The organism is Candidatus Latescibacterota bacterium (assembly GCA_020633725.1).
GTDB lineage: Bacteria > Krumholzibacteriota > Krumholzibacteriia > JACNKJ01 > JACNKJ01 > VGXI01.
Map to the genome: position 1 here is coordinate 1 of JACKDC010000007.1, position 56277 is coordinate 56277.

The 56277-nt window shown below is 71.2% G+C and carries 53 protein-coding genes and 1 tRNA gene (1 of these 54 only partly in view); 26 read left to right on the plus strand and 28 right to left on the minus strand.

Translation table 11 applies throughout. The annotated features are described in order from the left end of the window. Positions 1–132: 132 nt before the first annotated feature. From H6693_13570 to H6693_13580, 3 genes are all read left to right on the plus strand, one after another. Entirely contained in the window at positions 133–2532 is a 2400-nt protein-coding gene (locus H6693_13570) for a T9SS type A sorting domain-containing protein (GenBank protein ID MCB9517214.1), read from the plus strand. A gap of 145 nt (positions 2533–2677) precedes the next feature. After that, positions 2678–2905 carry a hypothetical protein gene (locus tag H6693_13575; protein ID MCB9517215.1) on the plus strand — a complete coding sequence of 76 codons (228 nt, stop codon included), beginning with the start codon at positions 2678–2680 and terminating at the stop codon, positions 2903–2905. Between the two features lie 133 nt (positions 2906–3038). Next, on the plus strand, positions 3039–3620 hold the full coding sequence (locus tag H6693_13580; protein MCB9517216.1) for a hypothetical protein: 582 nt from the start codon (positions 3039–3041) through the stop codon (positions 3618–3620). On the opposite strand, the gene H6693_13585 is transcribed toward H6693_13580, so the two are convergent. Beyond that, a complete protein-coding gene (locus H6693_13585) occupies positions 3598–4926 on the minus strand; it encodes a hypothetical protein (protein MCB9517217.1) in 1329 nt (442 codons plus the stop codon). The two genes, H6693_13580 and H6693_13585, sit on opposite strands and share 23 nt — an antisense overlap. Positions 4927–5045: 119 nt before the next feature. On the opposite strand from H6693_13585, the gene H6693_13590 reads away from it, so the two are divergent. Together H6693_13590 and H6693_13595 are read left to right on the plus strand one after the other, a co-directional pair. Next, complete coding sequence (locus tag H6693_13590) at positions 5046–5393, plus strand: hypothetical protein (GenBank protein ID MCB9517218.1); 348 nt, start codon at positions 5046–5048, stop codon at positions 5391–5393. Positions 5394–5453: 60 nt separating this feature from the next. Next, positions 5454–6692: a PQQ-binding-like beta-propeller repeat protein gene (locus tag H6693_13595; GenBank protein ID MCB9517219.1), complete on the plus strand. Its 1239-nt coding sequence runs from the start codon at positions 5454–5456 to the stop codon at positions 6690–6692. A 420-nt stretch (positions 6693–7112) separates the two neighbouring features. On the opposite strand, the gene H6693_13600 is transcribed toward H6693_13595, so the two are convergent. Both H6693_13600 and H6693_13605 read right to left on the minus strand, forming a co-directional pair. Beyond that, complete coding sequence (locus H6693_13600; protein MCB9517220.1) at positions 7113–7682, minus strand: PepSY-associated TM helix domain-containing protein; 570 nt, start codon at positions 7680–7682, stop codon at positions 7113–7115. A gap of 10 nt (positions 7683–7692) precedes the next feature. Beyond that, a complete protein-coding gene (locus tag H6693_13605) occupies positions 7693–8208 on the minus strand; it encodes a DUF4920 domain-containing protein (GenBank protein ID MCB9517221.1) in 516 nt (171 codons plus the stop codon). 174 nt (positions 8209–8382) lie between these two features. Here H6693_13605 and tadA point away from each other — a divergent pair, with 174 nt between their 5' ends. Both tadA and H6693_13615 read left to right on the plus strand, forming a co-directional pair. Continuing rightward, positions 8383–10326 carry a Flp pilus assembly complex ATPase component TadA gene (gene tadA, locus H6693_13610; GenBank protein MCB9517222.1) on the plus strand — a complete coding sequence of 648 codons (1944 nt, stop codon included), beginning with the start codon at positions 8383–8385 and terminating at the stop codon, positions 10324–10326. Continuing rightward, positions 10323–12023, plus strand: a complete 1701-nt coding sequence (locus H6693_13615) for a hypothetical protein (GenBank protein ID MCB9517223.1) — start codon at positions 10323–10325, stop codon at positions 12021–12023. The genes tadA and H6693_13615 overlap by 4 nt, the downstream gene beginning before the upstream one ends. Here the strand turns inward: H6693_13615 and H6693_13620 are convergent. From H6693_13620 to H6693_13630, 3 genes are all read right to left on the minus strand, one after another. Beyond that, positions 12020–13951, minus strand: coding sequence for an acetoacetate--CoA ligase (locus H6693_13620; protein MCB9517224.1), 1932 nt, complete (start codon positions 13949–13951; stop codon positions 12020–12022). The genes H6693_13615 and H6693_13620 overlap by 4 nt on opposite strands. An 84-nt stretch (positions 13952–14035) precedes the next feature. Next, complete coding sequence (locus tag H6693_13625; GenBank protein ID MCB9517225.1) at positions 14036–14932, minus strand: T9SS type A sorting domain-containing protein; 897 nt, start codon at positions 14930–14932, stop codon at positions 14036–14038. Between the two features lie 97 nt (positions 14933–15029). Continuing rightward, positions 15030–15839, minus strand: coding sequence for a hypothetical protein (locus H6693_13630; GenBank protein ID MCB9517226.1), 810 nt, complete (start codon positions 15837–15839; stop codon positions 15030–15032). A gap of 282 nt (positions 15840–16121) precedes the next feature. On the opposite strand from H6693_13630, the gene H6693_13635 reads away from it, so the two are divergent. The 4 genes from H6693_13635 (at position 16122) to corA (ending at position 19767) form a co-directional block, all read left to right on the plus strand. Then, positions 16122–16673 (plus strand): RNA polymerase sigma factor, encoded by a 552-nt coding sequence (locus H6693_13635; protein MCB9517227.1) that lies wholly within the window; start codon positions 16122–16124, stop codon positions 16671–16673. Further along, a complete protein-coding gene (locus tag H6693_13640; protein ID MCB9517228.1) occupies positions 16670–17269 on the plus strand; it encodes a zf-HC2 domain-containing protein in 600 nt (199 codons plus the stop codon). The genes H6693_13635 and H6693_13640 overlap by 4 nt, the downstream gene beginning before the upstream one ends. Positions 17270–17291: 22 nt before the next feature. Beyond that, entirely contained in the window at positions 17292–18539 is a 1248-nt protein-coding gene (locus H6693_13645; GenBank protein ID MCB9517229.1) for a hypothetical protein, read from the plus strand. Between the two features lie 100 nt (positions 18540–18639). Further along, the gene (corA, locus tag H6693_13650) at positions 18640–19767 is read left to right on the plus strand and encodes a magnesium/cobalt transporter CorA (protein ID MCB9517230.1); all 1128 of its coding nucleotides are present in this window, start codon (positions 18640–18642) and stop codon (positions 19765–19767) included. Here the strand turns inward: corA and H6693_13655 are convergent. Next, entirely contained in the window at positions 19764–20621 is an 858-nt protein-coding gene (locus tag H6693_13655; protein MCB9517231.1) for a mechanosensitive ion channel family protein, read from the minus strand. The two genes, corA and H6693_13655, sit on opposite strands and share 4 nt — an antisense overlap. Further along, entirely contained in the window at positions 20572–21432 is an 861-nt protein-coding gene (locus H6693_13660; protein MCB9517232.1) for a hypothetical protein, read from the minus strand. The genes H6693_13655 and H6693_13660 overlap by 50 nt, the downstream gene beginning before the upstream one ends. 114 nt (positions 21433–21546) lie before the next feature. On the opposite strand from H6693_13660, the gene H6693_13665 reads away from it, so the two are divergent. Then, positions 21547–22938, plus strand: a complete 1392-nt coding sequence (locus tag H6693_13665; protein MCB9517233.1) for a class II fumarate hydratase — start codon at positions 21547–21549, stop codon at positions 22936–22938. Here H6693_13665 and H6693_13670 read toward each other — a convergent pair whose 3' ends face one another. From H6693_13670 to H6693_13680, 3 genes are read right to left on the minus strand one after another with little or no spacing between them, the layout of a single operon-like run. Continuing rightward, positions 22939–23655, minus strand: coding sequence for an SDR family oxidoreductase (locus H6693_13670; protein ID MCB9517234.1), 717 nt, complete (start codon positions 23653–23655; stop codon positions 22939–22941). It lies immediately after the preceding gene. 4 nt (positions 23656–23659) lie between these two features. Further along, positions 23660–24124: a hypothetical protein gene (locus tag H6693_13675; protein ID MCB9517235.1), complete on the minus strand. Its 465-nt coding sequence runs from the start codon at positions 24122–24124 to the stop codon at positions 23660–23662. Between the two features lie 31 nt (positions 24125–24155). Beyond that, positions 24156–24869: an alpha/beta fold hydrolase gene (locus H6693_13680; GenBank protein ID MCB9517236.1), complete on the minus strand. Its 714-nt coding sequence runs from the start codon at positions 24867–24869 to the stop codon at positions 24156–24158. Positions 24870–24961: 92 nt separating this feature from the next. On the opposite strand from H6693_13680, the gene H6693_13685 reads away from it, so the two are divergent. Together H6693_13685 and H6693_13690 are read left to right on the plus strand one after the other, a co-directional pair. Next, positions 24962–26152 carry an endonuclease/exonuclease/phosphatase family protein gene (locus H6693_13685; protein ID MCB9517237.1) on the plus strand — a complete coding sequence of 397 codons (1191 nt, stop codon included), beginning with the start codon at positions 24962–24964 and terminating at the stop codon, positions 26150–26152. 20 nt (positions 26153–26172) lie between these two features. Next, positions 26173–26622: a nuclear transport factor 2 family protein gene (locus H6693_13690; GenBank protein MCB9517238.1), complete on the plus strand. Its 450-nt coding sequence runs from the start codon at positions 26173–26175 to the stop codon at positions 26620–26622. A gap of 4 nt (positions 26623–26626) precedes the next feature. Here the strand turns inward: H6693_13690 and H6693_13695 are convergent, their stop codons facing one another. Both H6693_13695 and H6693_13700 read right to left on the minus strand, forming a co-directional pair. After that, positions 26627–26791, minus strand: coding sequence for a hypothetical protein (locus tag H6693_13695; GenBank protein ID MCB9517239.1), 165 nt, complete (start codon positions 26789–26791; stop codon positions 26627–26629). Positions 26792–26803: 12 nt separating this feature from the next. Then, positions 26804–27181, minus strand: coding sequence for a hypothetical protein (locus H6693_13700; GenBank protein ID MCB9517240.1), 378 nt, complete (start codon positions 27179–27181; stop codon positions 26804–26806). 128 nt (positions 27182–27309) lie between these two features. On the opposite strand from H6693_13700, the gene H6693_13705 reads away from it, so the two are divergent. Continuing rightward, on the plus strand, positions 27310–29214 hold the full coding sequence (locus H6693_13705; protein ID MCB9517241.1) for a T9SS type A sorting domain-containing protein: 1905 nt from the start codon (positions 27310–27312) through the stop codon (positions 29212–29214). Positions 29215–29221: 7 nt separating this feature from the next. Here the strand turns inward: H6693_13705 and H6693_13710 are convergent, their stop codons facing one another. Further along, positions 29222–30631 (minus strand): hypothetical protein, encoded by a 1410-nt coding sequence (locus tag H6693_13710; GenBank protein ID MCB9517242.1) that lies wholly within the window; start codon positions 30629–30631, stop codon positions 29222–29224. Positions 30632–30799: 168 nt separating this feature from the next. Then, positions 30800–30873 (minus strand) — tRNA-Met (locus tag H6693_13715). 199 nt (positions 30874–31072) lie between these two features. Between H6693_13715 and ettA the strand changes: the two genes are divergently transcribed. The 4 genes from ettA to nrfD all read left to right on the plus strand — a co-directional run bounded on the left by ettA (position 31073) and on the right by nrfD (position 35617). Then, positions 31073–32755, plus strand: coding sequence for an energy-dependent translational throttle protein EttA (gene ettA, locus H6693_13720; GenBank protein MCB9517243.1), 1683 nt, complete (start codon positions 31073–31075; stop codon positions 32753–32755). A 148-nt stretch (positions 32756–32903) separates the two neighbouring features. Next, complete coding sequence (locus H6693_13725) at positions 32904–33473, plus strand: hypothetical protein (protein ID MCB9517244.1); 570 nt, start codon at positions 32904–32906, stop codon at positions 33471–33473. Next, entirely contained in the window at positions 33470–34396 is a 927-nt protein-coding gene (locus H6693_13730) for a 4Fe-4S dicluster domain-containing protein (GenBank protein ID MCB9517245.1), read from the plus strand. The genes H6693_13725 and H6693_13730 overlap by 4 nt, the downstream gene beginning before the upstream one ends. An 18-nt stretch (positions 34397–34414) precedes the next feature. Then, positions 34415–35617 (plus strand): polysulfide reductase NrfD, encoded by a 1203-nt coding sequence (nrfD, locus tag H6693_13735; protein MCB9517246.1) that lies wholly within the window; start codon positions 34415–34417, stop codon positions 35615–35617. A 6-nt stretch (positions 35618–35623) separates the two neighbouring features. Here the strand turns inward: nrfD and H6693_13740 are convergent, their stop codons facing one another. After that, positions 35624–37357 (minus strand): hypothetical protein, encoded by a 1734-nt coding sequence (locus tag H6693_13740; protein MCB9517247.1) that lies wholly within the window; start codon positions 37355–37357, stop codon positions 35624–35626. Positions 37358–37626: 269 nt separating this feature from the next. Here H6693_13740 and hypF point away from each other — a divergent pair, with 269 nt between their 5' ends. Genes hypF through H6693_13775 form a run of 7 tightly spaced genes read left to right on the plus strand, consistent with a single transcriptional unit; the run spans position 37627 to position 45346 of the window. Further along, positions 37627–39981 (plus strand): carbamoyltransferase HypF, encoded by a 2355-nt coding sequence (gene hypF, locus H6693_13745; protein MCB9517248.1) that lies wholly within the window; start codon positions 37627–37629, stop codon positions 39979–39981. Between the two features lie 2 nt (positions 39982–39983). Beyond that, positions 39984–40253 carry a HypC/HybG/HupF family hydrogenase formation chaperone gene (locus H6693_13750; protein MCB9517249.1) on the plus strand — a complete coding sequence of 90 codons (270 nt, stop codon included), beginning with the start codon at positions 39984–39986 and terminating at the stop codon, positions 40251–40253. Next, positions 40250–41350 carry a hydrogenase formation protein HypD gene (gene hypD, locus H6693_13755; protein MCB9517250.1) on the plus strand — a complete coding sequence of 367 codons (1101 nt, stop codon included), beginning with the start codon at positions 40250–40252 and terminating at the stop codon, positions 41348–41350. Before H6693_13750 ends, hypD begins: the two co-directional genes overlap by 4 nt. Position 41351: 1 nt before the next feature. After that, entirely contained in the window at positions 41352–42368 is a 1017-nt protein-coding gene (gene hypE / locus H6693_13760) for a hydrogenase expression/formation protein HypE (protein MCB9517251.1), read from the plus strand. Between the two features lie 7 nt (positions 42369–42375). Then, positions 42376–42741, plus strand: a complete 366-nt coding sequence (locus H6693_13765; protein ID MCB9517252.1) for a hydrogenase maturation nickel metallochaperone HypA — start codon at positions 42376–42378, stop codon at positions 42739–42741. Beyond that, on the plus strand, positions 42738–43394 hold the full coding sequence (hypB, locus tag H6693_13770; GenBank protein MCB9517253.1) for a hydrogenase nickel incorporation protein HypB: 657 nt from the start codon (positions 42738–42740) through the stop codon (positions 43392–43394). Before H6693_13765 ends, hypB begins: the two co-directional genes overlap by 4 nt. A 50-nt stretch (positions 43395–43444) precedes the next feature. Continuing rightward, positions 43445–45346 carry a GAF domain-containing protein gene (locus H6693_13775; GenBank protein MCB9517254.1) on the plus strand — a complete coding sequence of 634 codons (1902 nt, stop codon included), beginning with the start codon at positions 43445–43447 and terminating at the stop codon, positions 45344–45346. On the opposite strand, the gene H6693_13780 is transcribed toward H6693_13775, so the two are convergent. The 12 genes from H6693_13780 to H6693_13835 all read right to left on the minus strand — a co-directional run. Then, positions 45343–45897, minus strand: coding sequence for a hydrogenase maturation protease (locus H6693_13780; protein MCB9517255.1), 555 nt, complete (start codon positions 45895–45897; stop codon positions 45343–45345). The two genes, H6693_13775 and H6693_13780, sit on opposite strands and share 4 nt — an antisense overlap. A gap of 10 nt (positions 45898–45907) precedes the next feature. Continuing rightward, positions 45908–47611 (minus strand): nickel-dependent hydrogenase large subunit, encoded by a 1704-nt coding sequence (locus tag H6693_13785; protein ID MCB9517256.1) that lies wholly within the window; start codon positions 47609–47611, stop codon positions 45908–45910. After that, on the minus strand, positions 47608–48801 hold the full coding sequence (hybB, locus tag H6693_13790) for a Ni/Fe-hydrogenase cytochrome b subunit (GenBank protein ID MCB9517257.1): 1194 nt from the start codon (positions 48799–48801) through the stop codon (positions 47608–47610). The genes H6693_13785 and hybB overlap by 4 nt, the downstream gene beginning before the upstream one ends. After that, positions 48798–49673 carry a hydrogenase 2 operon protein HybA gene (gene hybA / locus H6693_13795; protein MCB9517258.1) on the minus strand — a complete coding sequence of 292 codons (876 nt, stop codon included), beginning with the start codon at positions 49671–49673 and terminating at the stop codon, positions 48798–48800. Before hybA ends, hybB begins: the two co-directional genes overlap by 4 nt. Before the next feature lies 1 nt (position 49674). Continuing rightward, a complete protein-coding gene (locus tag H6693_13800; protein ID MCB9517259.1) occupies positions 49675–50796 on the minus strand; it encodes a hydrogenase small subunit in 1122 nt (373 codons plus the stop codon). A gap of 170 nt (positions 50797–50966) precedes the next feature. Beyond that, positions 50967–52652 carry an NAD(P)-dependent oxidoreductase gene (locus H6693_13805; GenBank protein ID MCB9517260.1) on the minus strand — a complete coding sequence of 562 codons (1686 nt, stop codon included), beginning with the start codon at positions 52650–52652 and terminating at the stop codon, positions 50967–50969. A 5-nt stretch (positions 52653–52657) separates the two neighbouring features. Next, the gene (locus H6693_13810; protein MCB9517261.1) at positions 52658–53035 is read right to left on the minus strand and encodes a hypothetical protein; all 378 of its coding nucleotides are present in this window, start codon (positions 53033–53035) and stop codon (positions 52658–52660) included. A gap of 121 nt (positions 53036–53156) precedes the next feature. Continuing rightward, entirely contained in the window at positions 53157–53531 is a 375-nt protein-coding gene (locus tag H6693_13815; protein ID MCB9517262.1) for a response regulator, read from the minus strand. Then, entirely contained in the window at positions 53510–53989 is a 480-nt protein-coding gene (locus H6693_13820; protein MCB9517263.1) for a hydrogenase maturation protease, read from the minus strand. The genes H6693_13815 and H6693_13820 overlap by 22 nt, the downstream gene beginning before the upstream one ends. Then, positions 53986–55425 carry a Ni/Fe hydrogenase subunit alpha gene (locus H6693_13825; GenBank protein ID MCB9517264.1) on the minus strand — a complete coding sequence of 480 codons (1440 nt, stop codon included), beginning with the start codon at positions 55423–55425 and terminating at the stop codon, positions 53986–53988. The genes H6693_13820 and H6693_13825 overlap by 4 nt, the downstream gene beginning before the upstream one ends. Positions 55426–55434: 9 nt before the next feature. Beyond that, the gene (locus H6693_13830) at positions 55435–55980 is read right to left on the minus strand and encodes an NADP oxidoreductase (GenBank protein MCB9517265.1); all 546 of its coding nucleotides are present in this window, start codon (positions 55978–55980) and stop codon (positions 55435–55437) included. A gap of 18 nt (positions 55981–55998) precedes the next feature. Further along, on the minus strand, positions 55999–56277 hold the 3' portion of the coding sequence (locus tag H6693_13835; protein ID MCB9517266.1) for a (2Fe-2S)-binding protein. It continues 435 nt past the right edge of the window; only the last 279 of its 714 coding nucleotides appear in the window; its start codon lies off the right edge, out of view; it ends in the stop codon at positions 55999–56001.

Sequence of the window (56277 nt, forward strand, 5' to 3'; positions counted from 1 at the left end):
TCCCAGCGTCTACGAGGTGATGGTCCACACCGAGCCGCACCTGCCCGGCGGGCCGCCACACTCCTGATTTCCGTGCCCCGGGGGCGTCTGGTATAATGAACGCCCGCAGCTTCTACCCGAGAGGAGATCCCCGTGCACCTCAGCGCTAGCGCCCTCAGGCGGCTCGTGGCCGCACTGTTCGTCCTGTCCCTCTGCGCGGGTCTGGCCCAGGCCCAGGTCTATGAGCACCACGCGCAGGTCCGCTTCTGGCTCGACACCGCCATGGACCGCGAGGCACTGGCGGCCGACGCGGGCCGTCTCGACATCGCCACCCGTGGCGACGGCTACGTGGACATCATCGTGCCGCTGAGCGAGCTGCCGAACATGCTCTCGCGCGGCAGCCGCGTGGAGGTGATCCACGACGACCTGGAGACCTTCTACGCCTCGCGCCTCGGCGACCGCGACACGCAGGGCGACTTCGGCGCCTACCACACCTTCTCCGAGTCCGTGGCCTGGATGGATTCGCTGCGGGACAGCTATCCGAACGTCATCAGCGCGCGCTGGTCGCTGGGCCAGGGCTGGGACGGCAACGACCTCTGGTGCTTCCGCGTCTCGGACAACCCCGACACCGACGAGGCCGGCGAGCCCGAGATCCTCTTCGACGGCATGCACCACGCCCGCGAGATCATGGCCGCCGAGATGCCCATGATGCTGGCCGAGTACCTCTGCCAGCAGTACTACGCGGGCGACCCGGACATCGTGAACCTCGTCAATGGGAACGAGATCTACTTCGTCCCCATCGTGAACCCGGACGGCTTCCTGTACAACGAGCTGACCAATCCCAACGGCGGCGGCATGTGGCGCAAGAATCGCCGCAACAACGGCGACGGCACCTACGGCGTGGACAACAACCGCAACTACACCTACGAGTGGGGCTGCAGCTGGGGCAGCAGCGGCTACACCGGCGACGAGACCTACCGTGGCCCGTCCGCCGGCAGCGAGCCGGAGACCCAGGCCATCATGGCGTTCATCAACGCCCACGATTTCGTGGTGCGGCAGAGCTTCCACACCTATGGCGAGCTCACGCTCTACCCCTGGGGCTACACCACCGACGACACGGTCGACGGGGACATCTTCCGCGAGATCGCCGCGGCCATGGTGCAGTTCAACGGCTACACGCCCGGCCAGCCGGGCGAGGTGCTCTACGACGTCTGCGGCGGCAACTTCGACTGGGACTACGGCGCCCAGACCGAGCACACGAAGATCTTCGGCGTCTCCACCGAGATCGGCAACGACGGCTTCTGGCCGGCCAGCAGCCGCCGCCAGCAGCTCTTCGACGAGAACCTCTGGCCCTCGCTCTACCTCATCGACATCGCCGGCACGCTGCGCAGCGTGAGCTGGCAGCACGCGCCGCTGCCCTTCACGCCCAGCGGCGGCGGCAGCTACACGGCCGTCGGCGTGCCCCAGGGCTACGAGGGCGCGGACATCGCGGCGGGCAGCGTCGCGCTGTTCTACCGCGTGAACGGCGGGGCCTTCGTGCAGGTGGCCATGTCGCCCACGGGCCAGCCGGGCGAGTTCGGCGGCAGCATCCCGGCGCAGAGCCAGGGCAGCGTGGTGGAGTACTACCTGAGCGCCAGCGACGTGAGCGGCCACACCGGCACCAGCCCCCGCAACGCGCCGGACGCGCTGCACTACTTCGAGGTGAACACGGCCTTCGACCACGCCATGGAGCTGGATCGCGGCTGGCTGGGCGGCGCCCCCGGCGACGACGCCAGCACCGGCATCTGGGTCCGCGTGGATCCGGTCGGCACCGCGGCGCAGCCCGAGGACGACCACACGCCCATGGGCACGATGTGCTGGGTCACGGGCCAGCACCTGGCCGGCCAGACCATCGGCTACAACGACGTGGACAGCGGCACGACCACGCTGCTCTCGCCCACCTACGACTTCACCGGCGCCACCGCGGCCAGCCTGAGTTACTGGCGCTGGTACTCCAACGACCAGGGCAGCGCCCCGGGCGAGGACTACTGGGACGTCTACGCCAGCAACGACGGCGGCCAGACCTGGACCAGCCTCGAGCACACGCTGGTGAGCAGCAACGCCTGGGAGAGCCACAGCGTCGACCTGCTCTCGCTCTTCCCGACGCCGGGCCTGATCCAGGTGAAGTTCGTGGCCAGCGACCTGGGCAGCGGCTCGATCGTGGAGGGCGCCGTGGACGACTTCAGCATCGCGGGCGTCTTCGATACCACGGACGCGGGGGACGGACCGTCGGCCTTCACCCTGAGCCTGGACCGCGCCTACCCGAACCCCTTCAACCCGAAGACGACCATCGCCTTCGTGGTGCCCGAGGCGGGTTTCGTCACCCTGGGGATCTACGACGCCCAGGGCCGCATGGTCCGCTCGCTGCTGGCCGAGCCGCTGCCTGCCGGCCCGCAGGCCGTGAGCTGGAACGGCCGTGACGCCATGGGGCGTCCGGCGGCCAGCGGCATCTACTTCGTGCGACTGGCCCAGAGCGGCGTCGAGCGCAGCCAGAAGCTGGTGCTCGCGAAGTAAGGCGCCGCGCGCTCTCCTGGAACCCGGCGGCGCCCGCGTGGCGTCGCCGGGATTCTTTTTGTGGACCCCTTTGCCAAGTTGTGGAATCGTCTCCATACTGCGAGTGGGTACCGCCTGCGGCCGGAGCGCCGCAAAGGAGGTCCGAATGAGTGCCGGAGTGGACAGGGCGCAGCAAGAGCAGATGGTCGTGCTCGCCGCCGACGGCGACGACCGCGAGCGCCGCGAGATGGCGGCGGTTCTGCGCAGCCTCGCCCAGGCCATGGACAACCAGGACGTGGTGGGCAATCCGCTGCTGGTTCTCGAGCAGCGCTGCTACGAGCGCCTCGTGGGACTCCATCGCCGTGCGGCCAAGGCCGCCAGTCCTCAGGGCTGAATCGCGCTCATCCCACCGAACCCTCACGCGAGCTCGCGTGAGGGGCTTCTCCGCATCTTCGAATTCGTGTTGGCGACGTTCCCGCACAGGGCTAGACTCCGCGCACCCTCACCTCAGCCCCTCAAGGAGAATCATGTCCGGACGACACAACCGTTGGCTCCTCGCCGCCGCGGTGGCGCTGCTGCTCGTGCCCACCCTGGCCTGCGCGCAGGACAGGATCCTCGAGATCGATCTGGCGCCGGGCGAACCCGAGCCCATTCCCCCGAACTGCACCGGCTGGCACGAGCTGTGGCCGAGCTTCTGCACGGCCGCGCACCAGGACAGCCTGGACGACAATGGCGACGGCATGCTCAGCGTCGACGACGTCATCATCCTCGACCTCATGCCCTATCACGTGGACTGGGTGGGCCCCACCTACACCCTGGACTGCGACATCCAGGTGCAGCCCACGGACTACCAGGACGGCGACCCGGCCGGTCAGACCTGGATCGAGATGGCGCCCAACTACGGCGAGCTCTGGCAGATCGACGAGTGGGCGGACAATGGCAACGGCGCCGTCGACATCTGCGACAACCTCGTCATGACGGGCGGTGTCGCCGGCGAGACCCTGATCTGCCACATCGACGACATCAGCACCTCGATCCACGTCACCATGGTCACCACGCCGGTGGAGCGCAGCTCCTGGAGCAGGTTCAAGAGCCTGTTCGGGATGTAGCCCGCGCCGCCCCTCCGTAGAGGGGCAGCCCGGCGCCCTTCCACGCGGCGGTCCCGCCCTGGAAGACGAGCACGCGCCGCCAGCCGAGCGTCGCCGCCTTCGTGGCGGCGACGCGACTGCGCACGCAGTCGGGCCCGTAGCAGTAGACCACCAGCGAGTCGCGCGCGGACTCGAGCTCCGGCCAGTCCCGTGCGAGGCGTACGGCGAGGGAGTCGTCCACCAGTTCCGCCGGCAGCAGGACGGCGCCCGGCAGATGGGCGCGCCGGAAGTCGCGCAGGCCGCGCAGATCGAACAGGGGCAGCCGCGGCGACGGGCGATCCGCGAGCGACGGGTTGTCCCCGGCGATTGCCGCGCGCAGCGCGGCGGCGTCCAGCACCCGGGTCGTGGGCAGCGCCGGATCGGCCGCCCACGCCGCCCAGCCGCCGAGCTGCACCGCCGCCGGGACGTCCATCAGCCGAAAGTACAGGTAGGCGAGGAAGGGCCGATCGTCCGCGGCGTTCTCCCCCGACAGCACGAAGGTGGCCGCGAGATCCACCGTGTCCCGCGGCCGCGGGCCGAAGCGGGCGAAGGCCGCGCGGGCCTCGGGCGGCTGGGGCCAGCTCGCGTCTGCCGGCAGCTGCGCGAGGATGTCGTAGGGCAGCGCGTGGGGGATGTGCCCCGCCGGCCCCGCCCAGCGGGCCTCGCCGCGCAGGTCGAGGATCTCGCAGGTCGTGACCTCGCCCAGGTGCGCGAGGATCCAGCCGGGCGTGGCGAGCAGCTCGGGTCGCGCCGCCCCCGGGGGCGGGGGCTCCGCAGGCGCGGGCGGTTTCGGGACGGCCTCCGTCAACTCGCCGCCTCGCTGTGCCCAGGCGGTGACGCCGCCGTCGAGGATGCGCGGCAGGGGATAGCCCGCCCAGTCCAGCGCCCAGGCCAGGCGGGCCAGATCGGCACGGCCCGGCGCGTCGGTGTAGAGCAGCAGGGGGGCGTTCGGGGCCACGCCCTCGGCGGCGAGCCAGCGCGCGAAGGCGGCCGGATCCGCTGCGCCGAGGGCAGCGGCCAGCGGGGCCGCGAAGTCGAGGCGGCGGGCGTCGGGCAGGTGGCCCCGGGCGTAGCGGTCGGCGGCGCGGAGATCGAGGATCGCCGGGCGGCGCACCCGCGGCAGGTGGTGGAGCTCCCGGGCCGACAGGAGCGCGTCGGGATAGTGGGGCTCCGGCCGCGCGGGCCGGCCCAGCCAGGGGTAGGGATTGTCCGGACTGCGCTGCGCCGAGGCAGGCGCGGCGCCCAGGAGCGCGAGGACGAGGGCGAAGAGCGCGGAGGGGCGGCGCATGCCGCGAGCCTAGCGCCGGGCGACGCCCGCCGCAAGCGCCGCCCATTCTTGGCAACCTCGGCCGAAACTGCTAAAATCGGACCTGGCCGACCGATGTGGGCGGTCCGGAAGGAGCGAGAATGAAGTCACTGCGCCTGGCGCTCGTCCTCCTGCTCGCGCCCGCCCTGGCGGCGGCCGCGCCCAGCTTCGGCTGGATGCAGACCTACGAGGGCGGCGGCAACTACCTCGACGAGGCCACGCTGGCCCTCACCGACCCCGAGGGCAACCTCGTGCTGGGCGGCGTGAGCCACGACGGCATCTACGGGCTGGACGTCCTCGTCTGCAAGCTGTCCCGCGAGACGGGCGCCGTGCTGTGGGAGACGCGGCAGGAGGCCTTCGACACCAACGACATGGCCGTGAGCGACATGTGCTGGGACGGGCAGGCGGATCTGCTCGTGGCCGGCTACGTCGTCGGCTGCGTTGGGTGAGGCCACGGCGACGACATCGTCGTCCTGAAGCTGGACGGCGAGACCGGAGAGGTTCTCTGGTTGCAGCACTACGCTCCCGCAGGTGATCAGCACGAGACGGCCTACGCCATCGCCGCCGGCGCGAACGGCGACGCCTACGTGGTGGGTCGCGCCTACACCGAAGGCGCCATGGACGACATGATCGCCCTGCGCCTGGCCGCCGCCGACGGCTCGATCGTGTGGAACACGCGCGTCGACGGCCCCGAGCACGGCAATGACCGCGCCTATGACGTCGTCCTCGACGCGGCCGGCGATCTCATCTTCACGGGCATCAGCGTGAACGCGGACGTCACCGCCGACTACCTGACGGTCAAGCTGGCCGCCGCCGACGGCCGCGTGCTCTGGACGCGCCGTGACCCCGACGCCCTGGACAACGACAACCGCGCCGGCTGGATCGGCCTCGCCCCGGGCGGGCTGGACGTCATCGTCGCCAACCGCACGTGGCTCAGCGGCCACTCCTTCGACGTGGTGCTCTTCCGCTACGCCGGCGCGAACGGCGCCCGGCAGTGGAGCGCCAGCTACGACCGCGCCGGCGGCGCCGACGACCTGCGCGACCTGCTCATCGACGCCGACGGCTTCCCCGTGGTCACGGGCGTGTCGTCCGGCGACATGATGACCCTCCGCTTCGACCCCAGCGACGGCGGGCTCGTCTGGGACGCCTTCAAGGACGGTCCGATGGGCTGGTACGATCTCGCCGACTGCGCGATCGACGGCCCCGACGGCCTGCTCCTCGTGGGCGGCTACACCGACGGCGGCGACAGCACCTGGGACGCGACGATCGTCGCCTACGACCGCGCCACCGGCGACGAGGCCTGGACGCTGATCTTCGACGGCGCCGACAGCCTGACCGATGAGCTGCGTGGCCTCGCTCTCGGACCCGACGGCGAGCTCTACGCCGCGGGCTACAGCTACGCCTACGGCACCGACATGGACATGCTGGCGCTGCGCTACGACTTCACCCAGACGGCCGTGCCGGGCGCCTGGTCCGGCGCCGCACCCGTGTCGGCCTGGCCCAATCCCTTCAGCGAGCGGGTGCAGCTCCGCGCCGCGCTGCCCGCGGCCGGCGACTACCGGGCGGCGATCTACGACCTGCAGGGCCGCGCGCTGCGCCACTTCGCGGGCCGCGCCGCCGCCGGCGAGCTCGGCCTCGCCTGGGACGGCCGCGACGACGCCGGACGCCTCGCCCCCGCAGGCGTCTACCTGGTCCGCGTGACCAGCGAGACCGGCGCCTGGCAGGGCCGCGTGATGCGCCTGCGCTGACCGCACCGATGACGCCTTCGACTCCGAGCCCGGGCCGCGCTGCGGACCGGGTTTTTCGTGCGCGGTACTCGCCCCCGGGGGCGGATGGGATGGGCGCCGTGCCGCCGCTGCCCAGTCCTCGAATCCGACCCGCCCCCGGGGGCGGGCTGGACGACGGGGTCCGATATCCCCTGCGCTTCCGCTGGGGATTCTCTCTCGGCCCACGACTCAAGAAAGAGCAGCCCGGCCCTTGCGAAGGGTACTAATGTATAGTATCATGTCTTGGCTGTCAAGGCGAGGCCGAAGGGTATCGGGGGAATCCGCGATTGGAGCGGGGAGCGGCACCCGCCCCCGGGGGCGGGTGCACCAGGTCTTGGCGCACCGAGGCCGGCTGCGCACGAGGGGAGATGTGGGCAACGGCTCGGCGGGCGAGAGCCGGTACTAGCGCCCCGCCACGATGAAGGCGTAGGCCAGCGGCAGCAGGACGCCCAGCAGCATCAGCACGCCGCCGCGGCCCTTGAGGCCCTTGCGGCCGCGCACGAGGAAGATGCCCGACACGGCGAGCACGATGAGCACGCCGGCGTAGACGTCGGCGATGCCCGTCCAGGCGCGCTTGCCCGTGTTGAGGTGCATGAAGTTCATCTCGTAGAGCCAGGCGCGGCGCTTCACGCTCTCGCGGAGGAACTCGCCGGTGACGAGATTCACTTCGATCTTGCTGCCGCCCTCGAGGAACACGGCGAGGAACTCGCGCCCCGAGCGCCACGTGCTCTTGACGGCGATTTCGGGATCCAGCGCAGCCAGGCGCTCGAGCACCAGCGGCGCGATCGCCGCGGTCTCGCCCGTGCCGGGCGGCTCGATGCGCTCGACCACCCGGCTGCGCTGGTAGTTGGCGTCCCAGTGATGGGCGTGATTCACCGCCAGTCCACTGATGGCGTAGACCAGGGTGAGCCCCACCGCGAGGAAACCCAGCTCGCGGTGGAGCCAGAGGCAGACTCGACGAAACGTCGCCATGTGAAGCGGCTTAGCCCTTCAGCGACTGCTCGGCGGCCGGCGCGGCGGCCCGCTCCAGCACCACGGCGCCGGTGCCCGTGATCTGGTAGAGCGTCATGCACTCGGTGACGGACTCGGGGTTGAACTTGTCGCCGGTCTTCTCGGCCTGCGCGCCGCAGTAGGCCTTGGTGGTCTCGAGGTCGAGCTTGTTGGCGGTCCAGACGCCCTCGGCGATCACGGTCTCGCCCAGGATCTCCGGCGGGAAGACGATGACGCCGTCCTGCACCTTCACGCGCACGGACTCGCCGTCCTTGTCGGCGCCGATGTTGATCCAGCAGCCGCGGTGCTCGCAGACGCCGACGGCCGGGCCCTGGACGCGCACGACCTTGCCCACGTAGGCGTCGGGGTCGGCCAGCAGGGTGCTGACGGCGACGGTCTCGCGCGAGCTGACGCCCTCGCCGTAGGTGGTCTCGCCCGCCGCGGCCAGGCTCATGGCCACGGGGAGAATGAAGAGGCACAGCGCGATGCTGAGGAGTCCCTTGCGCATGGACGTCGCTCCTTGGGAGTGAGGGTCTGGGTCGTATTGCAGCTAATAGGGTGCGGAATGCCGCCAACAAATGCAAGCCCGGACGGTTCCCGCCCACCTCCGTTTTTCCTAAATGCAACGATGACACCGGCCGATGACCTGGTGCGGCCCCCTCCGGCCGCGGGAGGTGTCGTCTTGCCCACCGTGATCCGGGACCGACTCGGCGCCCTGCTCGAGCAGCGGCGGCTGCTGGATCTGCCCACCCTGCGCGCGCTTCGCGACCGGGTGGCGTCCGGGCAGGACACGCTGGAGGCCCTCCTCCTCGGCGAGGGGCACTTCGGCCGCCAGCAGTTGCTGGAGATCCTCGAGAACCACCACTTCTGTCCGTCGGTGGACCTCAGCGACCCGGCCTACGCGCCGGCGGCTCTGCAGCTGCTGCCCCGCGCGCTGGCCGAGCGCCACGACTGCTGTCCGGTGGACCTCAAGGGCGACGCCCTGCGCGTGGCCTTTGCCGATCCCGACGACCCCGCGGCGCGGGAGGCGGTGGCAGGCGCGGCCGGCCGGGAAGTTCTCGTGCTCGTGGCGCTGGAAACCGACCTGCGCGCCGCGCGCCGGGCGCTCTACGACCGCATGGAGTCCGAGCTGGCGGCGGGTGCGAAGGCCGCGGAGATCCGCGTGACCGCGCCCGCGCCGGCGCCTCGACACCGCGAGGTCGAGCCCGTGCACGGGCTCGAAGGCAAGACGCCCGCGGAGCTGGTGCAGACCCTGCTCCACGCGGCCGCGGCGCGCGGCGCCACGGACATCCACCTGGAGGCGGCCGAGAACTCCCTCGGCGTGCGCTTCCGCCTCGACGGCATCCTCCACCGGGTGGCCACGCTGCCCCGCGAGTCCGCGGCCGGGGTGATCTCGCGGATCAAGATCCTCGCCGCGCTGGACATCGCCGAGCACCGGCTGCCCCAGGACGGGCGCATCGCCGTGCGCGACGGCGACCGCCTCTTCGATCTGCGCGTGAGCGTCATGCCCGCGCAGCACGGCGAGAAGGCGGTGCTGCGTCTGCTGGAGAAGCGCGAGGACCTGATGGACATCCGGAAGCTGCGCCTGCCGCCGGCCATCCAGGAGAACTTCGCCGAGTTCCTGCGCGATCCCATGGGCTTCTACCTCGTCTCGGGGCCGACCGGCAGCGGCAAGACCACCACGCTCTACGCCGCGCTGCAGGCGCTGGACCGCGAGGCGCTCAACATCGCCACGCTGGAGGACCCGATCGAGTACTCGGTGCCCGGGATCACCCAGACCCAGGTGCAGGAGGCCATCGGCCTGGACTTCGCCACGGGCTTGCGGGCGCTGCTGCGCCAGGACCCGGACGTCATCCTCGTGGGCGAGATGCGCGACCTGGAGACGGTGGAGGTGGCCTGCCGCGCGTCGCTCACGGGGCACAAGGTGCTCAGCACCATCCACACCAACGACGCCTGCCAGGTGGTGACGCGCCTCATCGACATGGGCACGCAGCCGCACCTGATCGCGGCGACGCTGCGCGGCGTGCTGGCCCAGCGGCTGCTGCGGCGGATCTGTCCGCACTGCGCCGAGGAGTACAGCGCCAGCGAGACCGAGCTGGCCCTGCTGGGCTACCCCGAGTCGGCGACCCTGCGCCGGGGCGTGGGCTGTCCGCACTGCGCGGGCACGGGCTACAAGGGGCGCATGGCCGTCTACGAGTACTTCAAGGTGGAGGAGGACATCCACCGGCTGATCCTGGACCGCGCCTCGCCCTACGCGATCCGCTACGCCGCCAAGCGGGCGGGGATGCTGCTCATGGCCGACTACGCCAAGCACGCGGTGCTGGAGGGGGAGACGAGCGTGGAGGAGGTGCAGCGCGTCGTGCTGTCCGAGGCGCCGCGGGAGCAGCTCTGCCACAACTGCCAGCGCGTCGTGAGCGTGGACTTCAGCGTCTGCCCGTTCTGCCAGGCCAAGCTCAAGGAGTCCTGCGACCACTGCGGGAAGCCGGTGGAGTCGGGCTGGGAGAGCTGCCCGAGCTGCGGGCACCACCTGGAGCGGGAGTGGGAGCGCGTCTACTGCCGGCACTGCCTCGCGCCGGTGCAGCCCGAATGGACGAGCTGCGACTTCTGCGGCGGGGCCCTGAAATGAGCGATCGCATCGAGCTCATGCCCACCGGCATCCGCGGACTCGACCACCTGCTGGGCGGAGGCATCGTGCGGGGCAACAGCCTGCTGGTGGAGGGGCCGCCCGGCAGCGGCAAGACCACCGTGGCGCTGCGCACGCTCTACGAGGGCGCCGTGCAGTACGGCGAGCCCGGGCTCATCCTCACCTTCGAGGAGTTCCCGCGGCAGATCTACCAGGAGGCGGCGGGCTTCGGCATGGACCTGGCCGCGCTCGAGCAGGCCGGCAAGCTGCGCATCGTCTGGACGCCGCCGGAGCGCATCCTCCAGGGCTTCGCCGGCAAGAGCGACCTGGTGGAGAACATCGTCAGCAGCATGGGCGTGCGGCGGCTGGTGATCGACAGCATCACGCACTTCAAGCGCGTGGCTCACTCGGAGATCGAGCTGCGCGAGACGCTGGCAGAGATCCTCAACTACCTGAAGCTGAAGGGCATCAACGCGTTCCTGGTGAAGGAGCTGGAGCGCATGGACGACGCCACCATCGCCTTCGAGGAATACCTCGTGGACGCGAGCCTGCGCGTCTACAACGCCCGCTCGGATCAGGGCGGCGACAACGAGCGCTTCCTCGAGATCCGCAAGACGCGCGGACAGCGGCACGTGTCGGGCCTGCATCCCTTCGAGCTGGGCGAGCGCGGCCTGGTGGTCTATCCGCGCCTGCGTCCCGAGGACGTCTGCCTGCGCGTCAGGCAGTCGAGCGGCCCGCGCCGCCGCGTGCCGCTGGGCGTGCCCGGCCTCGACGCCATGCTCGACGGCGGCTTCTGGTCGGGCTCCTTCAACCTGGCCAGCGGCTACCAGGGCACGGGCAAGACGGTCCTCGCCTACCACTTCATCGAGGCCGGCCTGGCCGCGGGGGAGGCCTGCCGCGTGGTCGTCTTCAATCGCCGCGCCGAGGACCTGCTCGCCGAGGTGGAGAGCCTCGGCCTCGACTGGGGGCCGGCGCTGGCGGCGGGCCTGCTGCGCGTGGACGTGTTCACGCGCGGCGGCATGAGCATGGAGAAGTTCCTCGGCGCCATGCAGGAGTCATTGCACGCGGCGCCGGCCGCGCGGCTGGCGCTCGAATCCCTCGACGACCTCTTCGCCATGCCGGGCCGCCACCGCCGGGCCGCCGACGGCGTCCAGGTGCTGCGGGCGCTCTGCCACGACGTGGGCGCCACGGCGCTCGTCCTCACGCGGGCCAGGGATCTGGCCGGCGACCTGCACGACCGCGCGCGCGAGATCGGCGAGTTCACCGACGGCGTGCTGCAGTTCTCGCTGGCCGAGAACGAGGGGCGGCTGCGGCGCTTCATCAGCGTGCGCAAGCACGCGGGCAGCGGACACGTGAAGGAGCTGCGCGAACTGGAGATCGGCGCGGGCGGCATGCGCGTGGCCGAGAGCGCGGGACGTCATCGCGGCATCCTCACCGGCCAGATGCAGCTCGCGCCAGGCGAGGTGGCGCCCGAGGTGATGCCCCGGGTCAAGGCGGTGCGCGAGATCTTCCAGGAACTGCTGAGCGCCGAGGCGCTGCCCGGCGAGCTGCGCGCGCGCCTTCAGGCGGCGCGGCGCGAGCTGGTGCTGGCGGACGTGGTGCTGCAGGAGCACTTCGGGCTCACGCAGTTCACCGCCCTCGCCGCGCGCGAGCGGGCCAAGGAGCCCGCGCCCCAGGCGCTCGAGACGATCGAGAACTAGCCCAGCTCGCTCCGGTCGCGGTAGAACTCCAGCGCCTCGGGGTTGGCCAGGGCCTCGGTGTTCTTCACCGGACGTCCGTGGATCACCTCGCGCACGGCCAGCTCGGAGATCTTGCCGCTGCGCGTGCGCGGGATGTCCGCGACCTGCGCGATGACCGCGGGCACATGGCGCGGCGTGGTGTTCTCCCGGATGCGGCGGCGGATCTCGGCGCGCAGGGCGTCGTCGAGAACGAGGCCTTCGCCGAGGCGGACGAAGAGCACCACGCGCTGGTCGCCCTCCCGCTCCTGGCCCACCACGATCGCCTCTTCCACACTGGGAATCTGCTCGACCTGCCGGTAGATTTCGGCCGTGCCGATGCGCACGCCGCCGGGATTCAGCGTGGCGTCGCTGCGCCCGTAGACGATCACGCCCCCGTGCTCCGTCAGCTCCACCAGGTCGCCATGGCGCCAGACGCCGGGGAAGTGCTCGAAGTAGGCGGCGCGGTAGCGGCTGCCGTCGTCGTCGCCCCAGAAGCCCACCGGCATGGAGGGCGCGGGGGAGGCGCAGACCAGCTCGCCCGGCTCGCCGACCACGGGGCGGCCGTCGTCGCCGAAGACCTGCACGTCCATCCCCAGGCCACGGCACTGGATCTCCCCGCGCCAGACGGGCAGCACCGGGTTGCCCAGCATGAAGCAGGAGACGATGTCCGTGCCACCGGCGATGCTCGCCAGCTGCAGGTCCGCCTTGATGTCCTCGTAGACGTAGTCGAAGCTCTCCGGCACCAGCGGCGAGCCCGTGGAGCAGAGCGTGCGCAGCGCGGAGAGGTCGTGGGTCTCCGCCGGCTTCAGCCCCACCTTCTTGCAGGCGTCGAGGAACTTGGCGCTGGTGCCGAAGAGGGTGAGCCGCTCGCGCTCGGCCAGGTCCCAGAGCACCTGCGGCCGCGGGTGGAAGGGGCTGCCGTCGTAGAGGACCAGCGTGGCGCCCGTGGCCAGGCCGCTGACGAGCCAGTTCCACATCATCCAGCCGGTGGTGGTGAAGTAGAAGAAGCGGTCGTCCACGCGCAGGTCGGAGTGCAGCCGGTGCTCCTTGAGGTGCTGGAGCAGCGTGCCGCCGGCGCCGTGGGTGATGCACTTCGGCCGGCCCGTCGTGCCGGACGAGAAGAGGATGTAGAGCGGCTGCGCGAAGGGGAAGCGCGGAAACTCGGGCGGGCCGGCGGGAGCGGCGGCCAGGAAGGCGGCGAAGTCCTCGGCGCCCGGGATCGTCGACGGATCCGTGCCGCCGGTGTCACGCACCACGAGGACCCGCTCCACGGTGGGCAGACCCGCCAGCACGCCGCGCAGCTTCTCCTCGGAGCTGAAGACCTGGCCCTTGTAGAGATGCCCGTCGGCGACCACGAGGAAGCGCGGTTCCACCTGCCCGAAGCGGTCCAGCACGCCCTGCACGCCGAAGTCCGGCGACGCCGACGACCAGATCGCGCCCAGGCTGGCCACCGCCAGCGCGGCCACGATCGCCTCGGGGATGTTGGGGATGAACGCGGCGACGCGGTCGCCTTCCCTGAGACCGGCCGCGTGGAAGGCCCGCTGCGCGCGGCCCACCTGATCGGCCAGCTCGGCGAAGCTGAGCTGGCGGCGGTGGCCGTCCTCGCGCTGGAGGACGATGGCCGGCGCGTCGTCACGGCGCCAGAGCAGGTTCTCGGCGACGCTGAGCCGGGCGTCGGGGAACCAGCGGGCGCCGGGGAGGCGGTCGCCGTCCACCAGGACGCGCTCGCCCATCTCGCCGCGGACGCCGCAGAAGTCCCAGAGTTCGCGCCAGAAGGCGGCGGGCTCGCGCACGGACCAGGCGTGGAGCGCGGGGTAGTCCGCGTGTCCGGTGCGCTGCAGGAAGGCGTGCATCGCGGTGCCGCGCACGCGGGTGGGGCTGGGCGTCCACAGGGGGGCGGCCGGGGCCATGGGCACCTCCGGGGCTGGGGTCCGGCGCAAAGGGCGGAGCCTAGCCGGAGATCGCGGTCCGAGGCAAGCGGGCGCGCGATCGCGTCACTTGAGGAGGACCAGCCGCCGCGTCGACTCGCCCCCGGGGGCGACCAGCCGCGCCAGGTAGACGCCGGCCGGGAGAGCGTGGCCGGTGTCGTCGCGGCCGTCCCAGTCCACCCGGCGGAGACCGGCGGGCTGGGGTCCCGCGAGCAGGCTGCGCAGGCGCCGGCCGCGGGCGTCGTAGATGGCGAGGCTGGCCTCGCCGGCCACCGGCAGCGCGAGCTCGAGACGGGTGCTCGGGTTGAAGGGATTGGGATGGTTGCCCAGCAGGCGCGGCGCGCCGGCGAGTTCCGCGGGTGGGGCGGCCGTGCTGGCGGAGACGCCGAAGCTGAAGTCGTCGCCGAAGATGTACTTGCCCTCGTCCCCCGCGGCCTCGAAGTCGCGGAAGCGCACACTGCCGAAGCCGTCGGGGTCGATGACGCCGAGGAAGACGTGGGGGCCGCTGATGACCCAGTTGTCGCCGACCCGGAGGCTGTCGTCCAGCACGATGGCCACCTCGGCCGGCGGCGTGTTGGTGCGGATCCAGCCGCCGGCGGCGTAGAGCTGGCCTTCGCCCGTGCAGGTCCAGCCGTCGCCCACGAGGACGGCGTGCGGGTAGACGTAGACGCCGTAGAGCCCCGTCCGCGCGGCGCCCGATCCGGTGGTCACGCCGCTCGCGGGGTCGTTGGGCCACCAGGTGATGCCGAGGTGCGTCACGCTGGGGGCGGTGTTGAAGCCGCCGACGCTGCTGCGGACGTCGCCCCAGGCGGCGTCGTCCTCGAAGCCCTCCTGGATCAGGGTGAGGCCGGCGGCGGCGAGGTCGGCCAGGAAGGCCGCCTCGCTCGTGTAGGCGCTGGGCACGGCGTGCGCGGCGCCGGCCGTCAGCAGGAGCAGGGCGCAGAGCGCGGCGACCTTGCGCATGGCGAACCCCTTCGGTGGCAGTTATCGCAATAGTTGTGCGATAGCATAGCGCACCGGCCGGGGCCGCCGCGAAGGGTTTCGGAACCCGCGGACCGAATCAGGCCGGACGCGCGAGCGCCCAGTCTCCGGCGGCCTGGGCGGCGAGCTCGGCGTCGATGCGGGCTCTCGCCTCGTCGCAGAAGGCCAGCAGCGCGTCGCGGTCCGCGGGGAAGCTCAGCCGCTCCACGAGCGCACGGTCGGCCGCCGGGAGATCGCGGTCGAGGTAGCGGAGGCCGTAGTCGTAGCGCTCGGGGCAGTGGCGCATGCGCAGGATCTCCACGAGGGGTTTGATGAGGAAGGCCTGGTAGAAGGCCACGGCCTCGGCCAGGTGCCCACGGCGCGCGCCCTTGGCAGCCATGGGCGCGAAGAGGGGCACCGTGGCCCGCAGCGTCGCGAGGCGCTTCTCCGCCTTGGCCAGGTGGGCGTCCCAGTCCAGCGGCGGGGCCTCGAGCTGGCTGCCGCGGTCGAAGATCACCTGGGCGCGGCCGTGGCGCTCGGGTTCGAGGAAGCGCTCGGCGGCGGGCTTGCTGGCGGGGATGACGGCCAGGTCCAGGAGGTGGTTGGGGTCGCTGTCGCGCAGGAGGAAGAACTCCTGGGACATGCCGTGCCAGGCGGGCTCGGGCATGCGGTAGCTGGCGGCGATGGGCGAGAGCGCCTCCAGCGCGCCGCGCAACAGCGGGAAGACGTCCTCCACGCGCTCGTCCGGCACCAGCACCTGCAGATCGACGTCGGAGAGCCCGTCGGTGCGCCCGGTGGCGTCGCTGCCGCCGAACCAGGCGGCCTGAACGTAGTCGGCGCCCTGCAGGGCGGCGGTCACGGCCTCGACGATCTGCTCCCGGGTGACGGTCGGTTCTGCCACGTTCGCCACGGCGTCCTCCTCGGCTGTTGGGGTGCTGGCCCTACGGGAGGGTGGGGGAACGGTTTCCGTCCCGTGCAATCGCCCCGAGGATCTGGCCCTCCCCTTGTGCCGCCGAAAATGTGTCTCGCCCCGGAAGCCGCGCGAGATCGCGGCGCACCCCCTCCATCGGGCGTGTCCACGGCGTTGACAGCACAAGATGTGGACGCGAAAACACGAGACGCATTTTCGGCGGCACCAGGGTAACCTTTCGGCCGCCCACGAGTCAGAGGAGACGAGACCCAGGAGGCGACGGTGACGGCAGGCTGGTCCATGAGCTACCGACGACATGGTGGGGCGATCCGCGCCTACCTCCAGCGCCGTCTGGCCAGCCCCGAGGAGGCGGAGGACCTCTGCCAGGAGACCTTCCTCCGCGTGATGCGCGCGCCCGACGCCCCCACGGCCGAGGAGCCGGCACGGCTGCGGGCCTACCTCTTCGCCACCGCCCGCAACCTGCTGGTGAACCACCTGCGCCTCCGGGGCGTGGTGCGCGCCGCCAGCGAGCTGGGCGTGGTGGAGGGCGTCGAGGAGCTGGCGACGCCGGCGCCAGACGGCGCCGACGACGGCCACCGCGCCCGCACCCTGGCCCTGGCGCTGGAGCGCGAACTCGGGCGGCTGCCCGCCGAGCAGCGCGAGGCCTTCACGCTGGGCGCGCTGGAGCGCTGGCCCTACGCGGAGATCGCGGCACGGAAGGGCTGGAGCCTGAGCAAGGTCAAGATCAACGTCTACCGCGCCCGCAAGACCCTGATGCGGCGCCTGGGCGAGGATGCGCCCGGCGCCGACGACGAGATGGAGGCGAGGGCATGAATCGCTGCGAGCACATGGAGCTGTCGATCTCCGCCCTGCTGGACGGAGAGGCCGATCTTCACGAGCAGGGCGAGGTGGTGGACCACCTGCTGGCCTGTCCGGACTGCCGCGAGTTCTGGCGACAGGCGCGCGACTTCCAGGGGCGCCTCGACGCCGAGCTGCCCGTGGAGGGCCTGCCCGCCCCCGGCGCCCGCCGTCCCCGCCTGCGCCTGCTCCCCGCGGCTGGCGGCGCGCGGCGCTGGCTGCAGGTCGCCGCGGTCGTGGCGCCGCTGGCCGTCGGCCTGGGTGTGGGCCACTGGATGGCCGGGCGCGGCGCGGGAGCCGCGGATCCTGGCCTGCCGCCGCGGGGGAGCGCCATCGAGCTGCAGCTCGCCTCCGACCGCGGCGCGCTGGACGATCGCGATTTCGTGGAGATGGTCCTGCGCCTGCTGCGCGCGGACCGGCGCTACCACCAGCAGATGCTGGAGATCCTGAGGCACGTGGAGCCCGCCCTGGGCGAGGGCGCCCCGGCCTCCGGCGAGTTCAACCCGGCCGTCGAGCGGGGCGAGGGCGGGGAAACCCCCGTGCCCGAAAACGAGCGACGGGTCGTCTACTAGTCGTGGTGGAAAGGAGATTCCCATGCGCAAGACACTGAGCACCGCGCTGCTGGTCCTCGGCCTGGTCGTCATCGCGACCGGCGCCCAGGCGGCGCGCCAGGACAACGACGGCTTCCTCTACGGCACCGTCCTCACGGACTCCGGCAAGGAGTACACGGGCTTCCTGCGCTGGAACGCCGACGAGGAGGCCTTCTGGGACGACCTCTTCCACTCGGCGAAGACGAAGCTGCCCTACATCGACGAGGTCGACCGCGCCGACCGCCGTCGCGACCGGAAGAAGCACACCAACATCAAGATCTTCGGCTTCCGCGTGAACGTTGAGTCGGACGACTGGGCGGGCGACGATTCGCGGGTCTTCATCGCGCGCTTCGGCGACATCGAGCGCATCACGGTGAAGGGCGACGACGCCGCGCGCCTGGACATGAAGGGCGGCGAGAGCCTCGACGTCGAGGGTTACGCCAACGACGTGGGCGCCACGATCCTGGTCAAGGACGCGGGCCTCGGCGAGATCGAGCTGCACTGGGACAACATCGACACCATCCGCTTCGCCGCGGCGCCGCGCGGGGCGGACCCCGGCGAGCAGCGCCTCTACGGCAAGCTGGAGACGCGCATCGGCAGCTTCGAGGGCTTCATCCAGTGGGACAAGGAGGAGTGCCTGGCCTCCGACCGTCTCGATGGCGAGACCGAGGACGGCGAGCTCTCCATCCCGATGGGCAGCATCGCGCGCATCGAACGCCACGGCAGCCAGGGTTGCGAGGTCACGCTGAAGGACGGCCGCGACTACCGTCTGCGGGGCAGCAACGACGTCAACGACGACAACCGCGGCATCATGGTCGAGGACAAGCGCTATGGCCGCGTGGTGATCTACTGGGACGAGTTCGACCGCCTGGACTTCGAGGACCGCAAGGACAGCGGACGCGGCTACGGCGACTACAAGGGCCAGAAACCGCTCTCGGGCACGGTGGTGGGCAAGGACGGCGAGAAGCACCGGGGCCGGATCGTCTTCGACCTGGACGAGTCCGAGAACTGGGAGATGCTCAACGGCAACTGGCGCGACGCCGAATACAACATTCCCTTCGCGCTGGTGGCGCGCATCGAGCCGGGGCGCGACGAGAGCCGGGTGCTGCTGCGCGGCGGCGAGGAGCTGTGGCTCGAGGACAGCCAGGACGTCACGGAGAACAACGACGGCCTGTTGATCTTCGATCAGGGCGACGCCGATCCGCTCTACCTGCGCTGGCAGCAGATCGAGAGCATCGAGTTTGGCGACTAGTAATTGACAGGCCGGGCGGCGCCGGCGATCCTGGGCCCGAGTGTCGCAGCACGCGACGCACGCACGATCCCAGCCCGTCGGCGCCGCCTGGAGAGTCGCCATGAAGGTCCCCCTCAAGGTCCCCCTCAAGGCCTGGAACTGGAGCAAGTACGCGCGCCGGCACACGCTGCCCGGCTCGGTCCCGGGTTCCCTGCAGGCGCATCCCAGCGCCGAACCCACGCGGCTGCGCTTCATGCACTACGGCGCGGAGCGGCCGCTGATGGAGCGCGAGGATCCGTCGCTGGACGATCTGCGCGCCGCGCGCTCGGCCGGCGGCGTGCTCTGGCTCGACGTCGTCGGCCTCGCCGACGTGGACGGCCTCGGCGCCCTCGGCGATCTCTTCGGCCTGCACCGGCTGGCGCTGGAGGACGTCGTCAACCTCGGACAGCGGCCCAAGGCGGAGGTCTACGGCGATCAGCTCTTCGTCGTGCTGCGCATGCCCCGCGGCGCGCTGCCGCTGGACACCGAGCAGGTGAGCCTCTTCCTCGGCGATGGGTTCGTCATCACCTTTCAGGAGCGGCCCGGCGACGCCTTCGAGCCCGTGCGCAAGCGCATCCGCGAGGGGCGGCCGCGGCTCGTCGAGGGCGCCGCGGACTACCTGGCCTACGCGCTGCTGGACGCCCTGGTGGACGGGTACTTTCCGCTGCTCGAGGACTACGGCGAGTTTCTCGAGGACATCGAGGAGGAGATCCTCGTTCGGCCCGAGCACACGGTGGTGCCGCGTCTGCATCACCTCAAGCGCGACCTGCTGAACCTGCGGCGCTACGTCTGGCCGCTGCGCGAGCTGCTCAGCTCGCTCTATCGCGACGAGACCCCCCAGATCACGGAGGCCACGCAGCTCTACCTGCGCGACTGCCACGACCATGCCATCCAGGTCCTCGATCTCGTGGAGAGCTATCGCGACATGAGCTCGGGGCTCATGGACCTCTACCTCTCCAGCGTCAGCAACCGCATGAACGAGGTGATGAAGGTGCTCACCATCATCGCCACGGTGTTCATCCCGCTGGGCTTCATCGCCGGACTCTACGGGATGAACTTCGACACCCGCTCGCCCTGGAACATGCCCGAGCTCGCCTGGCCCTTCGGCTATCCCTTCGCGCTCGGGGTGATGGCGCTGGTGGTGCTGCTGATGCTGATCTACTTCCGCCGCAAGGGCTGGCTGGGCGGCTCCTCCAAGGACGAGGACTAGTCGGCCGACTCGCGCTCCACGATGCGGATGGGGAAGGGATCCGTCACGCTGCCCGTGTAGAGCGAGCGGTGGGGGAAGGGGATCTCGATGCCCGCCGCGTCGAAGGCGGCCTTGATCTCCAGGTAGATGCTGTTCAGCAGCGCCAGGTAGTTCTCTCGCTTCGTCCACACCGAGAACTGCATGTCCAGCGAGCTCTCGCCGAAGCCCTTGAAGATGTAGACCGGCGCCGGCTCGTCGAGGCAGAGGGGATTGCGGTCGGCCACCTCGGCCAGCACCTCGCGCACGCGCGGCAGGTCTTCCTTGTAGGCGACGCCCACCTGCAGATCGATGCGGCGGATGGGAAAGTGCGTCAGGTTGATCACCTTGGTCTTGATGATCGTCTCGTTGGGCACGCGCACGAAGAGGTTGTCGAAGGTGCGCAGCTTGATCGAGAGCAGGTCGATCGACAGCACCTCGCCGGTGACGTCCTCCACGCGCACGATGTCGCCGATCACGAAGGGCTGCTCGATGATCAGGAAGAGGCCGCTGATCAGGTTCGACGCCGAGGTCTGCGACGCGAAGCCCAGCGCCACCGTGAAGAGCCCCGCCGCGCCCATGAGCACGCCGACGTGGAAGCCCAGTTCGCCCAGCGCCACCACCAGGACGAGCGCGGCGAGCGGGTAGAAGGTCAGGCGGCGCAGCAGAAGCCGCTGCTGCGCGTCGGCGCGGCGGCGCGCGAAGCGCAGGATCATCGCCGTGGCCACGCGCGCGAGGATCAGTCCCGCGACGAGGACGATGACCGCGCGCACGATCGCCATCAGACGCTCAGTGGTCAACCACTCCTGCAGATCGAGACCGGCTATGGCGAAGGGCATCGAAGCCTCCACGGATCAGGCTGCTGAAGGTGTGAACGAGGGCGCGCCGCTCGGGCGCGTTCCGGGGACCGGCCACGCGCTCCGCGCCGGCGGCCTCCCGCGGCGGGCCCGCGCCGTAGTCCAGCGCGGCCATCTCGCCCTCCTGCTCGTGATCCACGAGGACGGACTCGGTCCAGAGCTGCCCGGCCCCGTCGGCGTAGAGCGAGAGGAAGGGCGCGGGCAGGCGCAGGCCATCGATGGGGAGCGCGCCCGCCGCCGAGTTGCGCACGTGGATCGCGGCGCGCGCCCGCAGGGGCGTGGCGGGCAGGTCCTCCAGGCGCAGACGGCCGCGGCTGCGGCTCGCGTAGCAGAGCTCACCCGGTCCCGTGATCGCGCCGAACCAGGTGTCGGATTGCCGGACCACGGGGACGTCGAGGAGCAGTTCGCCGCCGGCGCTCGCGCGCAGCCAGAGCGGCAGGCTGATGTAGACCGTCGCCTCCTCGCCGCCCGGGATCACCAGCGGCGTCGCGGTGTGCACGACCACGGGGCGCGGCGGCATGGCGGGCAGGAGCTGCAGCCGATCGCCGGTGTGCCGGAAGGCGAAGCGCTCGGCGAAGATCGTCTGTTCGTCGTGCTCGGGGACCGTCCCCTCCCACGGCTGTTCGAGCCGGGGCGTGCGCGCTTCGTCGTCGCCGTGGCGCGTGGTCGCGAGCCACTCGCGCGGCCCGCGCTCCAGCCACAGCTCGAGCGTGCCGAGCCGGCCGTGAAGCCGCTCGCCCTCGGCGAGCGTCCGTTCGCCCCACCAGCGGACGCTGTCGGTGTGCGTGTCCATGGGCCCAGTCTAGGCGGGATGCGCGGTCGCGTCACCGGAATAGTGTTCGCACTTGAGCCAGCGGCCGGACTTTTCCATGATGCCTGCGATCCCTGCCGCCAACGGAGGTACGCCATGGACCAACGCTTCGAAACCGACAGCCTCGGCCGGGTGGCCGTGCCGGCCACGGCCTACTACGGCGCGCAGACCGCGCGCGCGGTGGCCAACTTCCCCATCGGCGGGCAGCGCTTTCCGCGCCCCTTCATCGCCGCCCTGGGGCGGATCAAGGAGGCCGCGGCGGCGGTGAACGCGGAGCTCGGCGTGCTGGACGCGCGGCGGGCGGGCTACATCCGCCGGGCCGCGGCGGAGGTGGTGGCGGGCAGCCTGGACGCGGAGTTCGTGGTGCCGATCTGGCAGACGGGCAGCGGCACCCAGGTGAACATGAACGCCAACGAGGTCATCGCGGGCCGGGCCAACGAGATGGCGGACGCGGGCCGCGGCGGCAAGTCGCCGGTGCATCCCAACGACCACGTGAACCGGAGCCAGTCGAGCAACGACGTGGTGCCCACCGCCATGCATCTGGCCCTGGGCGACGAGATCCAGAACCGCCTGCTGCCGGCCCTTGACGTCCTGGCCGGCGCGCTCGCCGAGCGTGCGAAGGCCTTTGCCGACATCGTGAAGATCGGCCGCACGCACCTCATGGACGCCGTGCCGCTCACCCTGGGCCAGGAGTTCTCGGGCTGGGCGGCCCAGGTCGAGGCCGGGCGGGCCAGGATCGTGGCCGCGGTGCCCGGACTCTGCGAGCTGGCGCTGGGGGGCACCGCGGTGGGCACGGGGCTGAATGCGCCGGAGGGCTTCGCGACGCGCGTCCTCGCCCGCCTCGAGCAGAGCACGGGGCTGCCGCTCCGCCGCGCGCGCAACGCCTTCGCGGCGCAGGGAGGGCACGATGCGGTGGTGGCCGCGAGCGGAGCGCTGCGGGACGCGGCCGTCGCCCTCGCGAAGGTGGCGAACGACATCCGCCTGCTCGGCTCGGGCCCGCGCTGCGGGCTGGGCGAGCTGCGCCTGCCCGCCCGCGAACCGGGCAGCTCGATCATGCCGGGCAAGGTGAACCCCACCCAGGCCGAGGCGCTGAGCATGGTCTGCGCGCGGGTGATGGGCAACGACGTCGCCGTGGGCTTCGGCGGCGCGCACGGCCACCTGGAGCTGAACGCCTACAAGCCGCTGCTCATCCACTGCACGCTGGAGTCGGTGGAGCTGCTCGCCGACGCCAGCCGCAGCTTCGCCGAGCGCTGCGTGGCGGGCATCGAGGCGGACCGCGCCGGCATCGAGCGCCACCTCGAGCGCTCGCTCATGCTGGTGACGAACCTCACGCCCGTCATCGGCTACGACGCCGCCGCGAAGGCGGCGAAGAAGGCGCTCGAGGAGGGGCTCACCCTGCGCGAGGCGGTGCTCGCGCTCGAGCTCATGGACGCGGACGCCCTCGACGCGCACCTGCGTCCGGAGGACATGACCGACGGGCGCTGGTAGCTACTTCAGCGCCCGGCCGCCGTCCACCGGCAGCACGACGCCGGTGACGTAGTCGTTCTCGAGCAGGAAGCGGACCGCGTGCGCGACGTTCCCGGCGCTGCCCTCGCGGCCGAGCAGCGTGCCGCGCAGCGCCTCGTCGCGCTGGGCGTCGTCGTAGTCGGCGGGGAGCATCACCGGTCCCGGGGCGACGGCGTTCACGCGCACGGCGGGGGCGAGGGCGCGGGCGAGCCCCTGGGTGAGGGCGATCACGCCGGCCTTGCTGGCCGAGTAGGCGAGATAGCGCGGCCAGGGGCGCTGGCCGGCGACGTCGGCGATGTTCACGATCGCGCCGCCGCGCTCCCGCATGGCCGTGCCCAGCGCCTGGCTCAGGAAGAAGACGCTCTTCAGGTTCAGCGAGAGCTGCAGGTCCCAGTCGGCCTCGGTCACTCCGCCCAGCCGCCCGGGCAGGAAGACCGCCGCGCTGTTCACGAGGGCGTCGACCGGCCCCGCGGCCGCGGCGAGACGCTCCGCGCCACCCGGCGCCGCGAGGTCCTCCCGCAGCAGATTCACGGACTGACCGCGGCTGTCGAGGGTCGCGGCGAGGTCGCGGGCCGCGTCCTCGCTGCGGTGGTAGTGACAGAGCAGCGCGGCGCCGGCGGCCGCGAGCTCCAGGGCGATGGCCCGGCCCACGCGCACGGCGCCGCCGGTGACGAGGATGCGCTTGCCCGCCAGCTCCATGGCGCTAGGGAAGGCGCTGCAGGCGGAAGTCCACGACGGAGCCGGCGTCGTCCGTGGAGACGGTCAGCGTGTCGGCGACCAGGGCGTAGGTGAAGAGGCTCGTCTCGTCGGTGGGGCCGTCGCTGTCCTCGGTGGCGTTGAGTTCGAGGCTCTCCCCCTCCACGATGGCGTAGCCCGTCTCGTACCAGAGCTGTCCGCCGCTCACGTTCACCTCTTCGTAGGTGTAGGCGCCGTTGGCCTGGATGTGGATCTTCGCCTGCACGGCGCCGGCGACCCAGTCCAGCACGTCGGCCAGGCTGGCCGGGGCGCTGTCCACCATGACGGACTGGAAGACCCAGCTGTCGACCATGCTGGCCGGTGGGTGACCGGCGTTGTCGTTGCCCGTGGGACCGGAGTCCTCGTCGCCGCAGCCGAGCGCGAGCAGGCTGCCGAGCAGGAGGACGGCGAGCAGCGAGCGGAGTGTCGTCATCGGGCGCTCCTTGGTGAGGGGTTGGAGCAGACTAGCCGATGCCCGGACGCGTGTCGAGGTCCTCCGCGGCGGCGACCAGCCAGTCGGCCACGTGACGCAGAGGGCGCCGGCCGAGCGAGTGGCCGCCGTCGAAGCGGTGGAGCTCCACCCGCAGACCCGCGGACGCGAGCGCGTCGCGGCTGCGCTCGGCCGCGTCCACGGGGACGGCCGTGTCCCGCACGCCGTGACAGAGCAGCGCGCGGAAGCCCATGCCGGCCGCCCGGGCGGCGTCCTCGGCCAGCCATTCGGTCTTCACGCGCGCGCCGACGATCACCATGCCGGCGAAGCGCTCGGGGTGGCGCAGCGCGAGCCAGGCGCCGCAGTAGCCGCCCTGGGAGAAGCCCAGGAGCCAGCGTCGACGGGGGCGCAGGGCCGCGTCGCGCTCCACCGCGTCGAGCGTGGCGAGGAGCGTCGACTCGCAGCGCTCCAGCGCGGCGCGGAAGCGTGGCTGGTCGCCGTCGTAGTCGTACCAGCTCGCGCCGCCCTCGCCGCCCTGGCCCGGCGCGCGCGGCAGCAGGATGCGCAGGGGCGGGACGTCGAGGGGGCGGAGCAGCCGGGCGAAGACGTCCTCGTCCTGTCCCCAGCCGTGCAGCGCGAGGAGCAGGGGCAGGTCGTCCGGTGCGGCGGACGGGGCGTCCAGCCGCCAGTGGACCGGCGGGGGACCGGGGACGAGGCCACGGATCGTGCGCTCGACGCTGTCGCTCACGGCGCTCCTTGCACAAGGGGCTGGCTTCGCGGGCCGCCTTGCTTCATGCTCGGGCCAACCCGGACCCCTGCCCTGCGAGGATAGCCGATACCATGCGAGGATTGCAGGTCCTGCGTTCCGCGGTCGTCGCTGGACTGCTCGTCGCGGTCGGTGCCGCGGCGTGCTCGACGGCGACGCTCCGCGTCGGCCAGTTCAACATCCAGGAGCTGTCCACCGCCAAGCTGCTGGAGACGGGCCCCGACGGCGCCGGCGCCAACCCGCAGGTGCTCGCCGCGGCCGCGATCATCCAGGAGATCCGCCCGGACATCCTGATCGTGAACGAGATCGACCACGACCTCGCGGCGGACGACCTCGCCCTCAACGCGCGGCGCTTCGTCGACCTCTACCTGAATCGCGGCGAGCGCGCGATCGACTACCCCCACGTCTTCGCGGCGCCCTGCAACACGGGTCGGCCGTCGGGCGTGGATCTGAACGGCGACGGCCACGTCGCCACCGCCGAGGACGAGGGTGGACGGGACTACGGCGGCGACTGCTTCGGCTTCGGCAACTACCCCGGGCAGTACTCGATGGCCGTGCTCTCGCGCTATCCCCTCGAGGCCGACAGCGCGCGCAGCTGGCAGACTTTCCGCTGGGCGGACCTGCCGGACAACCTGATCCCGCCGGACTGGTTCTCGCCGGCGGCGCTGGCCGTGTTTCGCCTCTCCAGCAAGTCGCACTGGGACCTGCCCGTGCGCGTGCCCGTCCCCAGCGGCGACGTGCGGCTGCACCTGCTGGTGAGCCATCCCACACCCACGGGCTACGACGGCCCCGAGGATCTCAACGGCCGCCGCAACTACGACGAACTCCGCCTCTGGGCGCACATCCTCGACGACGACCGCGTCCCCGTGGACGACGCCGGCCGCCGCGGCGGGCTCGCCGCGGGGGAGCGCTTCGTGATCGGGGGCGACCTGAATGCCGATCCGGGCGGGGACGTCCTCCCCACCGGACGGCGCTCCATCGCGCAGCTGCTGGAACACCCGCGCGTGCAGGACTGCGGGCCCTTGATGACCAGCGCCGGCGCCCTGCAGGGGCGCGCCGCCGGCCCGCCGGACTTCGTGGAGCGGCGCACGGCGGCCTGGCCCGGTGGCGGCGTGCGCATCGACTACCTGCTGCCGAGCCGTGGGCTCACGCCCGTGGCGGGGGGCGTCTACTGGCCGGATCCGGCCGTCGATCCCGCGGGCGCCGCCCGGGCCGCGCTGGCCTCGGACCACCGCATGACCTGGCTCGACCTTCGACTGGACTGACGACGAAAGGAGCGCACGCCATGGACCCCGGATCCCTCCTCGCCGCCCTGGGTGTGGCCCTGTTCGCGGGTATGGCGTCCGCGGCGCCGCCACCGGACAACGCGGAGCTGGTGCGCCAGGTGATGGACGCCGAACGCGCCTTCGCCGCCAGCATGGAACTCCGCGACCACGAGGCGTTCAGCCTCTACCTGTCCGACGAGGCGGTCTTCTTCGCGTCCGCAGGGGTTCTCCGCGGCAAGGCGGCGGTGGCCGACGGCTGGCGACGCTACTTCGAGACGCAGAGCGCGCCGTTCTCGTGGGAGCCCGATGTCGTGGAGGTGCTCGATTCGGGCACGCTGGCGCTGAGTTCGGGCCCCGTGCGCGACCCCGAGGGGCGCGTGATCGCCCGTTTCAACTCGATCTGGCGCCGCGAAGGACCCGGTGTGTGGCGCGTCGTCTTCGACAAGGGCAGTCCGGTCTGCGGCGACTGAACGCCTAGCGGTAGCGCGCCTTGAGGACGCCCCAGTGCTGCGGCGCCGTCGGCGTCGCCGGGCTGAGGACGAGCTGGTCGGCCTCGTTGGTCTCGCCTTCGAGAATCGTCACGCGCGCGAGGTAGTCCCCGGCTTCCAGGTGGATGGGACCGCTCCCGGCGGCCCACACGAAGGGATCGGGTCAGTCGGTGCCCGAGCCCACGTAGTGAATCTCCCCGCCCAGGGCGTCGCCGCCCGCCGCCGGCCGCAACTCGAGCAGCAGGCGGTTGGCCACCCCGTCCTCGCTCTTGAAGCTGGCCCCGGGGACGCAGTGGCGCGCCTCCGTCAGCGTGAAGGCGATCTCGATCCACTCGCCCGGCCGGTCGAAGCCGGCCACGGCCAGGTTGTCGTGCGCGTTCGAGCAGCTGAGGTTCGGGTTGATCAGGCCGCCGCCCAGGTCCAGGAAGTCGTGGAGCGGCGGGCCCCAGTCGAAGTAGAGCGGAAAGCTGCCGTCGGCCAGCGCGGGCGCGGCCGCCAGGACCGCGATCAGCGCCAGCGCGGCGCGGACGATCCGTGTCACGTGATACCTCCCTGCATCGTACCCCACTACCCAGTCTAGCGGGTTTCCGCTCCGCTCGCCAGCGGCGGCGCCTGGCCTCGGCCGGGCGATCCGCGATAGACTCACTTCCCCTGCGAAGGAGGTCCCCGATGCACCCCTCCCGTTCTGCGACAGTTGCCGCCTGCCTGCTGATCGGCCTGTCCGCGGCCGCCCAGGCCGAGCCTCGCGTCCAGACCGACTGGTCCGGCGGCCCGGCGCCCGGCGCGCCGGTCGCGCAGTGGACCGACGGCTTCGAGAGCGTGCAGCAGATCAGCTGGCGCGCGCTGCCCGGGCAGCTCGCGCTGTCGTCGGCGCCGGCCGCGCCGACCGGCGACGACGTCACCGGCAGCGCGAAGCTCTGCCGCAACGTGGCCGCGGCCGATCTCGACGGCGACGGCGACCTCGACCTGATGACCGCCCTCCCCCTCACGAGCTTCCCCGGCACGGGTAAGGTGCGCTGGTACGAGAACGCGGGCGACGGCCAGACCTGGACCGAGCACGAGATCGACGGCGACTTCTACGGCGGCAGCGGCCTCGAGGCCGGGGACATCGACGGCGACGGCGACCTCGACGTCGCGGGCGTCGCCTTCTACGGCGATCCGCAGGAGAACGGCCGCTACGTCTGGTTCGAGAACCTGGGTGGCGCGCAGAGCTGGGCCAAGCATCCCATCGCGGAGTACTTCTACGGCGCCGAGGACGTGAATCTCGTCGACCTCGACGCCGACGGCGACCTCGACGTCTACGGCAGCGCGACGCTCGCCTACCTCGGCAGCCTCAACGACGACGTCTACTGGTTCGAGAACGCGGACGGCGCGGGCGGGGCCTGGGTCCAGCACACGGTGGACGACGACTACGCCGATGCCATCGACACGGGCGCCGCCGACTTCGACGGCGACGGCGACCTGGACCTCGCCTGCTCGTCCTATGGCTCGAGCACGATCCGCTGGTACGAGAACGGCGGCGACGGCCTGGGCTGGACGCCGCACACGATCAGCGGCTTCACGGCGCTGAACAACGCGCTGGCCGTGGGCGACATCGACGACGACGGCGACCCCGACGTGGTCGGCGTCGGCTACAACGGCACCGTGGCGGGCTGGTTCGAGAACGCCAGCGGCGACGGCCTGGTCTGGACCGGCCACGTCGTCGGCACCATGGTGCACGGGTCGGGCGTGGGTGTGGCCGATCTCGACGGGGACGGCGCCCTCGACGTCTACTCGGCGGGGGGTGATCTCGACAATGCCCTCGTGACCTGGTACCGCAATCTCGGCGGCGGGGCGAGCTGGTCGCTGCAGCTCGTGGACTACACCACGGGCGAGGGCCAGGGAATCGTCGCGGGCGACACCGACGGGGACGGCGCGCTGGAGCTGGTCTACACCGACTCCGGCTCGATGGAGGGGGAGTTTACGGGCCTGCGCTGGCGGCGCGTGACGCGCTTCCTCCCGACGGGGCAGCTGGACTCGCAGGTGCTGGACGCGGGCGCGCCGAGCACCTGGACCGCCATCGACTGGACCGCCGCGCTTCCGCCGCAGACCGCGCTGACCCTGCAGCTGCGCAGCTCCAACGACCCGCTGGAGCTCGGGCCGTGGTCGGCGGCGATCACGTCGCCGGGCTCGCTGGACGGCGTGCTCGCCCCCGGCACGCGCTACGCGCAGTACCGGGTGCTCATGGAGACCGCGGACGGCGACGTCTCGCCCACGCTGCTCGACCTGACGCTCGTCGAAGGCGACGTCACCGACGTGCCGGGCGGTCCGCTCGCCGCGACGGGCCTGACCCTGTCGCCGCCCTGGCCCAACCCGGCCGTGGGGGCGAGCCGGGTGCGTCTCGCCCTGCCGGCGGGCGGCTTCGCCACGGTGGGGGTCTACGACGCGGCGGGTCGCCGCGTGGCGACGCCGCTGGCCGCGTCCGTGGGCGCGGGCGAGCGCGTGGTGGAACTGCCCGCGCTGCCGCCGGGGGTGTACTTCGTGCGGGCGAGCGCGGGCGGCGAGGTCGTGGCGCGGAAGATCGTCGCGCGCTAGGGGAGGCCTACTTCAGCAGGACGGCCTTCTGCGCGAGCATCGTCCCACCCGCCTGCACGCGGATGAGGTAGACGCCGGTGGACATCGGATCGCCCGCGTCGTCCCTTCCCTCCCAGCGCAATTGCTGGGCGCCCGCGGGCAGCGGGGCGTCCAGCAGGCGGGCCACCTGACGACCCGCCGCGTCGTGGACCGTCACCGCGACCTGCTCCGCCGCCGGCAGGCTGAAGCGGATCTCCGCGCTCGGGTTGAAGGGGTTCGGGTGGACGCTCAGGCCGGTGATAGCCGCCGGGGCGGTGTCGACGGCCGTGGCCACGTCGCCGCGCCCCAGCCAGATCTCACCCGTCGGCTCGGGGTCGCCGAGTTCGAAGACCAGGGCGACCTGTCCGTCGAGACCCAGCGCCAGGTCGCCCTGCCTGCAGATCCGGCCGCCGAGGAGTTCCGAGCGGTCCTCCCACTGTCCTCCCGGCGCCCTGACCTTGTAGTAGCTGGCGTAGCTGCTCTCGGCCGCGTACTCGAACTGCTGGAACCAGAAGACGTGCGCGGCGCCGTCCGCGTCCACCGCCAGCGCGGGCCAGCGGGGCCAATCGTCGCCCTGCTCGTCCACGGTCAGCTCCTCCGGCTGCGTCCACGCGCCCTCGCCGATCTCCGTGCAGTAGTAGAGATGATTGCAGGGACAGGCGGGCTGAGGCTTCACGCCCACCAGGTGCTGGCCGTAGGGGCCGATGGCCGTGTCGAACTCGCCGCCGAAGTAGCCGTCGTCCGGCCAGACGGCGTAGGGATAGCCGTACATGTCGAAGTAGTCGATGCGGCCCTGGGAGGGATTCGCCACGTAGAGGCGCGGGGCGCAGACGTCCGACCAGCAGGCCCACTGCGCCTGCGGGTGAAGGCGCGTGAACGCGTCGCCCTCGGAGGGGAAGGCGTAGCCGCCGGAGAAGTCGCCGCCCCAGCCTTCGTAGAGGAGGGCGGAGACGTCGTCCATCTCCAGGGCCAGCGCGTTCTCGGAGCCCTGCCAGCAGGGTTGCCAGCTTGCAACCGCGAGGCTCAGCACCTGCCGATCCGCGGGATCGTCCCGCACCGTGACCACCGGTCCCCAGCTTCCGTTGGTCAGCTCGCGAGTGAGGGTCCGGTCGCCGTCGGCCCAGACGAGGCTGAAGCCGAAGGTGGTCCAGCAGACGCCCGGGTCGATGCCCGGGCCGTGGAAGACGGGGTCCTCGAGCGATCCCGCGACCCAGCGACGCGTCCACACGCCGACGCCCGCCTCCTCCCAGGCGGCCACGATGTCTCCGGCGCCGCTGATGGCCACGGCGCACTGCGAGTAGTCGCCGGGCTGTGCGCTGAGCTGAACGAAGTCGAGCGTCGCGGCGGACGCGGTCGCGGCGAGGGTCAACACGGCGAGGGCGGCGATCAGGGTTCGCATGGGGACTCCTCCTCGGGTTGCCGGCGGATCGAATCCATCAAATGGATTATAGCAGCGATTGGCGGCCGGGCAATGTCTTCGAGGACGCGTCGGTTCTGGGACGGATGGGCGGAGGAGCAAAACGGAAACAGCCCGCCTCCGTCGGACGGAAGCGGGCTGCTGGCTAGGTGGCGGGGGCAGGATTCGAACCTGCGACCTTTGGGTTATGAGCCCAACGAGCTACCGGACTGCTCCACCCCGCGGCAACGAGGGCCCAATATAGACCGGGGACCGGGTGCCGTCAACCCCCAGCGGCGCGATTCCGTTGACGGAACTCGCGCGAATTCAAGCCGTTGCTCCCAACTTCGCAGGTAGCCCTTGGCGCGGCCCCCGGGATCGTCCATGCTGCGCGTCGATCCCACCATCCCCCCCACCCGCAGCGCTTCGCCGAGGTGTTCGCAAATGGCCGACAAGTTCATCTTCCACATGTACGGCGTCAGCAAGTCCTACGGTCAGAACCAGGTGTTGCGCGACATCAACCTGAGCTTCTTCCCCGGTGCGAAGATCGGAATCGTCGGCGAGAACGGCGCGGGCAAGTCCACGGTGCTGCGCATCATGGCCGGCATCGAGACCGACTTCGACGGCCAGGCCGGCATCACGCCCGGCTACCGGGCGGGCATGGTGGCGCAGGAGCCCGTCCTCGACGACGCGCTGACCGTTCGCGAGACGGTGGAGCTGGCCTTCGCCGACGTGAAGGCGCTGCTGGACGAGTACGACCGCGTGGCCGCCAGCATGGGCGAGGCCGAGGGCGACGACGCCATGCAGAAGGCCATGGATCGCATGAGCGCGCTCCAGGACAAGATCGACGCCGTCGACGGCTGGAACCTCGACCAGAAGCTCGACGTGGCCAGCGACGCCCTCTGCCTTCCCGAGGACGGCCGCAAGGTGGGCACGCTCTCCGGCGGCGAGCGCCGCCGCGTCGCGCTCTGCAAGATCCTGCTCGAGCAGCCCGACCTCCTGCTGCTCGACGAGCCCACGAACCACCTGGACGCCGAGACCGTCAACTGGCTCGAGGAGCAGCTCAAGGTCTACCCGGGCACGGTGATCATCGTCACCCACGACCGCTACTTTCTCGACAACGTCACCGGCTGGATCCTGGAGCTCGAAGGCGGTCGGGGCATTCCCTGGGAGGGCAACTACAGCTCCTGGCTCGAGCAGAAGCTGGCCGCGCTGGCGGCGGGGGAGCGGGGCGACTCGCCGCGGGGGCGCGCGCTGCGCCACGAGCTGGAGTGGATTCGCATGAGCCGCGGCGATCGGGACGCGCTGACCCGCAGCCGCGTGCGCGAGTACGAGCAGCTCGTCGCGCGGGAGACGGCTGCGCAGCGTGGCGACGGCGACACCGCCATCCGCATCGCTCCGGGGCCGGAGCTCGGCCAGCAGGTGCTCGAGTTCGCCGGCGTCGCCTTCGGCCACGACGAGCGCACGCTCTTCAGCGACCTCAGCTTCGCCGTACCGCGCGGCGCGGTGGTGGGCCTGATCGGGCCCAACGGGGCGGGCAAGTCGTCGCTGTTCAAGCTGGTCGCGGGCTCGCTGGCGCCGCGCGCCGGGGACGTCACCCTGGGCAGCACGGTGCAGCTCGTCTACGCCGATCAGGAGCGGAGCCAGCTCGACGACGCGCGCACGCTGATCGAGCTGGTGGGCGGCGGTGCGGAGGAGGTGGTGCTGGGCGCGCAGCGCGTGCCCATCCGCAAGTACCTGGCCCGTTTCGGCTTCAAGGGCGCCAGCCAGCAGAAGCGCAGCGGCGAGTTCTCGGGCGGCGAGCGCAACCGCTGCCACCTGGCCACCGTGCTGAAGACCGGCGGCAATCTGATCCTGCTCGACGAGCCCACCAACGACCTCGACGTGAACACGCTCCGCCTGCTCGAGGAGGCCATCCTCGACTTCTCGGGCTGCGTGATGGCGATCAGCCACGACCGCTTCTTCCTGGACCGCGTCTGCACGCACGTCCTCGTCTTCGAGGGCGAGGGCCAGGTGCGCTGGTTCGAGGGGAACTTCTCGGCCTACGAGGCCTGGCGGCAGCGGGAGCTGGGCGACCGGCTCTTCGAGAATCGCCGCAACCGCTACCGAACCCTGGTCAAGGGCTGATACCGCAATCGGTTAACAGGGCTTCGAGAATCGATCCAGGAATAGCGGGTAATGAAGGCGGGATTTCCTGGAAATCCGGCGAACTTCGCCTTAGACTCGCCTCCGACGGATCCGGTCCCTCGCCGGTCCAGTTCCCGGGAGAGCGATCATGACGAAGCCGGCCACCGCCGCGTTGCTCGCGTTGCTCGCCTTCAGTTTCGCCGCGGTCCCCGCCGCCGGGGCCGCAGGCGCCGCTCCGGTGGAGGACAGCTTCCCCGTGCCGCCGCCGCCGCTCTCCGACGGGATCTTTCCCTGCTCGGACTGCCACGCCGACCTGGAGCCCGATCCGACGCCGCGGGTGCTGGGCATGCACGAAGAGATCGCGGAGAGCTTCCACCACGCCGAGCAGCGGCGCTGGTGCCTCGACTGCCACAATCCGGATGACCGCGACAAGCTCCGCCTGGCCAACGGCCAGCTCATCGACTTCGAGCACTCCTACGAACTCTGCGGGCAGTGTCACGGCACCATCTATCGCGACTGGAAGGCCGGCGTGCACGGCAAGCGCACGGGCTACTGGAACGGCCGCCGGGAGTACCGGCTCTGCGTCGCCTGCCACAATCCGCACCACCCGCGTTTCGCCCCGATCGTCCCCGAGCCCGCGCCGACGCGCCCCGGCGCCATCGGCAACCGCAACCCCGCCGGCGTAGAGGCCGAGCACGCGTCGAGAGGTGAGCGATGAGCCGCGAGCAGCCGGATCGCGAGAGCTTCATGAACATGGACCGTCGCAGCTTCCTCAAGCTGGCCGGCCTGGGCAGTCTCGCGATTCCCGCCGGCAGCGCGGACGCGTCGATCTGGGACGCCTTCTTCCAGAAGAACTTCCGCGAGATGAACCGCGACGACGTCAGCGCCATGCTCGAGCGCCTCGAGCGCCGCTATCTCGAGGAGAGCGGCTATTCCCTCACCGTGAAGGCCACGCCGCCGCTGCCCGGCGTCAAGTTCGGCTACGGGCTCGACCTCTCGCGCTGCGTGGGTTGCCGCCGCTGCGTCTACGCCTGCGTGAAGGAGAACAACCAGTCGCGGGATCCGCAGATCCACTGGATCAGCGTTCTCCGCTTCCCCAAGGACGAGAAGGGCGTCAGCGATCTCGAGCGCGCGGATCTCTACTACCACGCCGAGGAGGTGCCGGAGGACGGCTACTTCTACATGCCCGTGGCCTGCCAGCACTGCGAGGACCCGCCCTGCGTGAAGTCCTGCCCCGCGAAGGCGACCTGGACCGAGCCCGACGGCATCGTCGTCATCGACTACGACTGGTGCGTGGGTTGCCGCTTCTGCATGGCCGCCTGCCCCTACGGCGCTCGTCGCTTCAACTGGGGACGGCCGGATCTCCCCGCGGACTCGCTCAATCCCGACACCCACTACCTCGGCAACCGGCCCCGTCCGATCGGCGTGGTGGAGAAGTGCAGCTTCTGCATCCAGCGCGTGCGCGAGGAGCCCGGCCGCTATCCGGCCTGCGTCGAGATCTGCCCGGTGGGCGCGCGCAAGTTCGGCAACCTGCTCGACCCCGACAGCGAGATTCGCTACTGCATCGACAACAAGCGGGTCTTCCGGCTCAAGGAGGACCTCAACACGAACCCCAAGTTCTTCTACTTCTTCGCGACCTGATTCCTCGGGGAGCCGCGGATGCACAACTTCCTCGTCACGCTGAAGACGCTGTTGCGTGGGAACCGCTGGTACTACGTCTGGCTGGGGCTGCTGGGCGTGCTCATCGTCAACGGGCTGGCGGCCTACCTGCGGCAGACGAACACGGGGCTCATCGTCACGGGGATGCGCGATCCCGTCTCCTGGGGCTTCTACATCTCCAACTTCACGTTCCTCGTGGGCGTCGCGGCGGCGGCCGTGCTGCTGGTGGTGCCGGCCTACATCTACAATTTCAAGCCCATCAAGGAGATCGTGCTCTTCGGCGAGCTGCTCGCCGTGGCGGCCATGGTGATGTGCATGCTCTTCGTGATGGTGGACATGGGACACCCGGGCCGCTATCTGCACCTGATGCCCATCGTCGGGAGCATGAACTTCCCGTCGTCGCTGCTGTCCTGGGACATCCTCGCGCTCTCGGGCTATCTCGCCATCAACCTCTTCATCTCCTTCTACGCCCTCTACCGCATGGCCCACAGCCGCGAGTACAGCCTGCAGCTCATCAAGCCGCTGATCCTGCTGTCGATTCCCTGGGCCGTGAGCATCCACACCGTGACGGCCTTCCTCTACAACGGCCTCTCCTCGCGGCCCTTCTGGAACGCGTCCATCCTGGCGCCGCGCTTTCTCGCCTCGGCGTTCTGCTCGGGGCCGGCGGTGATGATCCTCATCTTCCAGATCGTGCGGAAGGTGTCGAAGATCGAGATCGACAACAAGGCGCTCTTCAAGATCTCCGAGCTGATCGCCTACGCCATGGGCGTGAATCTCTTCCTGTTCGCGGCGGAGTTCTTCAAGGAGTTCTACTCGGGCAGCGTGCACCTGGCCCCGATGAAGTACCTCTACTTCGGCCTCGACGGGCACACGCAGCTCGTCCCCTGGATGTGGACGGCCTTCGTCTTCAACCTCACGGCCTTCTTCATCTTCCTCAATCCGCGGGCGCGCCGGAACTTCTTCGTGCTCAACACGGCCTGCGTGCTGGTGATCATCGGCGTCTACATCGAGAAGGGGATGGGCCTCGTGATCCCGGGCTTCGTGCCCAGCACCCTCGGCGAGATCTATGACTACCTGCCCACGCTCACCGAGAAGAGCGTGGCGATCGGCGTGTGGGCCGTGGGCGGGCTGATCTACACGCTGCTCGTGAAGTTCGCGATGCCCGTCTACACCGGCGCGCTTCGCTTCTACTCCAGGGACTGATCGCCATCAGTCGCTTCCTCCGGCCGGCGTGGGACGGGGTCCGCGAGCACGCAGCAGCCACGGCGATGCGATCAGCGCGCCGCCGAAGAAGGCGCAACCGAGGAACAGCGCGCCGGCGTGTCCCTGCCGGAGACCCACCAGGAGCATCGCTCCGCCCAGCGCCAGCACCGGATAGACCAGCCAGGTCCACTCCCGCAGCGGCCGTCGCCGTCCCCCCGTGGCCAGCAGCACCGCGGCGCCCGAGGGGACGGCCACGCGCGCGACCACCGCGGCCGCGGTGAGATCCTGCACGTCCCAGCTCGAGGCGAGGCGCAGCGCCAGCGCCACCAGCAGGCCCGCCAACCCCAGCACCGTGGTCACCAGCAGCGCCAGGCGGGGCAGCGCCGCCTGTTCGCTGCCGGGCAGGTGGCGCCGGACGACCGCCAGCACCAGGTAGCCCAGCAGCGCAAGCAGCAGCACGATGTAGCCGGCCGCGCCGGGACCGTCCAGGAGCCGCGGCGCGGGCGCCAGAAAGGCGGCGAAGGCGAAGCCGAGCAGACCGCTGCGCCAGGCGGCGACGGCGAGATAGAGCGCGCTGTGCACGCGCAGGGTGATGCGGTCGTAGGCCACGCCGAGCACGGCCGACGCCAGCCCCAGGAGCCCCCAGATCAGCGACAGCGCCGCGCCGCCGGAGACGAGGGTGCTCCCGGTCATCGCGAGCACGAGCGCCAGCGACGTGTAGAAGATGAAGTTGCGCCCGCGGCCGACGCGCCGGTCCACGAAGGCGAACGCGACGAGGTAGCATGCCCCGGCCGCGACCAGCGCCGCCGGTCCCAGCCACTGGCCGCCGTGCCCGTGCGCATGCGCGATGCGCACCGCGCCCCCGAAGCCGATGGCCAGCGCCGCGGCCGTCTGCACGACCTCGAAGAGCGTCACGTCCCGCTGTCGCCAGAGCGTCCTCAGCGCGAAGCTGCCCAGGTAGACCACGAGCAGCGCGCCGGCCAGACCCTGCGCCAGCCCCACCGACAGCCCGGCGTAGTGCGCGGGCACCCCGTTCCCGCTCGAGGCGATGGAGACGAGCACCAGCACCATGAAGTCCGTCACCAGGGCCGTCCACCAGCGCAGTCCATGCCACTTGAAGTGGTAGCCGAGCCAGACCGTGCCCAGGCCGAGCAGCAGCAGCAGTCCGATGAAGGGTTCCGACACCCCGGTGGCGAAGTGCAGCGCCACCGCGACGGCCATCGCGCCGCTGACGTGCACCCAGGCGAGGCTGCGGATGCGCTGTCGCCAGCCGGCCAGCAGCGCAAGCGCGACGAGCACGGCGGCGAGCAGCGCGGCCAGCCCGGGGGGCATCACGCCGAATCGCGTCGGCGCCTCCCAGAGGATGGGGTAGGCGATGAGGGCGGCCGTGATGCCGTAGGTCAGCGCCCTGACCGGCTTGCCCCGACCGGCCGCGCGTCCGGCGAGTCCGATCCAGAGGACGGCGTAGACCAGGCCCAGCGCGACGCCCCCGAGCAGGGGCAGCAACCCGGAGTCGGTGAAGGCCCGCAGCATGAAGGCGCCCGCCATGAGCAGCAGCGCCTGCCCCAGATCGGCGAGCCCGACGTCGAGCCCCGAAGGACCGGCCGTGGCGTTTGGCGTGACGGCCTTGACCGGTGTCCTGGGTTGGCGCGCGGGACCCGCGGCGCCAAGCAGCGCTTCCAGACGAGAGAGGCGCGCTTCCAGTCCGCGCTGCGCCAGCAGCAGCTCCTGGATGCGCACATCGAGATGGGACTCGTTGTCGCCGATGGCGTCCCTCCCTCGCTGCCGACCCGAAAAGTTGTGGCTCTTTCGGGTCGTTATGTCTTTATTTAGCCGTATGAAGTCGGCGGAAGCCGGCCGGCCGCCGCCGCTCTTTCGACATCGGCAATGATTTCACAGATCTCTGCCCCTGGCAAGGGGCATCTGCGCCTGCCCGGCCCGTCCGAAGTGGACGACCCGGCCGGCCAGGTCTGCTAGAGTCCCGGCGTCGACCTCGGAGGCCCAGCGCCGTGCCCGGAGTTCCCCATTCGCTTCAGTCACCGCCCCCCGGCAGCCGCCGCTGCCGCCTCGACTTCCGCGGCCGCGTGCAGGGCGTGGGCTTTCGGCCCTGGATCTACCGCCTGGCCTGCGACTGCGGACTGGCGGGCCACGTGGGCAACGACGCGCGCGGCGCCTTCGCCGAGCTGGAGGGCAGCGCGGAGGACATCGCGCGCTTCCTCGCGCGCAGCCGGACCGAGGCGCCGCCCCTGGCCGCCATCGCCGAGGTGACCGAGCAGGCCCTGCCGCCGCTGGGGGAGCGCGGCTTTCGCATCCTCCCCAGCCGGGACGAGGGCGCCCATCGCGCCGAGATCGCGCCCGACAGCGCCACCTGCCCCGACTGCCTGCGCGAACTCCTCGATCCGGCCGACCGCCGCCATCGCTACCCCTTCATCAACTGCACGAACTGCGGGCCGCGCTACAGCATCGTGCGCGGCGTGCCCTACGACCGCCCGCTCACCACGATGCGCGGCTTCGTCATGTGCCCGGCCTGCCAGGCCGAGTACGACGACCCCGCCAACCGCCGCTTCCACGCCCAGCCCAACGCCTGTCCCGACTGCGGCCCACGCGTCTGGCTGACGGACCCCGCCGGCACGCCGCTGGCCGGCGACGCCATCGCCGAGTGCGCGCGACGCCTGCTGGCGGGGGAGATCGTCGCCATCAAGGGATTGGGCGGCTTCCACCTCGCCTGCCGCGCCGACAGTGAGCGCGCCGTCACCGCGCTTCGCGCGCGCAAGGGGCGCGAGGCCAAGCCGCTGGCGCTCATGGTGGCCGACCTCGCCGCCGCGCGCGCGCTCGTCCACCTCGACGACGCCAGCGAGGCGCTGCTGATCGGCGCGGCGCGTCCCATCGTGCTCGCGCCGGCCCTCGCGGGCGCGCAGGTGGCGCCGTCGGTGGCGCCCGGCACGCACACGCTGGGCGTCATGCTGCCCTACACGCCGCTGCACACGCTGCTGTTCGCGCCGGTGGACGGAACCGCGCTGCCGCCCCTGGTCATGACCTCGGGCAATCCCAGCGCCGAGCCCCTGTGCTGCGACAACGACGAGGCCCTGGAGCGGCTGAGCGGCATCGCCGACGCCTTCCTGCTCCACGACCGCGACATCGAACGCCGCGTCGACGACTCCGTCGCCCTCGCGCTCACCCTCCCCGGTCCCACCGGCCCCGTCGTGCGCAACACGCCCCTGCGCCGCGCACGCGGCTACGCGCCGGAGCCCGTCGTGCTGTCCCGCGCGGTGACGCGACCCGCGCTGGCCCTGGGCGGCGAAATGAAGAGCGCCGTCTGCCTCGCCGTCGACGACCGCGCGCTCCTCAGCGAGCACCTGGGCGACCTGGACAACCCCGCCGCCTTCCGCAACTTCCTCGGCACCATCGAACGCCTGCAGGCGCTCTTCGACGTCGAGCCGGCCGTGGTGGCCTGCGACCTGCATCCGGACTACGCCGCCAGCCGGCACGCGCGTGCGCTGCCCCTGCCGCGCGTGGAGGTGCAGCACCATCACGCCCACCTGGTGAGCTGCCTGGCCGACAACGGTCTGGAGGGCGAGGCGCTGGGGCTCATCTGCGACGGGACGGGCTACGGCAGCGACGGCGCCATCTGGGGCTGCGAGCTCCTCCGCGGCGACGCCCGCGGCTTCGCGCGCCTGGGCCAGCTGCGCTACTTCCCCCTGCTGGGCGGGGACGCCGCGGCGCGCGAGACCTGGCGTCCCGCCGCCGGCCTCCTCGCCGAGGCCTACGGCGCCGACTGGCGCCGCGCCTGTCCCGCCGCCGCGTCGCGGGTCGAACCCGTGAAGCTGGCGCTGGCCGCGCGCTTCCTCGCTGCGCCGAACACCCCGGCCCCACGCACCAGCAGCCTGGGCCGCCTCTTCGACGCCGCGGCCTTCCTGCTGGGCCTCTGCGACCTGAATCGCGCCGACGCCCAGGCGCCCATGGCCCTCGAGGCCGCGGCCGCGGCCCACGGCGCCGCCGCACCCCTGCCCCTCCCTCTGCTGCGCGAAGACGACGCCCTCGCCCTCGACCACCGCCCGCTCACCCGCGCGCTCGTGGAAGGCCTCGCCGCCGGGCGCTCCGCCGGCGAACTGGCGGCCGGCTTTCACGCCGGGCTGGCCGCCGGCCTCGCCGCCCTGGCCGCCGCCGCGGCGGAGGGGGGCGCGCCCCGCCGCGTGATGCTCTCCGGCGGCTGCTTCGCCAACCGCCTCCTCACGGAAGCCCTCGCGCAGCAGTTGATGGCCGCGGGCCTGGAGGTCTATATTCATCACCGTGTTCCGGCCGGCGACGGCGGCCTGGCCCTGGGCCAGGCGCTGATCGCGGCGGCAAGCCATCTGGAGGGTTGACCATGTGCCTCGCAGTTCCAGGGCAGATCCTGAGCGTGACGGGCGAGGCCGACGACGCCCTTGGCCGCCTCGCCACGGTCGACTTCCAGGGCAGCCGCATGGAGGCGTCACTCGCCATGACGCCGGAGGCCGGCGCCGGGGACTGGGTGCTCGTGCACGCGGGCTATGCCATCACCCAGCTGGACGAAGCGGAGGCGCGCGAGACCTGGGAGACGCTGCGCATCGCCCTGGGCGAGGACTTCGAACTGCCCGGCGGCGAGGCCGGCGCATGAGACCCGTCCGCGACGCCGCCGCGCTGGGCGCTGAGATCCGCGACCTCGTGGGGAGAAGCCAGCGCGACACCGTGAGCATAATGGAAGTCTGCGGCACGCACACGGTCAGCCTCTTCCGCAGCGGCGCGCGCTCTTTCCTGCCCGAGAACCTGAAGCTGCTCAGCGGTCCGGGCTGTCCGGTCTGCGTCACCAGTCAGGGCTACCTGGACGCGGCCTGCGAGCTGGCGGCCCGCGACGACGTGATCGTCGCCACCTATGGCGACATGGTGCGCGTGCCCGGCGCGAAGGGCAGCCTCGAGGGCATGCGCGGCGAGGGCGCGAAGGTCGCCGTGGTCTACTCGGCCCGCGACGCGCTGAAGCTCGCCCAGGCGCATCCCGAGCGGCAGGTGGTCTTCCTCGCGGTGGGCTTCGAGACGACCACGCCGGCCACCGCCACCACCGTCCTCGCGGCCGCGCAGCAGGGCGTGGACAACTACAGTATCCTGCCCGCGCACAAGCTCGTGATCCCCGCCATGGACGCGCTGCTCGCCGGGGGCGAGGTGCCCGTGGACGGCTTCCTCTGTCCCGGCCACGTGAGCGTGGTGATCGGCGCGGACGCCTACGCGCCCATCGCCGCGAACTACGGCAAGCCCTGCGTCGTCGCCGGCTTCGAGCTCGAAGGCATGCTGGAGGCGGTGCTGCGCATCGTGCGGCAGGTGGCCGCGGACGAGGCGCGGGTGGAGAACGTCTACGGCGCGGCGGTGAGCGCGGCGGGCAACACGGCGGCCTGGGACCTGGTGGAGCGGGTCTTCGAGCCGGGGGACACGGTGTGGCGCGCTATGGGCACGCTGCCCGCCAGCGGACTCGAGCTGCGCCCGGCCTACCGCCGCTTCGACGCGCGCGAACGCTTCGGGGTGGCCTACGGCCCCGATCAGCACCCCCCCGGCTGTCTCTGCGGCGAGGTGATCCAGGGCAAGGTGAGTCCCGCCGACTGCGCGCTCTTCGGGACGGGTTGCACGCCCCTGTCGCCCATCGGCCCGTGCATGGTCAGCAGCGAGGGCACCTGCGCCGCCTGGTACAAGTACCGGCGTCCGGCGCAGGCCGCCGGCGAGCGCTAGCATGCGCGAGCGCGACCGCATCGTCATGGCCCACGGCGGCGGCGGCGAGCTGACCCAGCGCCTGCTCGCCGAGCACGTCCTGCCCCGCCTGAACAACGACCTGCTCGGCCCGCTCACCGACGGCGCGATTCTTCCGCGCTGGGCGGGCGCCACCTGCATCAGCACCGACTCCTTCGTGGTGCAGCCCCTGGAGTTCCCCGGCGGGGACATCGGCCATCTGGCCGTCTGCGGAACGGTGAACGACGTGGCGATGATGGGCGCGCGCCCCGTGGCGTTGAGCCTCGGCCTGATCCTCGAGGAGGGCCTGCCGCTGGCCACGCTCGACCGCGTGCTCGACTCCATCGCGGCCACCGCCGCGGCCGCCGGCGTGCGCGTGGCCACGGGCGACACCAAGGTGGTGGAGCACCGCGGCGGCGACGGCCTGATGATCAACACCACCGGCGTCGGCGAGCTGCGCCCCGACGCCCGGCTCGACGCGGCGCGCATCGCGCCCGGCGACCGCCTGCTGATCAACGGCGGTATCGCCGAACATGGGCTGGCGGTCCTGTCCGTGCGGCGGCACCTGGAGTTCGCGACCACGCTGAAGAGCGACGCGGCCGCCCTGCACACCCTGGTGGCGGCGCTCCTGGACGCCTGCGGCGAGGACCTGAAGTTCCTGCGCGACCCGACCCGCGGCGGCGTGGCGGGCGTGGTCTGCGACCTGGTGGACGCCACGAAGCTCGGCCTCACGCTGGAGGAGCGGGCGATCCCGATCACGCCCACGGCGCTGCAGACGGCCGAGCTGCTGGGCCTGGACCCACTGGCCGTGGCCAACGAGGGGAAGCTGCTGGCCGTGGTGGCGGAGTCCGCGGCCGAACGGGCGCTGGCCGCGCTGCGCGCGCATCCCCTGGGTGGGCGCGCGGCGGCGATCGGGGTCTTCGGCGAGGAGGCGATGCCCTTGCCCGAGCTGATCACGCGCGGCGGCGGACGGCGGCTCGTGAGCCGTCCCTACGGCGAGGACCTGCCGCGCATCTGCTAGGAGGGCCGTGCACGAGATGACCATCGCCTGGGCGCTGCTGGAGCAGCTCGACGCGCTGGCGCAGGCCAACGCCCTGGCGCGCATCGACAGCGTGCACGTCCAGGCGGGCGAGCTGCGGGGGCTCGTGCCCGAGGCCATGCAGCTCGCCTTTCGCGAGGCCGCGCGGGGCGGTCCGGCCGCGGAGGCCACGCTCGAGCTCGAGATCCTGACGCCCCTCGCCCGCTGCCGGCGCTGCGGCCGCGAGTTCAGGCCGGCGCCGAACAGCTACCGCTGCGCCGGCTGCGGCGAGGCCGACGTGGACATGATCGTGGGCGACGAGATCGTCCTCCGGTCGGTGACCGGAGAAACGCGAACGGAAGAGGACGCGCGATGAAGATCAACGTGGTGAGCAACGTGCTGAAGGCCAACGACGCGATCGCCCGGGAGAACCGGCGCCTGCTGGACGCGGCCGGCGTGCTGGCCCTCAACATCACGAGCGCGCCGGGCAGCGGCAAGACGGCGCTGCTCCAGGCCGCGCTGCCGGCGCTGGCCCCGCTGCGCAGCGCGGTCGTGGTGGGGGATCTGCAGACCACGCGCGACGCCGAGCGGCTGCAGGGCGTGGCCGTCGCCGTCACCCAGATCAACACGGAGGGGGGCTGTCACCTCGCCGCGCAGCAGGTGACGGAGGCGCTCGCCGGGCTGCCGCTGGGCGAGCTGGATCTGCTCTTCATCGAGAACGTCGGCAACATGGTCTGTCCGGCGGGCTTCGACCTGGGCGAACACCTGCGGATCGCCATGCTCAGCGCGCCCGAGGGGCCGGACAAGGTGGCGAAGTATCCGACGCTGTTCCAGCCGGCCGACGCGATCGTGCTGAACAAGATGGATCTGGCCGGCGTGCTGGACTTCGACGCGGGCCTGGTGGAGTCGGACCTGGCGCAGATCAACACGCGCGCGCCGCTCTTCAAGCTGTCGGCGCGCAGCGGCGAGGGAATGGACGCCTGGCTCGACTGGCTGCGCGCGCGCGTGGCCGAGCGCGCGAGGGCCTAGGGGCCGTCCGGCGGCGGGGCGCCGCCGCCTGCGGCAGGCGGGGGGATGCGATGGAAGAGCGCGGGTCCAGGCAGCAGCTCCGCGGGCTCCTCGACGAGCTCACGGGCAGCGCGCGCATGCTGCCGCGGGTCTGGGGCCGTCGATCCTTCTGGCAGATCCGACTGCGCTGGTGGGTGCCGCCGCTGATCGCCGTCGGCGTGGGGGTCGGCCACCTGATCGGCTATCGCTTCCGCGTCCTGCCGATCCTGCTCGTCGCCGCGGGCATCCTCGCCTACAACGCCCTGCTCGCCCTGTTCACCCACCGGCTCGCCGCGAATCTCGAACGCGAGCCCCTGCGCGACCGCCGCTGGGTGTTGCTGGAGGTGGGGCTGGACTACGCGGCGATGTTCCTGCTCATCGGCCTGACGGGAGGCGTGGCGAGTCCTCTGCTCTTCTTCTTCCTCTTCCACGTGATCTTCGCGGCCATCCAGTTCCGCGCGGGTACGGCCCAGCTCTTCGCGGGCATCGCCATCGCGGGCAGCTGGGTTCTCCTGGCGCTGCAGTCGGCCAGGGTCCTGTCCTGTCCGGCCATCGGCTATCTCGACTCGCGGCTGGACTTCCACGACCACCCGGCGCACTTCGTCGCGCAGCTGCTCTTCTTCAGCGGGACGGTGGCGATCACCGCCGTGCTCGCCACGCGCATCATGACCCGCCTGCGCACCCGCGTCCGCGAGCTGACGCGGGCGAGCGGCGCGGTGGCGGACCTCAACGACCGCCTCGACCGCCTGCACACCATGCTGCGGGTGATCGGACGCGAGCAGCGGCTGCAGCCGATCCTCGACCGCGTCTGCAGCGAGCTGGCGGCGGAGATGGGGGTGAAGATCGTCGCCGTGAAGCTGCTCAGCGAGGATCGCCGCGAACTGCGCTTCGTGGCCGGGCACGGGCTGCCCGCGGACTTCCTCGAGCGCAAGGTGGTGCAGCTGGCCCGCAGTCCGCTCAACCGGCGCGTGATCGAGGGCGAGGTGTGGGTGCACGGGCACATCGGTCAGGACGATCGCTTCCAGCTGCAGGCCGAGCTGCTCGATCTCAACATCCGCTCGGTGGCCTTCGCGCCGCTGAAGCTCGAGGATCGCGTCATCGGGATTCTCGGCGCCTACTGCGTCAAGGCAGATCGCTTCAAGAACGAGGACACGAGCTTCCTGCGCATCGCCGCCGAGCTGGTGGCCGTGGCGATCGAGAACGGCCGGGCCTGGGAGGCGGTGGAGTCGCTGATGGGCGAGCGTGCGCGCTTCATGCTGCGCGTGGCCCACAACATGCGCGCGCCGCTGGGGGCGTCGCTCAGCCTGCTCGCGCTCGTGCGGGACGGCAGTCTTGGCGAGGTGGCCGAGCGCCAGCGCGAGGTGCTCGGGCGCGTGGAGCGGCGGCTCGGCGCGCTGAACCAGACGGTGGGCGATCTGCTCGCGCTAGCGCGCAGCCGCGACCTCACCCGGGAGCTGCCGGCGGTGACGGTCAAGCCCGCGGAACTGGGCGAACAGCTCGAGGAGATCTTCCTCGCCCGGGCCCAGGCCAAGGGCGTGGAGCTGCGCGTGGCCGTCGCGCCGGGCCTGCCGCCGCTGCCCAGCCGCGGCGACATCGCGAGCCAGCTGCTCGAGAATCTCGTCTCCAACGCGATCAAGTACACACCCGCCGGCGGCAAGGTGCGGCTGGTGATGCTGCGCGAAGAGCGCTGGCTGCGCGTCGAGATCAGCGACACGGGCATTGGCATCCCCAGCGCCGAGCAGGCCCACCTCTTCGACGAGTTCTTCCGCGCCTCCAACGCCCGCGCGCTTCACGAGGAGGGGACGGGGCTCGGACTGGCCCTGGCCCGCCAGACCGCCGAACGGCTCGGGGGCAGCCTGCGCCTGGCCAGCGAGGAGGGCGAGGGGACGACGGTCGTGGTCTACCTGCCGCTGGATCCGCCGGCGCCGGCCTAGTCGGGCGCCCCCCGCCGCCACCAGAGCTCGGGTTCCGCGGGCACCGGGCGCGCCGCGCCGGGACAGCCCAGGCGCTCCAGCTCGGCGAGGACCGCCGCCTCCACCGCGGGCAGGGCGGCCGCGACGGCGGGGCTGAGCTCCGTGCCCTGGGCGATGCTCGCCGGCACCACGCCCACCAGCAGGACCTCCGCCGGACCGCCGCCCGCGAACTCGGCCGTGAGCAGCGCCTCCTTGATGGCGGGGTCGTGCGGCGTCGTGCGCAGGGTGGGCGGATGGGACAGCAGCTGCTCCCTGCGGTAGCAGTGCACGCTGCCGGGCGGTCCGTCGGCGCGCACGGAGTCGACGATGATCAGCGCCTCGATGTCGGCGAGATAGGGCGCCAGGTCCATCCCCGGCGTGCCGAGCTCCAGCACGCTCACGGAGTCGGGAAAGGTGTAGCGGGCGTCGAGCAGCTTGACGACGTGCGGGCCGACGGAGTCGTCGCTCATGAGCACGCTGCCGATGCCGAGCACGGCGACGGCCGGAGCGATGGGCTCCGGCCGTCCCTGCACGCTTCCTCTCTCAGCAGACCGTCGTGACACGCGCCAGCTCCTTGCCCTCGGGATCCAGCGTGTGGATCGCGCAGGCGAGGCAGGGGTCGAAGCTGTGGATGGTGCGCAGCACCTCGAGCGGCAGCTTCGGATCGACCACCGGGTTGCCCATCAGCGAGGCCTCGTAGGGGCCCTTCTGGTTCGCGGCGTCCCGCGGACCGGCGTTCCAGGTGGACGGCACCACCGCCTGGTAGTTGTCGATCTTCCCGTCGGTGATCACCGCCCAGTGGGAGAGCGCGCCGCGCGGCGCCTCGTGGAAACCGAAGCCGCGGATCTCGTGCTTCGGGAAGACCGGCGGGTTGAAGATCTGCGTGTCGCCTCTGCCGATGTTCTCCACCAGCAGGCCCCAGTGCTTGGCCGCCATTTCGGTGAAGACGCAGGCGCGGATGGCCCGGGCCAGATGCCGGCCCAGCGTGGAGTGCAGCACCGCCGGGCTCAGCGTCGTGCCGGCCACCTTGCCCGCGTGATCCAGCGCCGCCTTCGCCCAGCGCTGCGTGGGCTCGTGTCCGGAGGCGAAGCCCACCAGCACCTGGGCGAGCGGGCCCACCTGCATGGGCTTGCCGTCGAAGCGCGGCGCCTTGACCCAGCTGTACTTGCCGTCGTCCTGGAAGTCCGTGTAGCTCGGCTCGGTCACCTCGTCGTAAGGGTGGCGCGCCCAGTCGCCGTCGTACCAGGAGTGCGCGATGCTCTCGGAGACCGCGTCGCGGAAGCGGGCGTCCTTGAAGCTGTCGATGGTCTGCACCGTGCCGAGGTCGCCCCCGAAGATCGTGCCGCCGGGCAGGTCGAAGCTCGCGCCCACGGTGTCCAGCGGCAGGTCGGGCACCGCGAGGTAGTTGGTCACGCCGGCGCCGTAGCCCAGCCACTCGGGGTACATCGCGCCGATGGTGGCCACGTCGATGAAGTAGACCTGCTGGACGAAGGCCGTGACCTCGTCGATCAGCTCCTTGATGTGGAAGAGCTTCTCCATGTTCAAGGTGGCCTGGTTGTCCAGATTGATCGCGTTCGCCACGCCGCCCACCTGCAGGTTCTGGATGTTCGGCGTCTTGCTGCCCAGGATCGCGACGATCTGGTTCGCCTTGCGCTGGTACTCCAGCGCCTGGAGGTAGTGGTTCACCGCCAGCAGGTTCACCTCGGGCGAGAGCTTCATGGCGGGATGGCCCCAGTAGCCGTTCGCGAAGATGCCCAGCTGTCCGCTGGCCACCAGCTTCTCCAGCCGCGCCTTCACGGCCTCCAGTTCGCGCCGGCTGTTCCGCGGCCAGGGCGAGATGCTCTCGGCCAGCTTGGCCGTGGCGGCGGGGTCGGCCTTGAGGGCCGAGACCACGTCCACCCAGTCCAGCGCCGAGAGATGGAAGAAGTGCACGATGTGGTCGTGCAGCCCGTGGGCGAGCAGGATCAGGTTGCGGATGTACTGCGCGTTCATCGGCACGGGCAGGTCCAGCGCGTTCTCCACGGTGCGCACCGAGGTGATGGCGTGGACCGTGGTGCACACGCCGCAGAAGCGCTGCGTGAAGACCCAGGCGTCGCGCGGATCGCGCCCCTGCAGGATGTTCTCGATGCCCCGCCACATCTGGCCCGAGGACCAGGAGTTCGCCACCTCGCCGCGCTCCACCTCCACGTCGATGCGCAGGTGCCCCTCGATACGGGTGATGGGATCGATGGTGATGCGCTGACTCATCTTGTTCCTCCCTGTAGCTGCGGGCCGGACCCGGCGGCGAGGATCGGGTAGCGTTTCACGATGACGATGTAGAGGACGATCTCGAGGGCCACGAGTCCCGTCGTGATCAGCAGCTCGGGCACCGTCGGGAAGTAGCTCCAGGACGGCCCCGGATGGTAGGTGATCAGATAGGTCGAGAAGCGATAGAGCGAGCCGGCCAGGACGATCATGAACGCCCCGCGGAACAGGCAGCCCGGCGCCTCCCGCCGGGAGCGCGACTGCAGCAGGAAGGCCGGCAGCAGGAAGAGCAGCATCTCCACGAGGAAGAGGATCGAGGCGCCGTCCATGGCGGCGAGCGCGCCGAGGCGACCGCGCAGGGCGATGTCCCCGATCCGCAGCGCGACGTAGAGGAAGAGCAGCCAGGAGGCGATGCGCGCCAGGTTCGACAGCATCGCGGTCTCGCGCGGGCGGCGGAAGACGCGCGCCGAGAGGCTGGACTCCATCACCACGACGCCGAAGCCCATCGCGATGCAGGAGATCAGGAAGAGCAGGGGCAGCAGCGGGGTCTGCCAGAGCGGGTGCATCTTGTGGCTGCCGAGCAGCATGACGCCGCCGAGCGAGGACTGGTGCATCGTCGGCAGCAGCAGGCCGAGCGCGATGATCCAGATCAGCGCCTTGTCCAGCGCCGGCGACACCCGCGCGGCGAAGCGGGCGAGGCCGGGCCTGCCGCTCTGCTGCCAGCGCTCGAGGAAGACCGGCGCCATCTCGATCCAGAGCACGACGATGTAGGCCATCACGCAGAGCGCGACCTCGAGCAGGATCGAGTTGAGGTTCCACTTCCCCCAGCTGATGGGCAGCTTGTAGAGGTTCCAGTAGCGCCCCACGTCGACGACGATGCCCACGCTCGCCAGCGAATAGCCCAGCGCGCTGGTGAGGATCGCCGAGCGCATCAGCGGGTGGAAGCGCGCCCTGTTGAGGATGTAGACCAGGATGGCCACGGCGTAGCCGCCGCAGGCGAGGGCGGTGCCGGTGACGACGTCGAAGGCGATCCAGATCCCCCAGGGATAGCCGTCGCTGAGGCCGGAGACCGCGCCGATGCCGCTGGCGAAGCGCCAGACCATCATCGCGACGCCCACGGCGACCACCAGCAGCAGGAACTTCATGGGACCGGTCAGCAGCCGGCCGCCCACGGGTTCGGCGTGTCCGCTCATGACTTCACCTCCTGGCTGACGCGCGCGGCGCGCTTGCTGCGCCAGACGGCCACGCCCAGCGCGGCGTAGAGCGCCGCCGGGGCGATGAAGCCCTTGTAGATGCTGTGCTGGATGGTCTCCGACAGCGCGGGCGTCGGTTCGTCACCGAGGTCGGGCAGGCCGAGGTCCTCGAAGGCGAAGCCCGCCTTTGCGAGGTAGAGCACCTGGGTGCCGCCCGCGTCGTGCTCGCCGTAGATCTTCGGATGGTAGCGCTCGGGCTCGGCCGCGAGGCGCGCGCGGGCGTCCGCGAGCAGCTCCCGGTAGTCGCCGAAGATCACGGCCTCGCGCGGACAGACGTCGCAGCAGGCCGGGATGCCGCCCTCGGCGAGCAGGTGGTTGCACATCTCGCACTTGACGATCCTGGGCTTCGGCGTGTCCCACTGGAACTTGGGGACGTTGAACTGGCAGGCCACCTGGCAGTAGCGGCAGCCCACGCAGCGCGTCGGATCCCAGGTCACGATGCCGTACTCGCGCTTCTGGAAGGACCCCATCATGCAGGCGCTCACGCAGCCGGGGTCCACGCAGTGCATGCACTGGCGCTTGATGTAGGACCAGGCCGTCTCGCCCTTGTTCAGCTTGATGATGTTCTTGCAGTTGGCGCTCAGGTCGCGGGGCTCGTAGTAGAGGTCGGCGCCGTCGGGATAGGGCACGTGGTTGGCCTCACGACAGGCCACCATGCAGGCCTTGCAGCCGATGCAGCGGCTTGCGTCGTAGAGCATGCCCACCGCGTCGGCCGGCGCCTCCCGGCGTTCGCGCGCCGCCGCCGGCGCGGCGACCGCGGTCGCGCCGAGCGCGGCGACGGCCTTGAGCGCGTCGCGTCGCGTCATGCTCATCTCAGGCCTCCTCGTCGTGGCCGCCGCCGAGCTTGCGCGAGGCCATGATGCCGGCCCCGACGATCGCCCCGCCGATCGCGCCGGCGACGCCCGTCGCCACCGGGCTGATGCCGGGCTTCTCGTCGTGGACGGGCGCGTAGGTGTCGGGCGGGTTCTTCCGCTCGATCTCGATGGTCTGCCAGGTGGGCACGTTGAAGGCGAGCGCCTGCTCGGTGCAGCCGTGGCAGGGAGCGCCGATGCCGATGGGCCAGGCGCCGTCCACCTCGCCGAAGTGCTTGCGCGAGCAGTTGGCGTGGGTGGCCGGGCCCTTGCAGCCCAGCTTGTACATGCAGTAGCCCTCCATGTGGCCCTTGCCGCCGTAGGTCGTCGAGAAGCGGCCGGCGTCGAAGTGCGGGCGGCGGGGGCAGTCCTCGTGGATCGTGCGGCCGTAGGCGAAGAGCGGACGGCCCTTCGCGTCGAGGGCGGGCAAGGTGCCGTAGGTCGCGTACTGCAGCACCGTGCCGAGGAGGTTGTAGGGGTTGGCGGGGCAGCCGGGCAGGGTGACCACGGTCTTGTCCGTCAGCACCATGGGCGTGCCCTTGGCGCCGGTGGGATTGGGATTCGCCGCGGGGATGCCGCCGAAGGAGGCGCAGGACCCGATGGCGATGATCGCGCCGGCCATGTCCGCCGCCTCCTCGAGGATCGACAGCGCCGTGCGCCCGCCGATCTTGCAATAGATGCCGCCGTCCTTGGTGGGCGTGGCGCCCTCGGTGACCAGCACGAACTTGCCGCGATTCGCTTCCATCGCCGCGTGACGCGCGGCCTCGGCCTGGTGTCCCGCCGCCGCGCAGAGGGCCTCGTGGTAGTCCAGGGAGATCAGGTCGAGAAGCAGCTCGGCCAGACCCGGGTGGGAGGTCCGCAGCAGCGACTCCGTGCAGCCGGTGCACTCCTGGAAGGAGAGCCAGATGACCGAGGGCTTGCGGCCGGCCTCGGCGGCGCGGGCGAAGTCGAGTGCGGCGCCGAGGGGCAGGCCGATCGACGCCGCGGCGAGGGTGCAGACCTTGAGGAAGGACCTCCTGTCCATCGCGGACGGTCCCTCGGTCTGCAGTCCTGGATACTGAGCAAGGGTGGAGATCGGGTCCATGGTGCCTCCTCGAGCAGATGGTGCAGGAGGTGCGGCAACGTTTGTTAACCTGGTGGCCGCTGTCCTGCGAGCGCCGTGACGCTGGCCGTACGACTCCCCGCAATTGTAGCGAGAAGCCGGACCCAATCAAGGATAAAATGGGCTGAATACCTTGAAATCGTGTTGACGGGTCAGCGGCGCTGGCGGTCTTCCAGGGCCTGGAGGAGGAGCTGCAGGTCGTCCAGCGTGAGCGTGGAGTGCGGGGACAGGCGATAGCGCGCCCGGAGCTGGTCGATGACCTCCGACGCGGAGCCCAGCACGGCCTGCCGCGGGGCCGTCGGCGGAGTCGTGGGCGCCGCCACGCCTGCGGGCTCGAGGCGCAGGTGTTCGTCGGCCACGTAGACCTGGTCCCGGGCGAGCTGGAGGGTCAGGGAGATGAAGCTGTGGCACTGCTGGCGAAGGCCGGCCAGGCGGGGGAGTTCGATGGTGAGGCCGAGCAGGATCGCGTTCAGGTCGCCCAGCAGTTCGCAGAACTCCTCCGGAGCCACGCCGGCGCCGGCCAGCTCGGGCCAGCGCTCGTCGATGTAGTTGAGCAGCAGCGAGCGGTTCACGCCACGAATGGAGCCCACCAGGAGCTGGAGGAGCACGCGCAGCATGCGGCGCACCTCCTCGGGAGGCAGCGCGCGCAGGCGCGGGTAGCTGGCCGCCTGGCCCGCGCCGCGCAGGCGTCCCTCGAGCTCGCGAAGCACGCGCTCCTTCTCGCGCTCCAGCTCCTCGCTGATGACGAGACTCGGCCGCAGGTCCCGCCGCCGGAAGAAGGCCTCGTTGCGCCCGCGCCAGATCTCTGGACGGCTGATCATGTTCTCGATCATGTAGAGCATGCGGTGCAGCACGTGGTCGCGCTCGGCGGGGGCCCAGCCCAGCGCCGCGCGGGTGCGCGAAGCGTCGACGCGCAGCTGGTGGTCCATGTAGCCGAGCATCCAGAGGCGTTCGAAGGGCCGGCGGCCGACGAGGCGGCCGACGAGGTCGCGCAGCAGCACGCCCGGCGCGGCCAGCGGCTTCGGCATCAGGATCGGCCGCGGGACGTGACCGTGATAGAAGCGCTGCGCCAGGTCGTAGAGCTCCCGGTGCGTGACGGTGCCGTCCGGACTCGCCACGTAGGTGCTGAAGGCCGGCAGCTGCTCGTCCTGCGCCATCACCGCGCGGATGAGCTTGATGAGATCGCGGATGTGGATGTAGGTGATCCCCGTCCGCCCCTTGCCGCCGAGGATGCGCGCGTTCCAGGCCCCGCTCAGCCAGGTGTTCAGAAAGACGTAGAGCGGCGCGTACTCGCACCAGTCCGTGACCACGGCCGCGAAGCGCAGCACCGTCGCCCGGAAGTGCCGCGAGTAGTCGGCGAGCATCGCCTCGCCCTGCCGCTTGCTGCGCGCGTACTCGAAGCTGGCGTCCGGGGGCGTTTCCTCGTCGATGGGCTCGCGCCGGCCGCGGAACTCGCAGGCGGCGAGCGAACTGGCGAAGATGAAGCGGCGGACCCCCAGCCGCCGCGCCAGCTCGAGGACGTTGCGGGTGCCGTCGACGTTGCTGCGCTGATACTCGGGGTTGTCTTCGTAGGTGAAGTCGTAGTAGCCCGCGAGGTGCAGCACGAAGTCGATCGGCCCGCCCGCGGCGATCTGCTCGGTGACGCCCTCCAGGCACTCCGCGCGGCCGATGTCCGCCTGGAACCAGCGCAAGTTGGGGTGCTCGGCGATGCCCACCTGCTGCGGCGTGCGCCGTGCCAGGCCGACGATCTCGCAGTCGTCCAGGGTGGCGGCGAGGAAGTGGCGGCCGATCAGGCCCGAGGCGCCGGTGACGAGGATGCGGGGGCGCTGGGAGGCCATGGCCGTCACCCCTTGGCCCGTGCCGCGAGCGCGGCGATCGCGGCGGCCATGGCGCCGTCGGCGACGCCGCTCAGCAGCACGGTGACGATGCGCTCGACCGCGAAGAAGTAGCTCGCCAGGAAGACGAAGGCCAGGGTCTTCGTCGCCACCGCGAGCCGGACGAGGTCGCGGTGGCGCTCGGGCGCGCGGGCGGCCGTGACGTAGAACATCACCATGACCAGGTGGAAGACGCCGCCTTGGACCGGGAAGAAGCGCTGGCTGACCGTCCCGAAGCCGAAGCGCTCCAGCAGCGCGGGCGGCGCGGCCATGAGACCGATTCCGACGAGCGCCGAGTGCAAGGCCACGGCCCACAGCAGTAGCGACAACCCCCGCCGACCCGTCATGCTTTCCTCCAGGGCTGGCGGCAGTCTAGTCCGAAGCGTGTGGGCTGTCTCTCATCAAATGCAAAACCGCCTCCGGGCGCGGAGCGCCGGCGGCGGTTCGCGGCGGGGGGGACGGAGTCCGCTAGCCCAGCTTGGCCCTGAGCATGCCCACCAGGCGTTCCCGGCTCATGGGCTTCTGGAAGACGCCGGCGAGTCCGAGGCTGGAGTAGTCGGTGGCCATCGACAGGTTGTCGCCCGCGGAGCTGAGCATGAAGACCGGCGCAACGTTGCCCAGCGCCTTCAGGTCCCGGACCAGGCTCGTGCCCGCGTCCACTTCCTCCATCATGAGGTCGACGATCAGCGCGTCCGGGGCCTGCCGCCGGAAGCAGCGCAGGCCGTCCTCGGCGCTGGCCGCCGTCTCCACGGCGAAGCCCTCCTGCTCCAGCATGATCCGGAGCGTGAAGAGGATGTCCGGGTCGTCGTCGATGCAGAGGATCAGGTGCTTTCCGTCTCGCATGCCATCTCTCCCGTGGTCAGTTGCGTGTGGAGGGTCGCGATCGCCGCGGCCAGATTGGCCTGCGCGCCGTCGCTGAGGCCCTCGCGGAACTCGTCGAAGTCGTAGCCGCGGATCGCGAGCAGCCAGGCCTCGGGCGCGGCGTCGAACAGCTCGCGCGCGAGCGCCAGCACGCCCTCGGGGCTCACGTGGTGCGAGCTGAAGGTCGGGCGCGCGGAGCCGGGCTCGATCCGCCGCAGCGCGAAGGGCGCGGGCCCCTGCGCCGCGGCGTCGACGAAGACCACCCGGTCGCGGCGCGAGGCCGTCGCGGCGTCCTCGACGCTGAGCTGGTAGTCCGCGTCGGTGTCGACGCCGGCGAGACCCAGCTCCGCCACGGCGGCGGCCAGGGCCGGGCCCAGGCCGTCGTCCCCGCGGCCGGGGTTGCCGAAGCCGAACACCAGGGTGCGCCGCGGAGCGTTCACGAGGTCGCCTTCCGGTCGAGCACGGCGCCCGCCGCGTCGAGCAGCGTCAGCTCCAGGGGCATGCGGCCGAGCGCGTGGGTGGCGCAGGAGAGGCAGGGATCGTAGGCGCGGATCCCCACCTCCACGTGGTTGAGCAGGCCCTCGGTGATCTCCGGCTTCCCGCTCAGATGATCCTTGGCGATCTTCCGCACGGCCCGGTTCATGGGCTCGTTGTTGCTGGTCGTCGACACGATCAGGTTCGCCATGGTGACCCGATCCTGCGCGTCCACGCGGTAGTGGTGGAAGAGCGTGCCGCGCGGCGCCTCGACGATGGCCACCCACTCGGGCCGCCGCTCGCCCTTCACCACGAGGTCCTTGCCCTGCAGGTCGGGATCGTGCAGCAGGTCGCGGATCATCTCGGCCGAGTGCACCAGCTCGATCATGCGGGCCCAGTGGTAGGCCAGCGTGAGGTTGTTGGGCTTGCCGCCGGTGAGGGCCATGAAGTCCTTGCGCGCGGCCTCGGCCAGGGGAGTGTTGATCCTGGCGCAGGTGTTGATCCTGGCCAGCGGGCCAACGCGATACCAGCCCTCTTCCGGGCCCAGGGCCTTGAGAAAGGGGAACTTCATGTAGGACCAGGGCCGCACTTCCTCGGCGATCGCGTCGAGGTAGTCCTGCGGATCCACCTGGTCGATGATGACCTCGCCGTCCGCCGTCACCGCGCGCAGCTTGCCGTGGTAGAGATCGAGGCCGCCCTGCGCGTCCACGATGGACAGGTGGTTGGACGGGAAGCTCCCGAAGTCCGTGGCCAGCTGCAGATGTTCCTCGGTGTAGTTCCGCGCCAGGGCCAGCGCGCCCTGGGCCCAGGCGAGCATCTGCTCGATCTCGGCGAGGAAGACGTCCCGCTCGGCCACGCTCAGGTTCTTGTTCACGCCGCCGGGCACCGCGCCGGTGCCGTGGATGCGCTTGCCGGCCGTGGCCTTGATGATCTCCTGCCCGTACTTGCGCATCATCACGCCCTGGACCGCGAGGTCCTTGTGCTCCGCGGCGACGGCGATCACGTTGCGCTTGGCCGCGGGGGCGTCGAAGCCGAAGAGGAGATCCGGGCTGGCCAGGTGGAAGAAGTGCAGCGCGTGCGACTGGAAGGTCTGCCCGTAGTGCATCAGGCGACGGATCTTCTCCGCGGTGGGCGTGAGCGTCTCGGCGCCCACGATGCCGTCCATCGCTTTGGCCGCCGCCAGGTGGTGGCTCACCGGGCAGATGCCGCAGAGGCGCTGCACGAGGACCGGCACCTCCCAGTAGGGCCGCCCCTGGATGAAGCGCTCGAAGCCGCGGAACTCCACGATGTGCAGGCGCGCGTCGGTGACCTGCCCCGCCTCGTCGAGCTGGATCGTGACTTTGCCGTGGCCCTCCACCCGGGTCACCGGCTCGATGGTGATCTGCCTGTTCGCGGTCGCCACGTCAGCCTCCTAGTCGTACTTGATGAGCGCGTAGGGAAGCGCCAGGGGTTTGTCCGTGAGCAGCGCCACCAGGGCCTGCCAGAGCGTATCCGCGGGCGGCGGGCAGCCGGGCAGGTGGTAGTCGATCTTGACCACCTCGTGGCAGGGGAAGACGCGGTTCAGCAGCAGCGGGATCTCCGGGTCGTCGGGGATCTTGCCCGCGGGGTTGTGCACGCTGGGGCCGTTCAGGTAGGCCTCCTCGAGGCACTCGCGCAGCGGAATCGTGTTGCGCATCGCCGGGATGCCCCCGTTGATCGCGCAGTCGCCGACGGAGATCAGCACGTCGCAGTGCTCGCGGAAGTCGCGCAGCACCTTCACGTTCTCCTCGTTGCAGCAGCCGCCCTCCACGAGGCCCACGGCGCAGCGGCCGCTGAAGGTCTTGATGTCGTCGACGGGCGACTTGTCGAAGTCCACCAGCTCCACGAGCTCCAGGATGCGCTCGTCGATGTCCAGGATCGACATGTGGCAGCCGAAGCAGCCGGCGAGCGACGTGGTGGCCAGCTTGGGTTTCGCCATGGTCCCTTCCTCCTCGGCTTAGTCGACAGCCGTACCCTGTTCGATGTCCGTTCCGATCGGCGCATGATCGTAGAGCCGTTGCCCCACGGGGACGGCGTAGCCTTCCCGCTTGGGCAGCAGCGCCCCCACGGGGCAGGCGCGGGCCGCGCGGTCGCTGACCGCGGCGTCGGTCTCCGCCAGCAGCGCCACCGCGTTCACGGTGAGGCGCTTCGTGTGGCCGCGTCCCTCGAACTCGAAGACCTGCTTGCCGTCCCACTCGCGCGACGCGCGGATGCAGCGCGCGCAGAGGATGCAGCG

What these genes read in the sequence shown, in the direction of transcription:
- ettA (MCB9517243.1), top strand. Translation starts at nt 31,073, where the DNA reads ATGGCCGACAAGTTCATCTTCCACATGTACGGCGTCAGCAAGTCCTAC.
- H6693_13810 (MCB9517261.1), bottom strand. Translation starts at nt 53,035, where the DNA reads ATGACGGGTCGGCGGGGGTTGTCGCTACTGCTGTGGGCCGTGGCCTTG.
- H6693_13590 (MCB9517218.1), top strand. Translation starts at nt 5,046, where the DNA reads ATGAAGTCACTGCGCCTGGCGCTCGTCCTCCTGCTCGCGCCCGCCCTG.
- H6693_13805 (MCB9517260.1), bottom strand. Translation starts at nt 52,652, where the DNA reads ATGGCCTCCCAGCGCCCCCGCATCCTCGTCACCGGCGCCTCGGGCCTG.
- H6693_13575 (MCB9517215.1), top strand. Translation starts at nt 2,678, where the DNA reads ATGAGTGCCGGAGTGGACAGGGCGCAGCAAGAGCAGATGGTCGTGCTC.
- hypE (MCB9517251.1), top strand. Translation starts at nt 41,352, where the DNA reads ATGCGCGAGCGCGACCGCATCGTCATGGCCCACGGCGGCGGCGGCGAG.
- hybA (MCB9517258.1), bottom strand. Translation starts at nt 49,673, where the DNA reads ATGAGCATGACGCGACGCGACGCGCTCAAGGCCGTCGCCGCGCTCGGC.
- nrfD (MCB9517246.1), top strand. Translation starts at nt 34,415, where the DNA reads ATGCACAACTTCCTCGTCACGCTGAAGACGCTGTTGCGTGGGAACCGC.
- H6693_13690 (MCB9517238.1), top strand. Translation starts at nt 26,173, where the DNA reads ATGGACCCCGGATCCCTCCTCGCCGCCCTGGGTGTGGCCCTGTTCGCG.
- H6693_13675 (MCB9517235.1), bottom strand. Translation starts at nt 24,124, where the DNA reads ATGACGACACTCCGCTCGCTGCTCGCCGTCCTCCTGCTCGGCAGCCTG.
- H6693_13685 (MCB9517237.1), top strand. Translation starts at nt 24,962, where the DNA reads ATGCGAGGATTGCAGGTCCTGCGTTCCGCGGTCGTCGCTGGACTGCTC.
- H6693_13830 (MCB9517265.1), bottom strand. Translation starts at nt 55,980, where the DNA reads ATGGCGAAACCCAAGCTGGCCACCACGTCGCTCGCCGGCTGCTTCGGC.
- H6693_13725 (MCB9517244.1), top strand. Translation starts at nt 32,904, where the DNA reads ATGACGAAGCCGGCCACCGCCGCGTTGCTCGCGTTGCTCGCCTTCAGT.
- hypB (MCB9517253.1), top strand. Translation starts at nt 42,738, where the DNA reads ATGAAGATCAACGTGGTGAGCAACGTGCTGAAGGCCAACGACGCGATC.
- H6693_13750 (MCB9517249.1), top strand. Translation starts at nt 39,984, where the DNA reads ATGTGCCTCGCAGTTCCAGGGCAGATCCTGAGCGTGACGGGCGAGGCC.
- H6693_13640 (MCB9517228.1), top strand. Translation starts at nt 16,670, where the DNA reads ATGAATCGCTGCGAGCACATGGAGCTGTCGATCTCCGCCCTGCTGGAC.
- H6693_13730 (MCB9517245.1), top strand. Translation starts at nt 33,470, where the DNA reads ATGAGCCGCGAGCAGCCGGATCGCGAGAGCTTCATGAACATGGACCGT.
- H6693_13620 (MCB9517224.1), bottom strand. Translation starts at nt 13,951, where the DNA reads ATGGCCCCGGCCGCCCCCCTGTGGACGCCCAGCCCCACCCGCGTGCGC.
- H6693_13705 (MCB9517241.1), top strand. Translation starts at nt 27,310, where the DNA reads ATGCACCCCTCCCGTTCTGCGACAGTTGCCGCCTGCCTGCTGATCGGC.
- H6693_13585 (MCB9517217.1), bottom strand. Translation starts at nt 4,926, where the DNA reads ATGCGCCGCCCCTCCGCGCTCTTCGCCCTCGTCCTCGCGCTCCTGGGC.
- H6693_13800 (MCB9517259.1), bottom strand. Translation starts at nt 50,796, where the DNA reads ATGGACCCGATCTCCACCCTTGCTCAGTATCCAGGACTGCAGACCGAG.
- H6693_13655 (MCB9517231.1), bottom strand. Translation starts at nt 20,621, where the DNA reads ATGCCCTTCGCCATAGCCGGTCTCGATCTGCAGGAGTGGTTGACCACT.
- hypD (MCB9517250.1), top strand. Translation starts at nt 40,250, where the DNA reads ATGAGACCCGTCCGCGACGCCGCCGCGCTGGGCGCTGAGATCCGCGAC.
- corA (MCB9517230.1), top strand. Translation starts at nt 18,640, where the DNA reads ATGAAGGTCCCCCTCAAGGTCCCCCTCAAGGCCTGGAACTGGAGCAAG.
- H6693_13785 (MCB9517256.1), bottom strand. Translation starts at nt 47,611, where the DNA reads ATGAGTCAGCGCATCACCATCGATCCCATCACCCGTATCGAGGGGCAC.
- H6693_13710 (MCB9517242.1), bottom strand. Translation starts at nt 30,631, where the DNA reads ATGCGAACCCTGATCGCCGCCCTCGCCGTGTTGACCCTCGCCGCGACC.
- hybB (MCB9517257.1), bottom strand. Translation starts at nt 48,801, where the DNA reads ATGAGCGGACACGCCGAACCCGTGGGCGGCCGGCTGCTGACCGGTCCC.
- H6693_13615 (MCB9517223.1), top strand. Translation starts at nt 10,323, where the DNA reads ATGAGCGATCGCATCGAGCTCATGCCCACCGGCATCCGCGGACTCGAC.
- H6693_13605 (MCB9517221.1), bottom strand. Translation starts at nt 8,208, where the DNA reads ATGCGCAAGGGACTCCTCAGCATCGCGCTGTGCCTCTTCATTCTCCCC.
- H6693_13625 (MCB9517225.1), bottom strand. Translation starts at nt 14,932, where the DNA reads ATGCGCAAGGTCGCCGCGCTCTGCGCCCTGCTCCTGCTGACGGCCGGC.
- H6693_13660 (MCB9517232.1), bottom strand. Translation starts at nt 21,432, where the DNA reads ATGGACACGCACACCGACAGCGTCCGCTGGTGGGGCGAACGGACGCTC.
- H6693_13600 (MCB9517220.1), bottom strand. Translation starts at nt 7,682, where the DNA reads ATGGCGACGTTTCGTCGAGTCTGCCTCTGGCTCCACCGCGAGCTGGGT.
- H6693_13775 (MCB9517254.1), top strand. Translation starts at nt 43,445, where the DNA reads ATGGAAGAGCGCGGGTCCAGGCAGCAGCTCCGCGGGCTCCTCGACGAG.
- H6693_13665 (MCB9517233.1), top strand. Translation starts at nt 21,547, where the DNA reads ATGGACCAACGCTTCGAAACCGACAGCCTCGGCCGGGTGGCCGTGCCG.
- H6693_13815 (MCB9517262.1), bottom strand. Translation starts at nt 53,531, where the DNA reads ATGCGAGACGGAAAGCACCTGATCCTCTGCATCGACGACGACCCGGAC.
- H6693_13645 (MCB9517229.1), top strand. Translation starts at nt 17,292, where the DNA reads ATGCGCAAGACACTGAGCACCGCGCTGCTGGTCCTCGGCCTGGTCGTC.
- H6693_13670 (MCB9517234.1), bottom strand. Translation starts at nt 23,655, where the DNA reads ATGGAGCTGGCGGGCAAGCGCATCCTCGTCACCGGCGGCGCCGTGCGC.
- H6693_13580 (MCB9517216.1), top strand. Translation starts at nt 3,039, where the DNA reads ATGTCCGGACGACACAACCGTTGGCTCCTCGCCGCCGCGGTGGCGCTG.